Source organism: Rhodococcus sp. ACT016 (assembly GCF_050477185.1).
Lineage (GTDB): Bacteria > Actinomycetota > Actinomycetes > Mycobacteriales > Mycobacteriaceae > Prescottella.
The window spans coordinates 3,194,319-3,251,989 of the sequence record NZ_JBEAET010000001.1; the positions used below are offsets into that span (position 1 = coordinate 3,194,319).

The 57,671-nt window shown below is 69.1% G+C and carries 51 protein-coding genes (2 of these 51 cut by a window edge); 12 read left to right on the plus strand and 39 right to left on the minus strand.

Translation table 11 applies throughout. The features are described 5' to 3' along the window. Positions 1-706 carry the 5' portion of a glycosyltransferase gene (locus ACQ5DX_RS14650; RefSeq protein WP_430333298.1) on the minus strand. Its footprint begins 482 nt before the window's first position, so 706 of the gene's 1,188 nt are visible here — the first part of the coding sequence; it begins with the start codon at positions 704-706; its stop codon lies beyond the left edge, outside the window. A gap of 261 nt (positions 707-967) precedes the next feature. Here ACQ5DX_RS14650 and ACQ5DX_RS14655 point away from each other — a divergent pair, with 261 nt between their 5' ends. The 3 genes from ACQ5DX_RS14655 (at position 968) to ACQ5DX_RS14665 (ending at position 3,372) form a co-directional block, all read left to right on the plus strand. After that, entirely contained in the window at positions 968-1,360 is a 393-nt protein-coding gene (locus ACQ5DX_RS14655) for a hypothetical protein (protein WP_430333299.1), read from the plus strand. Positions 1,361-1,593: 233 nt separating this feature from the next. Continuing rightward, entirely contained in the window at positions 1,594-2,238 is a 645-nt protein-coding gene (locus ACQ5DX_RS14660) for a PAS and ANTAR domain-containing protein (RefSeq protein WP_430333300.1), read from the plus strand. Positions 2,239-2,664: 426 nt separating this feature from the next. Then, complete coding sequence (locus ACQ5DX_RS14665) at positions 2,665-3,372, plus strand: hypothetical protein (RefSeq protein ID WP_430333301.1); 708 nt, start codon at positions 2,665-2,667, stop codon at positions 3,370-3,372. A 57-nt stretch (positions 3,373-3,429) separates the two neighbouring features. Here ACQ5DX_RS14665 and yidC read toward each other — a convergent pair whose 3' ends face one another. Continuing rightward, the gene (gene yidC / locus ACQ5DX_RS14670) at positions 3,430-4,389 is read right to left on the minus strand and encodes a membrane protein insertase YidC (protein WP_430335673.1); all 960 of its coding nucleotides are present in this window, start codon (positions 4,387-4,389) and stop codon (positions 3,430-3,432) included. A gap of 122 nt (positions 4,390-4,511) precedes the next feature. Then, positions 4,512-4,835, minus strand: coding sequence for a DUF6412 domain-containing protein (locus ACQ5DX_RS14675; RefSeq protein ID WP_430333302.1), 324 nt, complete (start codon positions 4,833-4,835; stop codon positions 4,512-4,514). A 138-nt stretch (positions 4,836-4,973) separates the two neighbouring features. On the opposite strand from ACQ5DX_RS14675, the gene ACQ5DX_RS14680 reads away from it, so the two are divergent. Then, positions 4,974-5,966 (plus strand): ester cyclase, encoded by a 993-nt coding sequence (locus tag ACQ5DX_RS14680; protein ID WP_430333303.1) that lies wholly within the window; start codon positions 4,974-4,976, stop codon positions 5,964-5,966. A gap of 13 nt (positions 5,967-5,979) precedes the next feature. On the opposite strand, the gene ACQ5DX_RS14685 is transcribed toward ACQ5DX_RS14680, so the two are convergent. The 6 genes from ACQ5DX_RS14685 to ACQ5DX_RS14710 form a co-directional block, all read right to left on the minus strand. Further along, a complete protein-coding gene (locus ACQ5DX_RS14685) occupies positions 5,980-7,074 on the minus strand; it encodes an amidohydrolase family protein (RefSeq protein WP_430333304.1) in 1,095 nt (364 codons plus the stop codon). A 6-nt stretch (positions 7,075-7,080) separates the two neighbouring features. Next, a complete protein-coding gene (ffh, locus tag ACQ5DX_RS14690) occupies positions 7,081-8,664 on the minus strand; it encodes a signal recognition particle protein (protein ID WP_430333305.1) in 1,584 nt (527 codons plus the stop codon). A gap of 124 nt (positions 8,665-8,788) precedes the next feature. After that, positions 8,789-11,341, minus strand: a complete 2,553-nt coding sequence (locus ACQ5DX_RS14695; protein ID WP_430333306.1) for a [protein-PII] uridylyltransferase — start codon at positions 11,339-11,341, stop codon at positions 8,789-8,791. Further along, positions 11,331-11,669, minus strand: coding sequence for a P-II family nitrogen regulator (locus tag ACQ5DX_RS14700; RefSeq protein WP_430333307.1), 339 nt, complete (start codon positions 11,667-11,669; stop codon positions 11,331-11,333). Before ACQ5DX_RS14700 ends, ACQ5DX_RS14695 begins: the two co-directional genes overlap by 11 nt. A gap of 3 nt (positions 11,670-11,672) precedes the next feature. Continuing rightward, positions 11,673-13,046 (minus strand): ammonium transporter, encoded by a 1,374-nt coding sequence (locus ACQ5DX_RS14705; protein WP_430333308.1) that lies wholly within the window; start codon positions 13,044-13,046, stop codon positions 11,673-11,675. 263 nt (positions 13,047-13,309) lie between these two features. Beyond that, positions 13,310-14,215, minus strand: a complete 906-nt coding sequence (locus ACQ5DX_RS14710; RefSeq protein WP_430333309.1) for a LysR family transcriptional regulator — start codon at positions 14,213-14,215, stop codon at positions 13,310-13,312. Between the two features lie 142 nt (positions 14,216-14,357). Here ACQ5DX_RS14710 and ACQ5DX_RS14715 point away from each other — a divergent pair, with 142 nt between their 5' ends. Beyond that, on the plus strand, positions 14,358-15,500 hold the full coding sequence (locus ACQ5DX_RS14715) for an MFS transporter (protein WP_430333310.1): 1,143 nt from the start codon (positions 14,358-14,360) through the stop codon (positions 15,498-15,500). A gap of 64 nt (positions 15,501-15,564) precedes the next feature. Here the strand turns inward: ACQ5DX_RS14715 and ftsY are convergent, their stop codons facing one another. From ftsY to ACQ5DX_RS14780, 13 genes are all read right to left on the minus strand, one after another. Beyond that, the gene (gene ftsY / locus ACQ5DX_RS14720; RefSeq protein WP_430333311.1) at positions 15,565-17,130 is read right to left on the minus strand and encodes a signal recognition particle-docking protein FtsY; all 1,566 of its coding nucleotides are present in this window, start codon (positions 17,128-17,130) and stop codon (positions 15,565-15,567) included. A 121-nt stretch (positions 17,131-17,251) separates the two neighbouring features. Next, a complete protein-coding gene (locus tag ACQ5DX_RS14725) occupies positions 17,252-17,785 on the minus strand; it encodes a glutathione peroxidase (protein WP_430335674.1) in 534 nt (177 codons plus the stop codon). Positions 17,786-17,856: 71 nt separating this feature from the next. Further along, the gene (smc, locus tag ACQ5DX_RS14730; protein ID WP_430333312.1) at positions 17,857-21,462 is read right to left on the minus strand and encodes a chromosome segregation protein SMC; all 3,606 of its coding nucleotides are present in this window, start codon (positions 21,460-21,462) and stop codon (positions 17,857-17,859) included. A 22-nt stretch (positions 21,463-21,484) separates the two neighbouring features. Next, a complete protein-coding gene (locus ACQ5DX_RS14735) occupies positions 21,485-21,772 on the minus strand; it encodes an acylphosphatase (protein ID WP_430333313.1) in 288 nt (95 codons plus the stop codon). Between the two features lie 212 nt (positions 21,773-21,984). Next, the gene (locus ACQ5DX_RS14740) at positions 21,985-22,413 is read right to left on the minus strand and encodes an OsmC family protein (RefSeq protein ID WP_430333314.1); all 429 of its coding nucleotides are present in this window, start codon (positions 22,411-22,413) and stop codon (positions 21,985-21,987) included. Between the two features lie 119 nt (positions 22,414-22,532). Continuing rightward, complete coding sequence (locus ACQ5DX_RS14745; protein WP_430333315.1) at positions 22,533-24,149, minus strand: FAD-dependent monooxygenase; 1,617 nt, start codon at positions 24,147-24,149, stop codon at positions 22,533-22,535. Positions 24,150-24,245: 96 nt separating this feature from the next. Continuing rightward, the gene (locus ACQ5DX_RS14750) at positions 24,246-24,926 is read right to left on the minus strand and encodes a response regulator (protein WP_430333316.1); all 681 of its coding nucleotides are present in this window, start codon (positions 24,924-24,926) and stop codon (positions 24,246-24,248) included. After that, the gene (locus tag ACQ5DX_RS14755) at positions 24,923-27,484 is read right to left on the minus strand and encodes a DUF4118 domain-containing protein (RefSeq protein WP_430333317.1); all 2,562 of its coding nucleotides are present in this window, start codon (positions 27,482-27,484) and stop codon (positions 24,923-24,925) included. Before ACQ5DX_RS14755 ends, ACQ5DX_RS14750 begins: the two co-directional genes overlap by 4 nt. 7 nt (positions 27,485-27,491) lie before the next feature. Next, positions 27,492-28,142 (minus strand): potassium-transporting ATPase subunit C, encoded by a 651-nt coding sequence (locus tag ACQ5DX_RS14760; RefSeq protein WP_430333318.1) that lies wholly within the window; start codon positions 28,140-28,142, stop codon positions 27,492-27,494. 7 nt (positions 28,143-28,149) lie between these two features. After that, positions 28,150-30,276: a potassium-transporting ATPase subunit KdpB gene (kdpB, locus tag ACQ5DX_RS14765; RefSeq protein ID WP_430333319.1), complete on the minus strand. Its 2,127-nt coding sequence runs from the start codon at positions 30,274-30,276 to the stop codon at positions 28,150-28,152. Beyond that, on the minus strand, positions 30,273-31,973 hold the full coding sequence (gene kdpA, locus ACQ5DX_RS14770; RefSeq protein WP_430333320.1) for a potassium-transporting ATPase subunit KdpA: 1,701 nt from the start codon (positions 31,971-31,973) through the stop codon (positions 30,273-30,275). The genes kdpB and kdpA overlap by 4 nt, the downstream gene beginning before the upstream one ends. 18 nt (positions 31,974-31,991) lie before the next feature. Next, positions 31,992-32,090: a K(+)-transporting ATPase subunit F gene (kdpF, locus tag ACQ5DX_RS14775; RefSeq protein WP_430333321.1), complete on the minus strand. Its 99-nt coding sequence runs from the start codon at positions 32,088-32,090 to the stop codon at positions 31,992-31,994. 249 nt (positions 32,091-32,339) lie between these two features. After that, positions 32,340-32,978 (minus strand): pyridoxamine 5'-phosphate oxidase family protein, encoded by a 639-nt coding sequence (locus tag ACQ5DX_RS14780; RefSeq protein ID WP_430335675.1) that lies wholly within the window; start codon positions 32,976-32,978, stop codon positions 32,340-32,342. A gap of 123 nt (positions 32,979-33,101) precedes the next feature. On the opposite strand from ACQ5DX_RS14780, the gene ACQ5DX_RS14785 reads away from it, so the two are divergent. Next, positions 33,102-34,574, plus strand: a complete 1,473-nt coding sequence (locus tag ACQ5DX_RS14785; protein WP_430335676.1) for a PLP-dependent aminotransferase family protein — start codon at positions 33,102-33,104, stop codon at positions 34,572-34,574. A gap of 20 nt (positions 34,575-34,594) precedes the next feature. Here the strand turns inward: ACQ5DX_RS14785 and ACQ5DX_RS14790 are convergent, their stop codons facing one another. The 11 genes from ACQ5DX_RS14790 to ACQ5DX_RS14840 all read right to left on the minus strand — a co-directional run bounded on the left by ACQ5DX_RS14790 (position 34,595) and on the right by ACQ5DX_RS14840 (position 47,138). Further along, positions 34,595-35,056 carry a hypothetical protein gene (locus ACQ5DX_RS14790; protein WP_430333322.1) on the minus strand — a complete coding sequence of 154 codons (462 nt, stop codon included), beginning with the start codon at positions 35,054-35,056 and terminating at the stop codon, positions 34,595-34,597. Positions 35,057-35,079: 23 nt separating this feature from the next. Further along, positions 35,080-35,946: a bifunctional DNA-formamidopyrimidine glycosylase/DNA-(apurinic or apyrimidinic site) lyase gene (mutM, locus tag ACQ5DX_RS14795; protein ID WP_430333323.1), complete on the minus strand. Its 867-nt coding sequence runs from the start codon at positions 35,944-35,946 to the stop codon at positions 35,080-35,082. A gap of 24 nt (positions 35,947-35,970) precedes the next feature. Beyond that, positions 35,971-36,738 (minus strand): ribonuclease III, encoded by a 768-nt coding sequence (gene rnc, locus ACQ5DX_RS14800; protein WP_430333324.1) that lies wholly within the window; start codon positions 36,736-36,738, stop codon positions 35,971-35,973. A 16-nt stretch (positions 36,739-36,754) separates the two neighbouring features. Continuing rightward, positions 36,755-36,937 carry a 50S ribosomal protein L32 gene (gene rpmF, locus ACQ5DX_RS14805; protein ID WP_081880878.1) on the minus strand — a complete coding sequence of 61 codons (183 nt, stop codon included), beginning with the start codon at positions 36,935-36,937 and terminating at the stop codon, positions 36,755-36,757. A gap of 2 nt (positions 36,938-36,939) precedes the next feature. Continuing rightward, positions 36,940-37,506: a YceD family protein gene (locus ACQ5DX_RS14810; protein ID WP_348604711.1), complete on the minus strand. Its 567-nt coding sequence runs from the start codon at positions 37,504-37,506 to the stop codon at positions 36,940-36,942. 134 nt (positions 37,507-37,640) lie between these two features. Then, positions 37,641-38,396 carry a DivIVA domain-containing protein gene (locus tag ACQ5DX_RS14815; RefSeq protein WP_430333325.1) on the minus strand — a complete coding sequence of 252 codons (756 nt, stop codon included), beginning with the start codon at positions 38,394-38,396 and terminating at the stop codon, positions 37,641-37,643. Positions 38,397-38,489: 93 nt separating this feature from the next. Continuing rightward, positions 38,490-38,984 (minus strand): pantetheine-phosphate adenylyltransferase, encoded by a 495-nt coding sequence (coaD, locus tag ACQ5DX_RS14820; RefSeq protein WP_430333326.1) that lies wholly within the window; start codon positions 38,982-38,984, stop codon positions 38,490-38,492. Further along, positions 38,981-39,547 carry a 16S rRNA (guanine(966)-N(2))-methyltransferase RsmD gene (gene rsmD, locus ACQ5DX_RS14825; protein WP_430333327.1) on the minus strand — a complete coding sequence of 189 codons (567 nt, stop codon included), beginning with the start codon at positions 39,545-39,547 and terminating at the stop codon, positions 38,981-38,983. Before rsmD ends, coaD begins: the two co-directional genes overlap by 4 nt. A gap of 27 nt (positions 39,548-39,574) precedes the next feature. Continuing rightward, positions 39,575-42,982 carry a pyruvate carboxylase gene (locus tag ACQ5DX_RS14830; RefSeq protein WP_430333328.1) on the minus strand — a complete coding sequence of 1,136 codons (3,408 nt, stop codon included), beginning with the start codon at positions 42,980-42,982 and terminating at the stop codon, positions 39,575-39,577. Positions 42,983-43,168: 186 nt separating this feature from the next. Beyond that, positions 43,169-45,424 (minus strand): ATP-dependent DNA helicase RecG, encoded by a 2,256-nt coding sequence (recG, locus tag ACQ5DX_RS14835; protein WP_430333329.1) that lies wholly within the window; start codon positions 45,422-45,424, stop codon positions 43,169-43,171. Between the two features lie 52 nt (positions 45,425-45,476). Then, the gene (locus ACQ5DX_RS14840; protein WP_430333330.1) at positions 45,477-47,138 is read right to left on the minus strand and encodes a DAK2 domain-containing protein; all 1,662 of its coding nucleotides are present in this window, start codon (positions 47,136-47,138) and stop codon (positions 45,477-45,479) included. Positions 47,139-47,451: 313 nt separating this feature from the next. Here ACQ5DX_RS14840 and rpmB point away from each other — a divergent pair, with 313 nt between their 5' ends. Both rpmB and ACQ5DX_RS14850 read left to right on the plus strand, forming a co-directional pair. Further along, on the plus strand, positions 47,452-47,643 hold the full coding sequence (gene rpmB, locus ACQ5DX_RS14845; RefSeq protein ID WP_137799103.1) for a 50S ribosomal protein L28: 192 nt from the start codon (positions 47,452-47,454) through the stop codon (positions 47,641-47,643). 147 nt (positions 47,644-47,790) lie between these two features. Continuing rightward, positions 47,791-48,585: an enoyl-CoA hydratase/isomerase family protein gene (locus ACQ5DX_RS14850; protein ID WP_430333331.1), complete on the plus strand. Its 795-nt coding sequence runs from the start codon at positions 47,791-47,793 to the stop codon at positions 48,583-48,585. A gap of 31 nt (positions 48,586-48,616) precedes the next feature. Here the strand turns inward: ACQ5DX_RS14850 and ACQ5DX_RS14855 are convergent, their stop codons facing one another. Genes ACQ5DX_RS14855 through ACQ5DX_RS14870 form a run of 4 tightly spaced genes read right to left on the minus strand, consistent with a single transcriptional unit; the run spans position 48,617 to position 51,553 of the window. Next, positions 48,617-49,357, minus strand: coding sequence for a hypothetical protein (locus ACQ5DX_RS14855; protein WP_430333332.1), 741 nt, complete (start codon positions 49,355-49,357; stop codon positions 48,617-48,619). A gap of 28 nt (positions 49,358-49,385) precedes the next feature. After that, positions 49,386-50,063, minus strand: coding sequence for a uracil-DNA glycosylase (locus ACQ5DX_RS14860; protein WP_430333333.1), 678 nt, complete (start codon positions 50,061-50,063; stop codon positions 49,386-49,388). After that, positions 50,063-50,584, minus strand: a complete 522-nt coding sequence (locus tag ACQ5DX_RS14865) for a gamma carbonic anhydrase family protein (protein WP_430333334.1) — start codon at positions 50,582-50,584, stop codon at positions 50,063-50,065. Before ACQ5DX_RS14865 ends, ACQ5DX_RS14860 begins: the two co-directional genes overlap by 1 nt. Before the next feature lie 9 nt (positions 50,585-50,593). Continuing rightward, complete coding sequence (locus ACQ5DX_RS14870) at positions 50,594-51,553, minus strand: thiamine-phosphate kinase (RefSeq protein WP_430333335.1); 960 nt, start codon at positions 51,551-51,553, stop codon at positions 50,594-50,596. A 260-nt stretch (positions 51,554-51,813) separates the two neighbouring features. Here ACQ5DX_RS14870 and ACQ5DX_RS14875 point away from each other — a divergent pair, with 260 nt between their 5' ends. Both ACQ5DX_RS14875 and ACQ5DX_RS14880 read left to right on the plus strand, forming a co-directional pair. Beyond that, entirely contained in the window at positions 51,814-52,062 is a 249-nt protein-coding gene (locus ACQ5DX_RS14875) for an Lrp/AsnC ligand binding domain-containing protein (protein WP_430333336.1), read from the plus strand. A 1-nt stretch (position 52,063) separates the two neighbouring features. Beyond that, positions 52,064-52,651 carry a DUF3515 domain-containing protein gene (locus ACQ5DX_RS14880; protein WP_430333337.1) on the plus strand — a complete coding sequence of 196 codons (588 nt, stop codon included), beginning with the start codon at positions 52,064-52,066 and terminating at the stop codon, positions 52,649-52,651. 45 nt (positions 52,652-52,696) lie between these two features. Here the strand turns inward: ACQ5DX_RS14880 and ACQ5DX_RS14885 are convergent, their stop codons facing one another. After that, positions 52,697-53,803, minus strand: a complete 1,107-nt coding sequence (locus tag ACQ5DX_RS14885) for a D-alanine--D-alanine ligase family protein (RefSeq protein WP_430333338.1) — start codon at positions 53,801-53,803, stop codon at positions 52,697-52,699. Between the two features lie 70 nt (positions 53,804-53,873). Next, complete coding sequence (locus tag ACQ5DX_RS14890; RefSeq protein ID WP_430333339.1) at positions 53,874-54,872, minus strand: NAD(P)H-dependent glycerol-3-phosphate dehydrogenase; 999 nt, start codon at positions 54,870-54,872, stop codon at positions 53,874-53,876. Positions 54,873-55,035: 163 nt separating this feature from the next. Between ACQ5DX_RS14890 and cofC the strand changes: the two genes are divergently transcribed. Beyond that, on the plus strand, positions 55,036-55,752 hold the full coding sequence (cofC, locus tag ACQ5DX_RS14895; protein WP_430333340.1) for a 2-phospho-L-lactate guanylyltransferase: 717 nt from the start codon (positions 55,036-55,038) through the stop codon (positions 55,750-55,752). A gap of 51 nt (positions 55,753-55,803) precedes the next feature. Continuing rightward, on the plus strand, positions 55,804-57,671 hold the 5' portion of the coding sequence (locus ACQ5DX_RS14900) for an RNA degradosome polyphosphate kinase (RefSeq protein WP_430333341.1). It continues 361 nt past the right edge of the window; only the first 1,868 of its 2,229 coding nucleotides appear in the window; its start codon is at positions 55,804-55,806; the stop codon falls past the right edge of the window.

Sequence of the window (57,671 nt, forward strand, 5' to 3'; positions counted from 1 at the left end):
CGGACTCGGTGTTGAAAACGGTTCCGAGGGTCAAGTACACGCGTCGCGACTCGTTGCCGGCGGCAAACCAGTCGACGGCGGCGTAACGGCTGGCGGCAGGCTCTGATTCGGGTCGGATGGACAGCGCGGTTCTGGGTAGCGGGAAATCGGGGTGTCGGAAGGAAATCGGAAAGGGTGAAACGACAAGATCCCCGGTCAGTTCGGTGCCAGCGGGATCCTCTCGCAATCCGTGGACTGCTCGGAGATGTGCCAACGGCTCACGGATTCGTTCCATGCGAGTCAAGGCGCCGGACGCAATGACGTTGACGACGACCCTCGGAACACAGGCCTGTTCGGCCGCGAGCATTGCCCCGAAGTCCATCTCGTCGCAAATCACCAGATCCGGTTCCCAGTGATCGATGACCCCGCGAACGTGGCCGAAGCGCCGGGCGGCGAGTGCGCCCGCGAAATGTGTGCCGATCACCGAGAACTCATGGTCGAGATCAGGTTTGACGAGTCTGCCCGTCGACTCACCAGCGGCAGCTGATCCCGAAGTCCCGACCGGAAAACTGGCGTCGAGCCCGCCGATCCCGTCGACGATGTTCGCCCGACCGGAGACAGCCACGCTGTGTCCGAGATTTCGGAGTACACGGGCGATCGGCAACATGGGATTGAGGTGCCCGACTCCGCCGGCGAAGGAGACAAGGACTCTTCTGTCGCGTTGCACGCCCGCCATTCTGACGTGCGCTGGGCTGGCAGCGAACAAAGCAGATCTTGTCGAGGTCAATAGCCGATCCCCATCATGGTCGGATGTCCGGTGGCCCGATCTTCGAACAGGACAGGCGACTGAAGGGAAGTTCGGAGAGTTCGAGCGCGTGCACGGATCCAGTCGTAGGTGGCCTGTCGGCCAACTGCCTGCCCTCGGTAATGTTGCGCCGGCCACAACGGATATACGGACCGACCGTTTCTTTTACAGGGGGTAGATCTGATGAAGCACTCAATCCTCGTCCGGGCCGGCGCACTGGCCATCGGACTCATGGCACTCGGCTCGGGTGTCGCCAGCGCCCAGGATGCCTGGCCGGTCGATCCGGGTAACGGGTATCCCAGTCGCCCGGAAGACGTCACGAACCTCGTGCTGATGCCCGATCAGCCCGAATTCTGGAACCCGGCGATCGGCATGACCCGTGTCATCTCCCCCTACGGGAGGAGCACCAAGATCGTGTGCACCGGCTACCGCGTCGACACCTCGTGCTGGCAGGCCGATCCGGCAGGGAACCCGCACAAGCTCAACTCGCCCTTCAACATGGGCGTCTTCGGGTCCATCGCTACGACACCTGCGACGGGCGTCTTCATCTACCCGGAAATGATCCCCGGCTCATAGGCGACGACTACCCGACATCTTCCGAGGAACGCTCCCATGGATTGCTATGGGAGCGTTCCTCGTTCGGTCCGAGAAGGAGATGCCCTGTCGTGTAGGCCCGTCGCCGCACAGCGCACTCCGGCGGAGCGCGTTCGGGACGTTTCAGATGTCGACGATGAGTGCCCCGGCGCGGGGCGTCTTGCCCGATGATCGGCGAGGTGTGACTTCGGTTCGAACGGTGCGAGACTTGACAGGTGACGACGCCCAGCGACGACTTCAGGGCCGTCCTGGTGTCCGGACGGCTCGAGCGGGTCGGGAGCTTCTGCTTCCACTTCGACGGTGAGCGATGGGAATGGTCGGACGCGGTCGCCCGCATGCACGGCTACGAGCCCGGTGAGGTCGTCCCCACCACCGCGCTGCTACTCGAACACAAGCACCCCGACGACCGGGACAGTGTGGCGGATCTGCTGCGGCGGGTATTGCAGGACGGGGAGCCGTTCAGCAGCAAGCATCGAATCATCGACACCGCTGGCAAGGTCCATCACGTCGTGGTCGTCGGTCAGCGCATCATGACCGACGGGCGTGCCACCGGGACGTCAGGCTTCTACATCGATGTCACCGACTCTGTCCGCCGCGACATCGACCGCACGATCACCGAGAACCTCTCTGCATTCATCGAGTCCCGCGCTGTCATCGAACAGGCGAAGGGTGCGCTGATGGTGGTCTACGGCATCTCTGCCGATCGCGCATTCGACGTCCTCACCTGGAAGTCTCAAGAGTCCAACGTCAAACTCCGCGTGGTGGCCCAGAAGCTCGTCGCGGCGCTCCCGACCGCCCTCGACGTCCCCGCCAACCTGCGTGGAGCGTTCGATCACCTTCTCCTCGACTCGGGCGCGTAGCCGACGCGCTCCTCCTCCCACGACGGTCGAGCGCCCTGTTCATTGGACGGTTCGGCGCGCGTGCCGTCGATGGTCCTGGATGGGCAACCGGGAATAGGCGATCCGCGGACCTGCCGGGCCACCGGCAGCAGACCCGCAGATCGCCGTACCAAACGGCACGAACATCCCTTATCGCCAACGGTCTTTCCATTGTTCCCTATGGTCGGGTAAGTCGCGGAAGGTCCCGGGCAGCGCACCGACCGGGTTCGCGCCGGCGAGGTGATTGCGCATATCGCCTGCCGACTCGACCCGGCAAACACCGGAGTCGAAACCGGGGCCCTCCCCCGCCCCGGAGACGCTCTCGACCAAGGGGATTCGCCAGGCCAAACTGTCGTGGTTCCATGGGTCCAGGGGCGGCATACCGCCATCCTTACCTACGATCGCCGTATGACACGGACACCGGACATCGCGTCCTCGCAGGTGGTGACCTACGACGGACTCCCCGCGTCTGCGGGTGGTGCGCACTCGCTTCGAATCAGGCATCCCGACAAGGCATTCCAGCGCGTGCAGAGCTTTGTCGATGCGTGCACCGAGCCGGTGTCGTCGACGTCGTGGGCGTTCGAGATCGCCGCCGGTGGACCGCCTGCGGCGACCGAGCAACTGGTAGCCCTCGCCACCGAGCGCTTCGGTGGCCCCCGCCACCGCGCACGAACCCACACCGAATGGAACGTCGCACCCGATTCCGTCGACCGTGCGCTCGACGCCCTCGTCATCGCCGGCTCCGATGCGGTCACGAGCCACGGACGTTCCCTGGCCGCGCTGACCTGCAACATGCGCGTGCGCCTCCTCGACCCGGACACCCGCGCCCCCTACCCCGACATCGCCCCCGACGCCTTCGGGCGCTTCGCCGTGGACGGGTACGGCCGGGTTCTGGGCGAGTCGGGCGTCCGCGCGACCGTCGGCACCGCGGCGTCCTCGCTCTCCCTGTGGCTCAACCTGCCCGCCGACCAGCGGCTGTCCCCCGCCGCTCGTCATCTCCAGGACCATCTCCCGTTCCGACTGTCCGCCAAACATTGGCGCATCTGGCGGCCTACCCGGAGCGGCGATTCCTACCGCTCCACCAAGATTCCGTCGCCCGTGCCCGACCGAGCCTGAACCACACCGAAACACCTCGAAGGCGGCGCGTTCAGTCCGGTCGTCACGAGCGACAGGTCAGCGCCGGTTCGCCGTCTTGCGGTTCTGTTTCCGTGGGGGCGTCTTCTGGTTCGCCGTGGGGCGGGCACCGGGCTTGGGAGCGTGGGCTTGCCGCTGCTGCGCGAGTTCGAGTTGCTTGGCGGCCACTTCCCGGTCGATGCGGGCGAAGACGACGTGTTGCTGCACGTACGTCCAGACATTGTTGCTTACCCAGTACAGCAGGATCGCGATCATCAGGAACGGCCCACCGACGAGCACTCCGAGCGGGAACACCCACAGCGTGAGCCTGTTCATGATCGCCGTCTGCGGGCCCGCTGCCGCTTCCGGACTCTGCCGCGCCACGGACGCCCGTGCGTTGAAGTGGGTGGCGACAGCCGCGATCACCATCAACGGAATCGCGACGGCCGCGATCGTGGCGACGGTCGGGATACCTCCGTGGGCCGCGAACGACGCCAGCGTGCTCTCCGGTGTGGTGATCGCCGCCGAGATCGGCGCACCGAACAATCGCGCGCTGAGGAACGACTGCACATCGGTGGCGCTGAAGACGTAGTTCGCGGTGTGTGCGTTGGCTTCCGCGGTCATTCCGAGATGGCCTGCACCCGATCCGGTGCGATTGAACGATCGCAGGACGTGCAACAGTGCGATGAACACCGGCGTCTGCACCAGCACCGGCAGGCAGCCCATCAACGGGTTGAAGCCGTGTTCCTTCTGAAGCTTCTGCATCTCCAGGGCCATGCGCTGGCGGTCGTCGGCGTACTTCTTCTGCAGGGCCTTGATCTGCGGTTGCAGTTCCCGCATCTGGAGGCTGGTGCGGATCTGCCGGATCGCCGGCCCGAGCAACAGCAGGCGCAGCGTGAATACCAGGAAGACCACCGCCAGCGCCCACGCGATGCCGCTGTCCGGACCCAGTATCGAGCCGAACGCCTTGTGCCAGAACCACAAGATCGCGGACACCGGGTAGTAGATGAAATCGAGCATGAGCACCTCTTCGGCGCACGATGCGACGCGATGCGGCATCGTGCGGTTGGTGAATGCGCCGGAAGTCTCAACGACTACGGCGCAGGTGGACAGGGGTGACGGGCGCGCCGCACAGCATGGAGCTACGCGGCGGTCGGCACCTGTCCGGGTGCTCGGGGAAGACGGGGACGGCCGGGGGTGTTCGGGGCGCTCTGCCGGCGGAACGCGCCGCGCAGATGCCGCTCCTCATGGGGTGGTCCGACAGCCGGTGCCGTCAGTAGGTGCAGCTGAGACAGCGAGCCGCGCCCGCCGACAGCCAAGATCACCGCGATCGCGACCGCGGTTCCGGCGATGGCAGCCGGGCCGTCGCCGGCGGATGTCGTCGCAATCACCAATGTCAGCACGGCTACCCACGTCAGCTGAACGACGTTCAGCTTCCCCGCGAGTGTCGACCAGATCCGTGCCATGACAGGAAGCGTACAGAGAAACGCAAGCCGGCCGCCTGGTGTCGATGCTGCAACCATTCCCGCGACTCGCGAGCGGCCGATCGGTTCGCCCGGCTAGCGTTCTGATGTCCCGGTTCCGCGGCAGACAGGGGGACGACGGTGTCCACACGTGTTCTCTCGGACTCGACCTGTACCCACATCGTCGACGTGGCGGCCGACAGGGTCGACATCGGCGAGTGGCTGTTCTCGCTGTCGGACGCCGAATACCGGCGGTGCTGTCCCCCGGACCACGTCGCGAGCGGTGTCGGCACCACCGAGGACGGGCAACCGCTGGCGATCGGCGTCGAGACCATCGGTGACGCCCTGATGATCCACCACTTTGTCGGCGAGGTCACCGAACCGCACCACTGCCGGATGGTCTCGACGTCGGACGCTGTCGCCGCCCAGGGGCGGACCACCCTCGAGGTGATCTGGGAACTGCGCGCCGAACCCACCGCCGACGGCCGCTGCGCCGTCACCGACCGCCTCGCGGTGGTTCCCACCGGGGACTACTTCGCGTTTCTCGACCACCACGGCATCACGTTCGAGGATGCCGCGGCGGCGTGCCACGCCGCGTGCAGCGACCACAATCGGCGCGAGACCCCGCTCCTCGCCGCGAGCATCGCGCGGCGGGCGACCGCACCGAACGGACGACACTCGGCCGATCCCGTTGCCGCCGTGACCATTCGACGCGAAAAGTCCCGCGCCGACGGCGAGGCAGCGAAGGCGGTGGTACGCCGGAACGCCGAGCAGGTGCAGGGCGGCGGCGACTTCACGGTGTTCGACGAACTGTTCGCCGACGACTACGTCGACCACACGCCGCGGCCCGGCATCACGCCCGACAAGGCCGGCACGCGGCTGCTCTACCAGTCGCTGCGCGCCGCGTTCCCGGACTTCCACGCCGAGATCCACTGGCAGTCGGTGGACGGCGACCTGGTGACGACGTACAAGACGTACCGCGGCACGCACCGGGGCGCGTTCATGGGCATCGCACCCACCGGGCGGGCCGTCGAGTTCGAGACTGTCGACGCGATGCGGGTGCGCGGCGGCAGGATCGTCGAGCACTGGGGTGTCGCGAACCTGCTGTCGCTGACGGACCAGCTCGTCGACTGACCGTCGCCGCGGGTCAGGCGAACGATCCCCGCGCCGTCACGACCTCGCCGCCCACCATCACCAGCGCCGGCTCCGACAGCACCTGCGGACCGGTCCGCGGATCCTGTTCGTAGACAATGAGATCGGCCGGCGCACCCACCGCGAGGCCACCGCCGCCGAGCCAGCTCTGCGCATTCCAGCACGCGGCACCGAGCGCCTCGGTGGGCGTCATGCCGACCTTGCCGAGCGAGGCGACCTCGTCGGCGATCCGGCCGTGCCGCACGTGCCCACCGGCGTCCGTGCCCGCGTAGATCGAGACACCGGCGTCGCGCGCCGCGCCGATGGTGTCGTTCACCCGCGCGTACAGGTCCCGCATGTGTGCGGCGTACACCGGGAAGCGGGTCGCGCCGTCGGCGATCTCCGGGAAGTTGTCGATGTTGATCAGCGTCGGCACCAGCGCGGTTCCGCGCTCGGCCATCATCGCGATCGTGGTGTCGGTGAGACCGGTGCCGTGCTCGATGCAGTCGATCCCCGCCTCGATGAGACCGGGCAACGCGTCCTCGCCGAACACGTGCGCGGTGACCCGGGCACCCTCGCGGTGCGCGGCCGCGATCGCCTCGACGAGGATGCCGTCGCTCCACAGCGGCGCCAGGTCCCCGACCTCGCGGTCGATCCAGTCCCCCACCAGCTTCACCCAGCCGTCGCCGGCGCGCGCCTGCCGCACCACCTCGTCGGGCAGTTGCGACTCGTCCTCGAGGTCCACCGGCAGCCCGCGGATGTAGCGCTTGGGCGCGGCGATGTGCCGGCCGGCGCGGATGATCCGCGGCAGCCCCGGGACGTCGTCGAGCGAGCGGGTGTCGACCGGGGAACCGGCGTCGCGCACCAGCAGCACACCCCGGTCCCGCTCGATGCGGGCCTGCGCCAGCGCCCCGTCGAGGTCCTCGGCGCCGCCGCCGTAGCGAATCCCGATGTGGCAGTGGGCGTCGACGAGGCCGGGCAGGATCCAGCCCTCGGTGCACAGCGTCTGTGCCCCGGGCACCGGCTCGTCGGCGATCTTGCCGTCCCGGATCCACAGCTCGAACGGCTGCTCGTCGGGCAGACCGGTGCCCCGCAGGTGGAACGACGTCACCGCGGCCTACTTCTTGGGGAGCTTGAGCTGCGACAGATCGATGCCTTCGAGGCCCGGGGGCAGCTGGTCGAGGCCCTTGGGCATGCTCGACAGGTCGGGGAAGCCGGCGGGCATGCCACCCGGCATCCCGGGGAATCCGCCCGGCAGGCCACCGGGGAAGCCGCCCTTGATCTTCGGCTGCGTCGGGCCCTTGCCGCCCTTCTTGCCCTTCTTGCCCTTCTTGCTGCGCAGCTGCTTGCGCGCGCCGGGCATGCCCATGCGGCCCGCCATCGCCGCCATCATCTTGCGGGCCTCGAAGAAGCGGTCGACGAGCTGGTTGACGTCGGAGACCTTGACGCCCGAACCGTTCGCGATGCGCAGGCGGCGCGACGCGTTGATGATCTTCGGGTTCTCACGCTCGGCCGGCGTCATGCCGCGGATGATCGCCTGGATGCGGTCGAGCTGCCTCTCGTCGACGTTGGCGAGCGCGTCCTTCATCTGGCCGGCGCCCGGCAGCATGCCGAGCAGGTTGCCGATCGGACCCATCTTGCGCACGGCCATCATCTGCTCGAGGAAGTCCTCGAGGGTCAGCTCGCCGGAGCCGATCTTCGCGGCGGTGGCCTCGGCCTGCTGCGCGTCGAACACCTGCTCGGCCTGCTCGATGAGCGTGAGCACGTCGCCCATGCCGAGGATGCGGCTGGACATGCGGTCGGGGTGGAAGACGTCGAAGTCCTCGAGCTTCTCACCGGTCGACGCGAACAGGATCGGCTCGCCGGTGATCTCACGGACGCTCAGCGCGGCACCGCCGCGGGCGTCGCCGTCGAGCTTGGTGAGCACGACACCGGTGAAGCCCACACCCGACTTGAACGCCTCCGCGGTGTGCACCGCGTCCTGGCCGATCATCGCGTCGAGCACGAAGATCGTCTCGTCGGGCTGCACGGCGTCGCGGATGCCCGCGGCCTGCTGCATCAGCTCCTCGTCGATGCCGAGGCGGCCGGCGGTATCGACGATCACGACGTCGTACTGCTTGTTTCGGGCTTCCTCCACGCCGGCGCGGGCGACCTCGACCGGGTCCGCGGCCGAGATGCCGAGCGGATTCTCGCCGCCGCCGATGGACGTGCCGGGGTGCGGGGCGAACACGGCCGCGCCCGCGCGCTCACCGACGATCTGCAGCTGGCTGACGGCGCCCGGACGCTGGAGGTCACACGCGACGAGCAGCGGCGTGTGGCCCTGGCCCTTGAGCCACTTCGCGAGCTTGCCGGCGAGGGTGGTCTTACCGGAACCCTGCAGACCGGCCAGCATGATCACCGTCGGCGGGGTCTTCGCGAACTGCAGGCGGCGCGTCTCACCACCGAGGATGCCGACGAGCTCCTCGTTGACGATCTTGACGACCTGCTGCGCCGGGTTGAGCGCCCCGGAGACCTCGGCGCCCTTCGCACGCTCCTTGATCTTCGCGATGAAGGTGCGAACGACGGGCAGCGCGACATCGGCCTCGAGGAGTGCGAGACGGATCTCGCGGCACGTGGCGTCGATGTCGGCTCCGGAGAGTCGACCCTTGCCACGCAGATCCTTGAGGGCTCCGGTCAACCTGTCGGAAAGGGATTCGAACACCGAGTGCGCTCCTGAGCTCTGTGCTGGCCTGGTAGCGGGCCGTGAACATTCTCCGACCAGGGTAACCGTTCGATCGAGAGATACCGCGCGGCAACCCTGGGCGAAACGACGAACGGGACCGCCGTCAGGCGGTGGATTCGGCCGACGAGGCCCCGTCCTCCTTCTTCGGCTGCGGCGACGGCACCACAGACAGGATCGCGCCTTCGAGTCGCACGCGCTGCGCGCGGGTGTCGATGTCGGCCAGCCGGATGCAGAACGAGTCGACCACCGACGAGCCCAGCGTGCTGACCTTCGCCCAGCGCACGTCCGCGCCGTGCCGCTCGAGCACCCGCGCCAGCCGACTGAGCAGGCCCAGCCGGTCCTCGGCGCGTACCTCGACGATCGCCTGGCCCGGTTCGGTGGCTCCGCTGTCGGCGTCGAACCAGATCACGCGCGGCGGCGCCTGCGCGTACTGGACGGGTACGGCCGCCGCGGTGTGGTCCTCGAGGGGCTGGTTCTCGCGAGCCTCCCGTTCCTTCGTGTCGAGCTGGGCGAGCACGTCGATCTCGCCCGCGATCGCCCGGATGAGTTCCTGGCGCAGCAGCCCGGCCTGCGGCGGGGCCCCGAACCGCGGAGCCACGACGAACGAGTTGACCGCCGCCTCGCCGTGGTGGCCGAGCGACGCCGACAGCACCCGCAGAGAGTTCAGTGCCAGCACACCCGCCTCGTGCGACAGCAGGCCGGGCGTGTCGGGCGCGACGACCGTCACAACGTACGTGTGCGCCGACGTCCCCGGCACCAGGGCCACGTGCACACCGCCCGCAGCGGCCAGCTCCGCCAGATCGGGATCGATCGGGTCGGGCACCGGCAACGGCTCCCCCGCCATCGTGAGCCGGCACCGCCGCACCAGCTCGCCGATCAGCGACGACTTCCAGTCGCCCCACACGCCCGGACCGGTCGCGAGCGAATCCGCCTCGGCGAGCGCATGCAGCAGCTCGAGCAGCACCGGGTCGCCACCGAGCTTGTCCGCCACCATCTGCACGGTCGAGGGATCGTCGAGGTCGCGCCGCGTCGCGGTCTGCTGGAGCAGCAGGTGGTGACGCACCATCCCGGTCAGCAGCGCGATGTCCGACGGCCACAGCCCCAGCCGCGCCCCGATCTGCGCGGCCAGCTCGGCACCGACCTCGCTGTGGTCGCCGCCGCGCCCCTTGCCGATGTCGTGCAGGAGCGCACCGAGCATCAACAGGTCGGGCCGCGGGACGCGAGTCGTCAGTGCCGCGGCCTGCGCCACGGTCTCGACGAGGTGCCGGTCGACGGTCCATGTGTGCACAGCATCGCGCGGTGGCAGGTCCCGCACGGCTCCCCACTCGGGGAGCAGCCGACCCCACAGGCCCGTGCGGTCGAGGGCCTCGATCGTCGGGACCACCCGCTGCCCGGAGCCCAGCAGCACCAGGAAGTCGCTCAGCGCGCCCTTGGGCCACGGTTCCCGCAGCTCGGGGGCGCTGTCGGACAGCCGGCCCAGCGTCGACGCCGAGATCGGCAGCCCGGACGCCGCGGACGCCGCCGCGACGCGCACGATCAGCCCCGGATCCCGCTTCGGGCGCGCGTCGCGTGCGAGCACTAGTTCGCCCGACTGCTCGACCACTCCCTCGTCGACCGGCCGGCGCATCGGCACCCGGCGCAGCTTCGACAGGCCCCGCCGCGGCAGCGAGTTGTTCGCGGTCCGCAGGCCCACGTCGACGGAGTATCCGATGGTCCGCGCGCAGTCGCTGAGCGTGCGGGCCAGGTCGAACCGGTCGCCGATCCGCAGCGCGGCACCGATCTCGTCCGCGTCCTGCGCGCGCAGCTGGTCGCGTGAGCGCCCCGCCGCCCGGTGCAGCTCGGTGCGGACGTCGAGGAGCCGACGGTGCGCCAACGCCAGGCCGCCCCCGGGGGTGTCCGGTCCCAGGCCCGGCATCCCGTCGGTGAGCTGCGCGATGGACAGCGCATTGAGCAGTTGGACGTCGCGCAGCCCGCCGCGACCGTTCTTGATGTCCGGTTCGGCGCGGTGGGCGATCTGTCCGCTGCGCGCCCAGCGCGCCTGCGCCTGCTCGACGAGTTCGTCGAAGCGCGAACGGATTCCGGTGCGCCACTGCCGGCGCACGCCGCCGATCAGCAGGTGGCTCAGCTCGATGTCGCCGACGATGTGCCGGGCCTCGAGCATGCCCAGGGTCGCGGTGAGATCACCGGCCGCCACCTGCAGCGCCTGCGGCACGGTCCGAACGCTGTGGTCGAGCTTGATGTGCGCGTCCCACAACGGGTACCACAACTGGTCGGCCACCTCGGCGACGCGCGCGGGTGCGACGTCGTCGTGCAGCAGTATCAGGTCGAGATCCGAGTACGGCATCATCTCGCGTCGACCGAGCCCACCGACGGCGACGATCGCGAAGCCGGAGTCGGGCCGGATGCCGAGTTCGTTTCCCTTTGTGGTGAGCCAGAATTCGTGCAGATCGACCAGAGCGTTCCGCAGCGACGCGGCGTCGAGGCGATGCTGTCGGGAGCCGCCCGCGAGCAGTTGGTCGCGGGCCCGCGCGAGGTCGCGTGCCTCGCCCGGGTGGTTCGTGTCGGGTCCGTGAGACCCGGACGGCCCCGACCCCGCCGCCGTGGTGGCGACTGGATCAGGGCCGTCGAATCCGGACCCGTGGGGGTCAGATCGCATCGCCACCCCGTTCCCCGGTTCGGACCCGGACCACCGACTCGACCGGCGTGACCCAGACCTTGCCGTCACCGATCTTGCCGGTGCGGGCGGCCTCGACGATGACCTCGACGACCTTGTCGACGGTGGCGTCCTCGACGACCACCTCGACCCGCACCTTCGGGACGAAGTCGACCGAGTACTCGGCACCCCGGTACACCTCGGTGTGGCCCTTCTGGCGTCCGTATCCCTGGACCTCGCTGACCGTCATGCCGAGTACGCCGGCCTGTTCGAGTCCGGTCTTGACGTCCTCGAGAGTGAACGGCTTGACGATTGCGGTGATCAGCTTCATGTCCTATGCCTCCCTGACAGCGACGGTGATGGGCGCCGGCGTGCGTCCCTGGACCGGGCTTCCGGCCAGCGCGACGAAGTCGTAGGCACTCTCGGCGTGTTCGCTCTCGTCCACGCCGCGAGCCTCGGCCTCGGCACGAATCCGCAGTCCGATCGTGACCTTCACGATAAGCGCGATGACCCCCGTTGCGAGGAAGGAGTAGATGAGTACGGCGCCTGCGCCGACCGCCTGACGCCACAATTGATCGAAACCGCCGCCGTAGAACAGCCCGTTCACACCGGCCGGCGCGGTCTCGGTGGCGACCAGGCCGACGAGCAGGGTTCCGACCAGACCACCGACGAGGTGCACGCCGACCACGTCGAGCGAATCGTCGAAGCCGAAGCGGTACTTGAGGCCCACTGCGAGCGCGCACAGCGCACCGGCGGCCACACCGACGACGATCGCGCCGAGGACGTCGACGGACGAACAGGCCGGGGTGATGGCGACCAGGCCGGCGACGATGCCGGACGCGCCGCCGAGGGTGGTGGCGTGACCGTCGCGGAGCTTCTCCACCAGCAGCCACGCGAGCATGGCGGCACAGGTGGCGACGACGGTGGTGACGAAGGCGGCTCCGGCGACCCCGTTCGCGCCGAGCGCCGAGCCGGCGTTGAAACCGAACCAGCCGAACCACAGCAGGGCCGCGCCGAGCATCACGAACGGCAGGTTGTGCGGCCGGAACGGCGTCATGGGCCAACCGCGACGCTTGCCGAGCATGAGGGCGAGGACCAGACCCGCGACACCGGCGTTGATGTGCACCGCGGTGCCACCGGCGAAGTCGATGACCTTCAGCTTGTTGGCGATCCAGCCGCCGGTCTCGGCGGTGACGCCGTCGAAGGAGAACACCCAGTGCGCGACCGGGAAGTACACGACCGTCGCCCACAGGCCCGCGAACAGCAGCCAGGCACCGAACTTCATGCGGTCGGCCACCGCGCCCGAGATCAGGGCGACGGTGATGATCGCGAACATCGCCTGGAAAGCGACGAACACGAGAGCCGGGATGGAGCCGACCAACGGGATGGCCGCGGCCGCGCCCGTGTCCGCATCAGCGAGGTACTGACCGCCGAAAAGCCCCTTCAGTCCGAAGAACTCGGTCGGATCCCCGACGATTCCGCCCTTGTCGTCACCGAAGGCCATGGAGTAGCCGAACAGCACCCAGAGAACGCCGACGACCCCCATCGCGCCGACGCTCATCATGATCATGTTCAGCACGCTCTTCGCGCGGACCATGCCGCCGTAGAAGAACGCGACGCCCGGCGTCATCAGGAGCACCAGCGCGGCGCTCGTAAGCATCCACGCGGTGTCCCCGGTGTCCGGGGCTCCGATAGTGGGAAAGTCCACGGTGAGCCTCCTCGTCAGTGTTGTCGTTCTGATCAGAAAGAGTGCTCACGCGGTGTTTCATCTGTGGGTTCGAAGAGTTTCGGATACGTGAACGGACCGGCTGGTTGTGTTGCGGTTGAGTTTCGCCGTTCCGATTCGACCGGAGAAGGCGGACATCTGACACTTTGCGAACGGCAGACCTGCCGCCGGGAATGGTCCCGACGTGAGTCCCCCGCAGCGGGGTTCCGGACGCCGCGCAGTGCGAGAGAGGTTCCGGGACGTCGTCAATCCGCGAGGAGCGCCGCGAGCGCTCTGAGCGGCGGAGCGGTGCGGTCGGTTCTCCAGATCAGGCCGAGTTGGCTGCTGCGTTCGAGCCCTACGACGGGTAGGTACCGCAGGTCGCTGCGATTGTTGTGCTCGGCGACGGGGCGGCAGACGAGCATGGCGTGACGACCGGAGGCCGCGAGGCCCAGTCCTTGCTGCAGGGTCGTGATCCCGGTGCTCGATGTGATGGGAGATCCGGACGGAGTAACCGGTGGGGTGCGGGCGGCCTTCCAGTAGTCGGGGGCTTCACCGATCCGGTGAAGCAGGTCGACGTGTGCGAGGTCTTCCAAGCCGATGGTCGCGCGGTCGGCGAGCGGGTGTTCGCTGCTGAGGGCGACGAACTGGTCTTGCGGTGGAAAGCGGAAACCCACGGTGAGTTCGCGGTCGTGCACCGGCAGTTCGGCAATGACAGCGTCTATCTCTCCGTCGAGGACGGCCGCGAACGGCGAGCCCAGCGGCAGATCGTGGATGCGCACGGCGACGCCCTGTGCGTCGCGGAGGGCACGGAAGGTACGGACGATCTCTTCGTAGACCATTCCGGTGAATCCGACGCTGAGTTCCTGCAGGGCACCGTGTTTCGCGCGGCCGCGGGCTCGCGCGAAGGATGTGGCCAGCGCTCGGTACGTCGGTCTGACCTCTGCGACGAACTGTTCCCCGAGCGGAGTCAGGGAAACCCTGCGGCTCGTGCGCTCGACAAGTCGAGCCCCGACGTGCGATTCCAAGGATGCGATGAGCTGGCTGGCGCGTGACTGTGTGTATCCCAGACGTTCGGCCGTCCGACCGAAGTGGAGTTCCTCGGCCAAAGTGATGAGGCACTCGATCTGCTGTACGTGGACGGGGTTCAGTGCGGGTGTCCCACGACTCATATCGATAAGCCTAATTCATCGATACGTGAGTAGATCGCCGTTGATCAACAGGCCACGAACGCGCTGAAGTACACCCATGACGATTTCTTCACCCGCTTCCGCCCCTCCCGGTCGCCGCACGTCAGCGGCACAGTGGCTGGCCGTGGCGGTGCTGACACTGTGCACCTTCCTGGTGGTGACCTCCGAGATGCTCCCGGTCGGCGTCCTCACCCCGATGGCAGCGGGTCTGGGTATCTCCCCAGGGGCATCCGGGGTGAGTCTGACGATCACCGGGCTGGTGTCGGCAGTGACAGCACCGGTGGTGCCCCGACTGCTCGGCGACGTCGATCGCCGGGTCGTCCTGGCGGTGGCAATGATCGTCCTGGCGGCCGGGAATGCGCTGACAACACTGGCAGATGGATTCGAGATGCTGTTGGTCTCACGGATCGTCCTGGGGATCGGGATGGGGACGGTATGGGGCATGGCCTCGGCAGTCGCCGTCCGGCTGGTGGAACCACGGAACACCGCATTGGCAGTTTCCTTTGCCCTCAGTGGAGTCGCCGCAGCGTCCGTCCTCGGAGTCCCCCTGGGGACCTTCATAGCGAACGGCATCGGCTGGCGAGCCGCCTTCGGCACGCTGTCCGCCGCCGCTCTCGTGCTGGCGGTGGTCCTACTGTTCGTCCTTCCCCGACTGCGCCGCCCCCAGGCCCAGTCGGTCGACACCACCGCGTCGAGCCGGCCCAGGTCACTGGTACGCCCCACGGTCGTCATCGGTGTGGTCGTGGTGGTCCTGCTCGTCACCGCACACTTTGCCGCGTACACCTACATTCGCCCGATCCTGGAACTCCGCGCCCAGCTCTCGGCGAACGTGATCGCACTGCTGTTGCTGGTCTTCGGTGTGTTCGGACTCTTCGGCAACTTCGCCGCGGGCGCGCTTGCCGCACGCCGACCGCGGGCGACGGTGCTGCTGCTGGCTGCGGGGATCACGATCGCGCTGGTCACCCTTGCACTGCTCGGCACCGGAACCCCCGCAGCGGCATTCGGGATCGCCTTGTGGGGAATCTCCTACGGCGGGCTGTCCGTCGCCGCGCAGTTGTGGATGACCAGCATGGCCCCCGACCGCGTCGAGGACGTGACCGGACTGTACGTAGGCGTGTTCACTGCAGCCATCGCCCTGGGCGCCTTCGCCGGCGGCATCGTCATCGAGCGCGCCGGCATCGTGCCGCTGTTGTACGCGTCCGCAGTACTGGCGGCAACGGCCGTGGCTGTTGCCGCCGGCCGTGACCGACCACTTCGGGAAATGTGATCACTGACGGCCGCTGCCCGGCCCCTGAGCGCAGGGACCGGGCAGCGGCGGGTGGAACGGTGTGTCAGCCGAGCAGCGCGTCGACGAACGCCGCCGGCTCGAACGGAGCCAGGTCGTCCGCGCCCTCACCGAGGCCGACGAGCTTGACCGGGACCCCGAGCTCGTTCTGGACCTGGAAGACGATGCCGCCCTTGGCGGTGCCGTCGAGCTTGGTGAGCGCGACGCCGGTGATGTCGACGACCTCGGCGAACACGCGGGCCTGCATGAGCCCGTTCTGTCCGACGGTGGCGTCGAGGACGAGCAGGACGTCGTCGACGACGGCCTTCTTCTCGACCACGCGCTTGACCTTGCCGAGCTCGTCCATCAGGCCGGTCTTGGTGTGCAGGCGTCCGGCGGTGTCGATGACCACGACGTCGACGCCGTCCTCGATGCCCTTGGCGACCGAGTCGAACGCGATCGCGGCCGGGTCGCCGCCCTCCTTGCCGCGAACGACCTCGGCGCCCACGCGCTCGGCCCACGTCTGCAGCTGGTCGGCGGCGGCGGCACGGAACGTGTCGGCTGCGCCGAGCAGGACGCGTCGGCCGTCGGCGACGAGGACGCGGGCCAGCTTGCCGGTGGTGGTGGTCTTGCCGGTGCCATTGACACCGACGACGAGCAGTACGGCGGGATGATCGCCGTGCGGCAGCGCGTGGATGGAGCGATCCATCTCGGGGTGCAGCTCGTCGATGAGGACCTCACGCAGCAGCGCCCGGGCCTCGGCTTCGGTCCGCACGCCCCGCGACGCCATCTCGGCGCGCAGGCGCTCGACGACCTTGGTGGTGGTGGCAGTGCCGAGGTCCGCGATCAGCAGCGTGTCCTCGACCTCCTCCCACGAATCCTCGTCGAGGTCGCCGCCGCCGAGTAGACCGAGCAGGCTCTTGCCGACCGCGTTCTGCGACCGCGACAGCCGACCACGCAGGCGATCCAGCCGGCCCTCGGTGGGTGCAATCTCCTCGATGACCGGGGCGGGTGCCGCCTCCGGCTCGGCCGGGGCGACGGGTTCGGCCGGGACGACCGGCTCGGCCGGGGCGACCGGCTCGGGCTCAGCTACAGGAGCCGCAGGCTCGGCAACGGGAGCTTCGGGTGCGACAACTGGCGCAGCCTCCTCCACCACCGGCTCGGGTGCCACCGTGGGCTCGGCCGGAGTGACCGCCTCGGGTTCGGCCACGGGTGCTTCGGGCTCGGCAACAGGAGCCTCGGGCTCGACAACGGGAGCCTCGGGCTCGACAACGGGCTCGGGGGCAACCGTGGGCTTCACTTCGGGTACAGCCGGGGTGACCGGCTCGGGCTTCGGAGCGGGCGCGGCCGGCGGCACCGGGGGTGCGACCGGCGGTACGGGCGGGGCCGGCGGCGTCGTGGGGGCCGCGGGCGGCACCTTGGGCGGCGCGGTGGCCGTCGGACCCTGGCTGAAGTTGAATCCGCCACCAGCTTGGTATCCGCCCGAACGGTCCTTCGGCTGCTCTGTCAGCTCGGGCTTCTCTGGCGCGGCGAGGCTGATGCGGCGGCGCCGGGCCAGGGTCAGGCCGACGACGAGCGCAACGACGAGGACGGCCAGTACGGCCGCTATTGCTATCCAGGCTCCGGTAGTCACCCCAACATCCTGTCAGGCTGCTCGGGGCTTTGGCGTCCCCGGGCGAGTCGGCCGGGGCGCATCGCGGATCCGCACGTGGCACTCGAGGATCCGATCCCGAGTGCCACATGCGGACTCGGCGCTACAGCAGTTCGGCGATCTCCTCGGCGATCTGCTCGGGGGTGACGGTCGGTTCGAAGCGGCGGACGACCTCACCGTCGCGGTCGACGAGGAACTTGGTGAAGTTCCACTTCACCTCGTCGGTGCCGATCGCCTCGGGGCGGGTCTTGCTGACGTGCTCGTAGAGGAAGCCGTGGTCGGGGCCGAAGTCGCCCGGGGCCGCGGCGCGCAGGTACTCGTACAGCGGGTGGGCGCCGTCGCCGTTGACCTCGATCTTGGCGTACACCGGGAACGTGACGTTGTAGTTGACGCTGCAGAACTGCTGGATCTCGGCGTTGTCGCCGGGCTCCTGGTCCCCGAACTGGTTGCACGGGAAGCCGACGATCTGCAGGCCGCTGTCCTTCTTGGCCTGGTAGAGCGTCTCGAGGCCCTCGTACTGCGGGGTGAGTCCGCACTTACTCGCCACGTTGACGATCAGCAGCAGATTGCCCTTGTACGCGCTCAGGTCCTCGGTGGCGCCGTCGGCGGTCTGGACGGGGAAGTTGTGGGCGTTCATCGGTTCTCCCATGTGTTCTGGTGTGGGGATGGGTACGTGCGGGTGCACGCGTGTGAGTGGACGTTCGTGGGTCAGCCGGCCACCAGGTCTTCGCCGCGCAGCCGCTGCGAGATGACGGTGGTGATGCCGTCGCCGCGCATGCTCACGCCGTACAGCGCGTCGGCGACCTCCATCGTCGGCTTCTGGTGAGTGATGACGATGAGCTGCGATTTCTCCCGCAACTGCTCGAACAGGCTGATCAGCCGCCGCAGGTTGGTGTCGTCGAGCGCGGCCTCCACCTCGTCCATCACGTAAAACGGCGACGGCCGGGCCCGGAAGATCGCCACCAGCATCGCAACCGCAGTGAGCGACTTCTCGCCGCCGGACAGCAGTGACAGCCGCTTGACCTTCTTGCCGGGAGGGCGGGCCTCGACGTCGATGCCGGTGGCGAGCATGTCCGACGGATCGGTGAGCACCAGCCGGCCCTCGCCGCCGGGGAACAGCGTCGCGAACACCTCGACGAACTCCCGCTCGACGTCGGCGTATGCCTCGGTGAACAGCTGCAGGATCCGCGCGTCGACGTCGGCGACCACGCCGAGCAGGTCCTTGCGCGCATTCTTCACGTCCTCGAGCTGCGTGGACAGGAAGTTGTAGCGCTCCTCGAGCGCCGCGAACTCCTCCAGCGCCAGCGGGTTCACCTTGCCGAGCGTCGCGAGATCCTTCTCGGCCCGCTTGGCGCGCCGCTCCTGCGTCGCCCGGTCGTACGGCTGCGCGGTGGGGGCCACCACCTGCTCGCCGCGGTCGCGTGCCTGCTCGTACTCTGCGATCTCCAGTTCGGACGGCGGCAGCGGGACGTCGGGTCCGTACTCGGCGATCAGGTCGTCCGGCGCGATGGCGTACTGCTCGAGGATCATCTCCTCGAGCTGTTCGATGCGCAGCGCGGCCTGCGCGCGGGCCACCTCGTCGCGGTGGACGGCGTCGGTGAGCGCGGACATCTGCGCGGTGAGCTGACGGACGTGCTCCTTGAGCGCCTCGACCTGCTCGGCATGCGCCGCGCGTAGCCGGGTCAGTTCGTCGCGGTGCGCCGCGGCCGCCGCGACCACGCCCTCGAGCCGCGCGGCCACCCGCCCGCCGGCCTCCGCCACCGCGGCCGCGACCGCCGCCGACTGCTGCCGGGCGCGCAACGCACGCTCGGCACGCGCCCGCGCCTCACGCTCGGCCTGCGCCGCGCGGCGCAACGAATCCGCCTTGCCGCGAACGGATTCCGCACGCTCCTCGGCGGTGCGGACGGCGAGCCGGGCCTCGACCTCGACGGCACGCACCTCGGTGAGCGCCGCAGCCGCCATCTCCCGCTCGGCGTCGGTGCCGCCTGTGCCCGCGAGGTCGGCCGGGTCCGCTCCGGGCTGCGCTTCCTCCACGCGGCGCAACCGCTCCTCCAGTTCCGCGAGCGACGCCAGCGCCTCACCCCGACCGGCCTCGGCCTTCGCCCGCTGCGCGACCAAGCGCTCGGACTCGGCGCGCGCCGCGCGCACCGCCTGCCCCAGCCGTCCGAGTTGCTCGTAGACCGCCGACATCGTGGCGTCGGACTCGTGCAGCGCCGCGAGGGTCTGCTCGGCCACCTCGGCTCGGTCGCGCTGCTCGGCCACGGCCCCCGCCAGCGCCGCCGACAGTTCCTCGGCCCGACGTTCGGCGTCGGCGAGTGCCGTCACCGACGCATCGATCGCGGCCTGCACCTCGAGAGTGCTGGGCCGGCGGTCCGATCCGCCGGTGATCCAGCCCGGACCGACGAGGTCGCCATCGCGGGTCACCGCACTGACGCCGGCGACCGCACCCACCAGGTCCACGCCGTCGGCGAGCGAATCGACCACCGCGACCCCGCCGAGTAGCGCCGCCACACCGGCACGCACGGTGTCCGAACAGTCGACGACGTCGAGGAGCCACCGGGCCCGATCGGGAAGGTCCGATCGTGTTGCCGGCAGCGACGTTTCGGCACCGAACAGCAGCGACGCCCGGCCGCCGTCGCCATCCTTGAGCGCCCGGACGGCGGTCGTGGCCGCCTCCGGGGACTCAGCGGCGATCGCGTCGGCCGCGGGACCGAGCACGGCCGCAACGGCGGCCTCGAAGCCTGGTTCGACACGCAGCAACTCGGCCACCGGACCGGCCAGCCCACGGTCGCCGTGATGTTCGAGCAGCCAGGCGCCGCCGTCCTTGCGCTCGAGCCCGATCGAGAGCGCGTCGATGCGGGCCCGCAGCGACGCGACCTCCTGCCCGGCGGCACGCTCGGCGGCCTGCAGTTCCGTCACCCGCTCGGTGACGAGGTCGAGCGCCGCGACAGCCCGCTCGTGCTGCCCGTCCAGCCCGACCTCACCGGCGTCGAGGTCGTCGACGGTGGCCGCGACAGCGTCGAACTCCGTCTGCGCGGCGTCGCCCCGCTGCCGGGCCTCCTCGATCGCGACGTCCAGGCGTGCCACCTCGGCGTCGATGGACTCGGTGCGGGTGCGCAGCGTGTCGACCTGCCCGGCGAGTCGGGCCAGCCCCTCGCGCCGGTCCGCGACCGCGCGTACCGCGGCCATGTGGGCGCGTTCGGCCTCCGCCGCGAACTCCTCGCGTTCGGCCAGCTGCTCTCCGGCGGCCTCGAGCGTCGCGCGGGCCACCTCGACGGCCGCGACCAGCTCGGCCTCCTCCTGCGCGATCCGCTCGGCGCGGGCCTCCATCTCGTCGGGGTCCTGGCCCCGCCCGGTCACCGGCTCGGCCTCGAGGAGGCGCGCGCGTTCCTGCGCGATGCGGATGGTCGCGCCGACCCGTTCGGCGAGCGCCGACAGCTGGAACCACGTCTGTCCGGCGGCCTCGGCCTGCGGCGCGAGCCGGGCGAGCGCCTGCTCGTGGCCGCCGAGTTCCGCGGTGGCGGCGTCGAGGGCGGTCTGCACCGCCTCCTGCTGCTCGCGGGCGAGCTTCTCGTCGTGCGTCTGGTTCGCGAGTGCCGCGCGGCGGTTCACGAGGTCGTCGGCGGCCAGTCGCAGCCGCGCGTCGCGCAGGTCGGCCTGCACGGTCTGCGCCCGCCGGGCCACCTCGGCCTGCCGCCCGAGCGGCTTGAGTTGACGCCGCAGTTCGGCGGTGAGGTCGGTGAGCCGTGCGAGATTGGCCTGCATCGCGTCGAGCTTGCGAACGGCCTTCTCCTTGCGCCTGCGGTGCTTGAGGACACCGGCGGCCTCCTCGATGAACGCGCGCCGCTCCTCGGGTCGCGATTCGAGGATCGCCGCCAGCTGGCCCTGCCCAACGATGACGTGCATCTCCCGACCGATGCCCGAGTCGCTGAGCAGTTCCTGCACGTCCATCAGGCGGCACGATTGGCCGTTGATCTCGTATTCACCGGCGCCGTCGCGGAACATGCGGCGAGTGATCGAGACCTCGGAGTACTCGATCGGCAGGGCACCGTCGGAGTTGTCGATGGTCAGTGTGACCTCGGCGCGGCCGAGCGGGGCCCGGCCCGCGGTGCCGGCGAAGATGACGTCCTGCATCTTCCCGCCGCGCAGCGCCTTGGCACCCTGCTCCCCCATCACCCATGTGAGCGCGTCGACGACGTTCGACTTGCCCGACCCGTTGGGGCCGACCACGCAGGTGATGCCGGGTTCGAAGCGGAGAGTCGTCGCGGACGCGAAGGATTTGAATCCCTTCAACGTCAGACTCTTCAGGTGCATGACGGTGGACTTTACCGGCGGATCAACGCTCGACGAACCCGGAAAGGCCCCCGCGCGCCGCGCCGAAGTGTTCGACGACGAGGGTCACACTCCCGGGTGTCTCCCCCGACCGCAGCAACCCCAGCAGCCGTTCCAGCGCGCCACGCCGCCCCTCGGCGATCACGAGGACGCGGCCGTCGGCGTGGTTGGTGGCGTGCCCGACGAGTCGAAGCTCGAGCGCCCGGGAGCGCGTCCACCACCGGAAGCCGACCCCCTGGACGTAGCCGTGTACCCAGGCGGTGAGGCGTTCGGTCGCATCCGAGTCGTCCATGGTGCTCATTATCGGCCCCGACGGGATTGCGGGTGGTCAGCAGATCGCCGTTGCCGAGGTGGGCGGGCCCGTCGGGCATCGTGGGACCGGACGCGACGGTACACCGCTCGCGGGTTGTCCCGTTTGCGGCGTCAATCGTCCGCCGCCGATCCCGAAAAGTCCTGAAGCCGTGATGTTTCCAGTGGCGAAGTACGCGAATTCGTTGTCGGCGACTAGCCCCGCGTGATGTTCAGGGTGATGTCGGTACCGGCCTTGAGGGTGCGGCCCACGGTGCACACCTTGTCGATCGAGCGTTCGACGAGCGCGACCAGCCGCTCCTGCGCCTCGGCGTCGAGTTCGCTGAGGTCGAGTTCGAGGGTCTCCTCGAGGTGCGGGTACACCTCGTTCTCCCGATCCGCGGCACCCGACACGCGGATGGTGGCGTCGTAGTCGTCGCCGAGCCGACGCGAGAGCGGGAAGTCCGAGCTCAAGCCGGAGCACGCGGCCAGGGCGATCTTGAGCAGCTCACCGGGGGTGAAGACGCCCTCCACCGATTCCGATCCGATACGCACCTCGGCACCGCGGGAGCTACGCCCGGTGTAGAGGCGGGTGCCGGTGCGCTCGACCCACAGTTCGGTCGGTGCGGGAGTCTGTTCAGCCATGCTCGAAGATCCTGCCATGTCCGTTCGGGGCGCCCTCCTGCACCTGCACTCCGCTTCGAGAACGTCCAGCACCCCCGGCGACAGCTCGGGAAGCTGCACGATCTGAGCGGTACCGGGCATCAATCTCGGGCGAGGATGGCCGAGAGCGCACGCCCCAACTCGTGGCCGGGTTCTGCGGGCATCTCCTCTGCGCGCCATCCGACGAAATCGTCCGGCCGGATCAGCAGCGCCGCGGACGGGGCCATCCCGGTGGCGGCCGCCCACGCACCGTCCGGGTCGGCGACGTCGCCGTCGGTGCCGATGCGGTGCACGGCGATCGGGACCCCCAGCGCGAACGACGCCGACGCGGCGGCAACGGACCACCCGGCTCCGTCGGCCCCGGTGATCAGGGTGAACCTGGGACCCAGCAAGTCGAGCGTCGAGACCCGTTCACCGCCTCGCCGCACCCAGATGTGCGGCATCCGGGTGCCCGGTTGTGCCCGCAGCTTCTCCACCAACGACACCGTGTCCGGGTCGGCCACCGGGGGCTCGCTGGTCACCACCGCGGCCGACCGGTAGCGGTAGCCGGCAAGCATGGAGAACAGAGGTTGTTCCTCGCCCGGCGACAGGTGCGGTCTGTCGTCGTCCAACCGCATGAACGCCAACGACGGCCCGGTCAGCGACTGGCGGGCGCAGAACCGCCCGACCGGGTGCCGCTCGGCGTGGTATGTGTCCAGCAACCCCGGCCCGGCCGTGCCGTCGAGGACCGCAGCCAGTTTCCAAGCCAGATTGTGGGCACTCTGGATGGCCACGTTGGCGCCCCCGGCCTTGAACGGCGGCATGGTGTGCGCCGTGTCGCCGACCAGAACGACTCGTCCACACCGGAACTGGGCGGCTACCTGCTCGCAGGGCTGCCACGGGACGACATCGACGATCTGCACCTCCGTCGGCTCACCGATGGCCGCGAGGAGCAGGTCGCGACAGCGCTGCGGGGTGAACTGCTCGGCGGTCTCCCCCTCGCGGGGAAAGTAGGTCGTGACGAACATGCCGAGATCCCCCTCGGCCACCAGGAAAATCCCGTCCACGTCGGCATTCTTGACCTGAACGCCATCTCCCTCGGCCAGCCCGGGAAGCAAGTGTCGCCAGGCGGCACGGAAGTAGACGAAGACGACGAAGATCGGAATCGGACCGTACCCGGAGGTGGCCACCCCCAGGGTGTGGCGAATGCGGCTGTGGGCACCGTCCGCAGCGACCAGGTAGTCGGCTCGTACCGTCTGCTCCGTACCCGAATCCTGTTCGCGCAGAACAGCGGTGACACCCGTGTCGTCCTGCTCGAACGACTGGAGCCAGGTTCCGTAGCGCACGTCACTGCCGCTCCCGCGGGTGTATGTGAGCAGGAGCGGCTCGAGCTTGCTCTGCGGGCAGTACTGCGCCGACGGTTCGGGGCTGAGCTCGTCGAACTGGGAGAAGATCGCGTCGACGTCGAGCGCCGGTTCCTGCACGGGGCTGTTCAGCGTCGGCTTGACCACCATGTTGGAAACGCCTGCGGCGACGGCGTGCACCTCGTCGGCCAGCCCGAGGCCGCGCAGGATCTCCAGGCTGCGGAAGCTCAGATTGCGGGCCTTGGGGTAGATGAAGATCTCGCGCCGCTTCTCGACCACCAGCGAACGAACCCCGTGCTCCGCGAGCAACGCTGATGTCGCCAGCCCGGCCGCGCCGGCGCCGACGATCAGAACAGGGACATGCTCGGCATCCATCGCCACTACCGTCCTCGGTCAGCCCGCACCAACTCTACTGGCGATGCTCAGGAGATGCGGCCCCCGCGCGGCACCGGGCGACCGAGATCCTGGTGATCACTCCTGAAAGCGGTAGCCCATACCGGTCTCGGTCAGCAGATGGCGCGGCTTCGACGGATCCCTCTCCAGCTTCCGACGCAATTGCGCGAGATAGACCCGCAGGTAGTGCGTTTCGGTCGCGTAGGAGGGGCCCCAGACCTCGCGCAACAGTTCCTTCTGCCCGACGAGCTTGCCCTTGTTGCGCACCAACATCTCGAGCATCCCCCACTCGGTGGGGGTCAGGTGTACCTCGGCCTCGTCCCGGGTGACCTTCTTCGCCGCCAGATCCACCGTGAACGAGTCCGTGACCACCACCGGTTCACTGGTATCGGCCGCCACGGCGCCGCGCCGCACGGCCGCCCGCAGTCGCGCGAGGAACTCGTCCATCCCGAACGGCTTGGTGACGTAGTCGTCGGCGCCCGCGTCGAGCGCCTCGACCTTGTCCGACGAATCCGTCCGAGCCGACAGCACGATCACCGGAGCCGTGCACCACCCGCGCAGCCCCGCCAGCACCTCGATGCCGTCCATGTCGGGCAGGCCGAGGTCGAGCACCACCACCTCGGGATGCTTCTCGGCTGCCGCCCGCAGCGCCGCCGCCCCGGTCGACGCCGTCGTGACCTCGTAGCCGCGGACGCTCAGGTTGATCCGCAGGGCACGCAGGATCTGCGGCTCGTCGTCGACCACCAACACCCGGGTCATCGGGCTCCCTCCGTCTTGCCGTCCGGGCAGGCCGCCAGTTCGACGACCATGGTCAAACCACCACCCGGCGTGTCCGTCGCGCTGACCGTTCCACCCATTGCCTCCACGAATCCCCTGACCACAGACAGTCCCAGACCGACGCCGATCGTGTTGTCCCGATCGCCGAGCCGCTGGAAAGCATCGAACACCTGATCGTGTGTGCCGCGGGCGAGGCCCGGGCCCGTGTCGGCGACGGTGATCGTCATCATGTCGCCCGCTCGGGCCGCACCGATCCGGACCGGCTCGTCCGGCGCGTAGCGCAGCGCGTTGTCCACCAGGTTCGCCAGCACGCGCTCGAGCAACCCGGCGTCGGCCATCACCGTGGCGTCGCCCACCTCGACTTTCACCTGGTCGCGCACCCGTCGCGCAGATCCGGGCCCGCCGAACCCGGCGCCGACGAGCGCCCGGTGCACCACTTCCTCCAGGTAGACCCGGCGCAGCGTCGGTTTGACCACGCCTGCCGCGAGCCGGGACGAATCGAGCAGGTTTCCGACCAGGGCGGTCAACTGGTCGGTGGACTCCTCGACGGTCGCGAGAAGTTCTGCGGTGTCCTCCGGCGAGAACTCGATGTCGTCGCTGCGCAAGCTCGACACCGCCGCCTTGACGGCGGCCAACGGCGTCCGAAGGTCGTGGCTGACGGCCGACAGCAGCGACCGTCGCAGTCGATCCGCCTCCGCCAGCGCCGACGCCTTGCTGGCCTCCTCCGCCAGCTGCCGCTGCCGGATCAATCCCACCGCCTGGTTGGCGACCGCGTTGAGCACCTTGCGGTCCCGGGCACCGAGTTCGCCGCCCGCGAGCAGCAGCGTGTACTCGCCGTCGCCCACCTCGCACACAGTTCCGGCCTCGTCGACCGTGCTCGGCGGCGAGGCGCCCGCGGAACTGATCACGCCCTCGTCTCGACGGACGAGGCTGACGCCCGTCTGCGAGTACGTCTCCCGCACCTTCTCCAGCAGCGCCGGCAGGTCCGCACCGCGCAGCACCGACCCCGCGAACAGTGCCAGCAGTTCGGCCTCCTGCGATGCCCGGCGGGCCTCCCTGGTGCGTTTGGCCGCGGCGTCGACCAGGACGGCCACCGCCACGGCGACCACCAGCAGCACCACCGTGGTGATGAAGTTGTCGGGCTGCGCAATCGTGAAGCTGTACAGCGGCGCGGTGAAGAAGAAGTTGAGCAGCAGCCCGGAGATGAGGGCCGACAGGATCGCCGGCCCCACACCGCCGAGCAGCGCTACCGCGAGCACCACCACGAAGAACAGCGCGTTCTGGCCGCCGACGCCCGCTACCCGGTCGATCGCCCCCATCAGGACGGCCGCGATGCTCGGCACCACCACCGCCGCGAGCCACGACGCCAGGCGGCGCTCCCCGCGCCCCAGGATCGAGATGCGGTGCCGGGTCGCGGCCTCGTCGTGGGTGACCATGTGCACGTCGATCTTCCCCGACTTCTGGACGATCGCCGCGCCGATGCCCTCGTCGAGGATCCGCGCCCACCGCGAACGCCGAGACGTGCCGATCACCAGCTGGGTCGCGTTCACCTCGCGGGCGAACTCGAGCAGTGTCGTCGGGACGTCGTCGCCGACGACACTGTGCAGGCTCGCACCGATACTCCCCGCGAGCTTGCGCACCTTGCCCATGTCGGCCGCCGCGACGCCCTCGAGACCGTCGCCGCGCACGACGTGCACCACCATCAGTTCGGCGCTGGCCTTGCTGGCGATTCGCCCGGCCCGACGGATGAGGGTCTCGGACTCGGGCCCACCGGTGACGGCCACGACCACCCGTTCGCGGGCCTCCCACATATCGGTGATCTTGTTCTCGGCGCGGTACTTCGCGAGCGCGGCGTCCACCTGGTCGGCCACCCACAGCAGGGCGAGTTCCCTCAGCGCCGTGAGGTTTCCGCGACGGAAGTAGTTTCCGAGCGCTGCGTCGACCTTGTCGGCGGAGTAGACGTTCCCATGGGAGAGCCTGCGCCGCAACGCTTCCGGCGTGATGTCGACGAGTTCGACCTGGGTGGCTATGCGTACCACCTCGTCGGGCACCGTTTCCTGTTGCACCACACCGGTGATCTGCTGCACCACGTCGTTGAGGCTCTCGAGGTGCTGGACGTTGAGCGTCGACAGGACGTCGATCCCGGCATCGAGTAGTTCGTAGACGTCCTGCCAGCGCTTCTCGTTGCGGCTGCCCGGCGTGTTCGTATGGGCGAGTTCGTCGACCAGCACCACGGCCGGCCGCCGGGCGATGACCGCCTCGACGTCGAGTTCCGGCATCGAGGTCCCGCGGTACTCGATGCACTTCGGTGGGATGACCTCGAGCCCCACGAGCTGGTCGGCGGTACGGGCGCGGCCGTGGGTTTCCACCACGGCCGCGACCACGTCACCACCACGCTCGCGGCGGCGGTGGGCCTCCCCGAGCATCGCGTAGGTCTTGCCCACACCGGGTGCGGCGCCGAGGTAGATCCTCAGCTCACCACGGCGCCGGTCTCGCGGCGTGCCGCGGCGGGGCGGTTGCGTCGAGTCCGGAATGCTCACACCGCCATCATTCACCCGACGGCGCCGCACCGCACCCAGGTGCGGTCAGCCCCAGTGCGAGATTGAGTTCGAGCACGTTCACCCGCTCGGCGCCGAGGAAGCCCAGCTGACGGCCCTCGGTGTGCTCGGCCACCAGTTCGCGCACGCGGTCCTCGCTCAGCCCGTTGACCGCCGCGACCCGCCGCACCTGCAGCGCCGCGTACTCGGGCGAGATGTGCGGGTCCACACCGGAGCCGGAACCGGTGACGGCGTCGACGGGAACGTCCTGCGGAGCGACGCCTTCCCGCTCGGCGATCGCCGCCCGACGTGCGTCGATGAACCCGGCGAGAACCTCGCTGCTCGGGCCCTGGTTGGTCGGCAGCGCCGCCGCGGGGTCACCGGTGGTGAAGGGATCGCCGTCCGCGACCGAGCCGACGAGGCGGTTGTGGAAGAACGGATCCGGCTTACCCGCCTGAGCCTGCGGATCCACCCCGATCCACCGGCTACCGACCACACAGCCGGACGCGTCGGTCACCGGCGAACCCTCCGCCGAGCCGGAGCTGATGCGCCCCAGCCCCCACACGGCGGCCGGGTACAGCACGCCGAGGATCGCGGTGAGCGCGAGGAGCACGAGCAGCCCGGCCCACACCTGCTTGAGAAATCCGATTCCGAATCTCATTGCACAATCACCCGATTCCAGGAATGAGGCGGACGACCAGGTCGATCAGCCAGATGCCGATGAAGGGGGTGATCACACCACCCACACCGTAGATCAACAGGTTTCGACCGAGCAGCTTCGACGCCGCTGCGGGCCGATAGCGAACTCCCCTGAGCGCCAACGGGATCAGCCCGATGATGACGAGAGCGTTGAAGATGACCGCGGACAGGATCGCCGACTTCGGGGTCGCCAGGTGCATGACGTTCAACGCCGAGAGCTGCGGATAGATCGCGCTGAACAGCGCCGGCAGGATCGCGAAGTACTTCGCGAGGTCGTTCGCGAGCGAGAACGTCGTCAACGCACCGCGAGTGATCAGCAGCTGCTTTCCGATCTCGACGACCTCGATGAGCTTGGTGGGGTCCGAATCGAGATCCACCATGTTGCCGGCTTCCTTGGCCGCCGACGTTCCAGTGTTCATCGCGACCCCGACGTCGGCCTGCGCCAACGCGGGAGCGTCGTTGGTGCCGTCACCGGTCATCGCGACCAGGCGCCCGCCCTCCTGTTCGGCGCGGATCCGCTCGAGCTTGTCCTCGGGCGTGGCCTCGGCCATGAAGTCGTCGACGCCGGCCTCCTCCGCGATCGCGCGCGCAGTGAGCGGGTTGTCGCCGGTCACCATGATCGTCCGGATGCCCATCGCCCGCAGTTCCGCGAAACGCTCGGCGATGCCGGGCTTGACCACGTCGGTGAGCGCAATCACGCCGAGCACCGTGGCGGCACCGCGCTCGGCGACGGCCACCACGAGCGGCGTGCCACCCGAGAGCGCGACCTTCTCGGCCGCATCCGATACGGCCGGATCGACCGTTGCTCCGTATCCGGACACCCACGCCGTCACGGCATCGCCGGCGCCCTTGCGGATCTGCTGCGGACCGGTCCCGGTGGCGATGTCGAGTCCGCTCATGCGGGTCTGCGCTGTGAACTCCACGAAGTCGGCACCACGTTCGGTGTCGGACGGCTCGGTGGAGAACCCGAACCGTTCGGCGCACAGTTCTACGATGCTGCGCCCCTCCGGTGTGCCGTCGGCCAAGCTCGACAGTCGTGCGGCGGCGGCCAGTTCGGCCTCGGTGCGGCCCGGCGCCGGGTACAACGCGGTGGCGCGTCGGTTGCCGAAAGTGATGGTGCCGGTCTTGTCCATCAGCAGCGTGTCGATGTCGCCGGCGGCCTCGACGGCCCGGCCCGACATCGCCAGCACGTTGCGCTGCACCAGTCGGTCCATGCCGGCGATGCCGATCGCCGAGAGCAACGCACCGATCGTCGTGGGGATCAGGCACACCAACAGCGCGATGAGCTTGATCGGGTCCTGCGCCTGACCGGCGTACTCGCCCATCGGGCCGATCGCCACCACCGCGAGCAGGAAGATGATCGTGAGCGATGCCAGCAGGATGTTGAGCGCAATCTCGTTGGGCGTCTTCTTCCGTGACGCCCCCTCGACGAGCGCGATCATCCGGTCGACGAACGACTGGCCGGGCGCACAAGTGATCTGCACGACGATCCGGTCGGACAGCACCGTGGTGCCGCCCGTGACGGCACAACGGTCGCCGCCCGATTCGCGTACGACCGGAGCGGATTCGCCGGTGATCGCGGATTCGTCGACGGTGGCGATGCCCTCGATGACGTCGCCGTCGCCCGGGATGACCTCCCCCGCCTCGACCACCACGGTGTCGCCGATCGCGAGCCGGGTGGCCGAGACCTCCTCGATCGCCCCCGACGCGGTCAGACGCCTGGCGATGGTGTCCTGCTTGACCTTCCGCAGGCTCGCGGCCTGCGCCTTGCCGCGCCCCTCGGCGACCGACTCGGCGAGGTTGGCGAACAGGACGGTGAACCACAGCCACGCGGCGATGAGCCACCCGAACACGGTGGGCTGCGCGATCGCCATCACGGTCGTCACTGTCGCACCGACCAGGACGACGAACATGACGGGGTTGCGCGCCTGGTGGCGCGGGTCGAGCTTGCGCACCGCCCCCGGGAGCGACGTGATCAGTTGACGGGGGCTGAAGATCCCCGCCTTGACCGGCGAGTGACCGTGCACAGACTCGTCGACCGGAGCGTCGGGAAGCGTGTCGGTGGAATTCACGGTGGGTTCAGTCCGCAGACTCATTGCAGGGCCTCCGAGATGGGCCCGAGAGCGAGGGCCGGGAAGAAGGTGAGGGCCGCGACCAGCACGACCGTGCCGGTGAGCAAGCCACCGAACATGACGCCGGAGGTGGACAGGGTGCCGGCACCGGCGGGCGTGCGACGCTGCGCGGACAGCGATCCGGCGAGCGCGAGCACGAACAGGATCGGGAGGAAACGCCCGATCAGCATGCACACGCCGAGCGCCGACTGGAACCAGTCGCTGGTCACCGTCAGTCCGCCGAACGCGCTGCCGTTGTTGTTCGACGCCGAGGCGAACGCATAGAGCACCTCGGAGAATCCGTGGATGGATTGCGGGCTACCGGGGTCGCCGCTGTTGCCGAGGTATCCGGTGGTGGATCCGAGGATCACGGTGATGCCGGTGCCGACGAGGACGAGGGCGGGCATCACGAGCACGGACAGTGCGGCCAGCGTGATTTCGCGCTGACCCAGCTTCTTGCCGAGGTATTCAGGGGTGCGCCCGACGAGCAGACCGCCGACGAACACTGCGATCAGGGCGAGCACGAGAATTCCGTACAGACCGGTTCCCACGCCGCCGGGCGCGATCTCGCCGATCAGCATGTTCAGCAGCACCGCGCCACCGCCGAGCGGGGACATGCTGTCGTGCGCCGAGTTGACGGCACCGGTACTGGTGCCTGTGGTGGTCACGGCGAACAGTGCCGATCCGGGGATGCCGAACCGAACCTCCTTGCCCTCCATCATGGAACCGGCCGCTTGTGCCGCTGCACCCCGTGCACCGGACTCGGCCGTGAGCGTCACCGCGAGCAGGCTGAAGTACAGCACCGACATCACCGCGAGGAGCGTCAGACCCTGCCGGCGGTCGCCGACCATCGTGCCGAACGTGCGGGTCAAGGAAACCGGGATGAGCAGGATCGCGAGGATCTCCACGACATTGGTGAGCGGGGTCGGGTTCTCGAACGGGTGCGCGGAGTTGGCCGCGAGGATGCCGCCACCGTTGGTGCCCAGTTCCTTGATGGCCTCCTGGGAGGCGACCGGTGCCAGGGCGTTGGTGACGCTGTTGCCGTCGAGTCCCGTCGAGGCGAAGCCCGTGTGGAACGACTGGATGACGCCCTGGCTGAGCAGGATCAGCGCGATGACGAACGCGATGGGCAGCAGGATGCGCAGGCAACCACGGGTGAGGTCCACCCAGAAGTTGCCGATCTCGCCACCGCGCGAGACGCGCACGAACCCGCGGATCAGGGCTGCCGCGACGGCCATGCCGACCCCGGCGGACACGAAGTTCTGCACGGCCAGGCCGACGGCCTGCGTCACGTTGCCCATCGTCGTCTCGGGGACGTACGACTGCCAGTTGGTGTTCGCGACGAACGATGCCGCGGTGTTGAACGCGACGGCAGGGCTGACGCCCGCGAGGCCGCCGCTGAGCGGCAGCACACCCTGGATCCTCTGTAGGAAGTAGAGGAACAGCACGCTGGCCGCGGAGAAGCCGAGAAGGCTGCCGGCGTACCCGTACCACTTCTGTTCGGCGCGGGGATCGATCCGGCAGATCCGATAGAGCAGGGATTCGATGCGCAGGTCACCGGATCGAAGATCGGTGTCGGTGGTGTAGACCTTGGCCATGTAGTCACCGACGGGGACGTACAGAATCGCTAGCACCGCTACGACCAGTGCTATCTGTAGTCCCGCTGCGAGAGCGGGATTCATGTGAAGACCTCTCGAGGACTAGAACCGCTCAGGGTTCAGGAGCGCGATGAGCAGGTACACCACCAGTGCGGCGGCGATCACGACGACGGCGATACTGACCGTCCCGGCGAATGTCACCGGATGCTCCGCGCCTGCAGACCACGCAACACCAGTGCACAGACGGTGAAAACTCCGATGATCAACCCGACGTAGGCCATATCTGCCATGACGTTCCTCTTCCGACTTCCTCGTGTGGACGCGCTGCGGATGGCAGCGCGGCGTGGGCGACATTTCCGGACGCCTAATGGAGGGTGCACCCGCTTCAGCGGTGTGAACGTCGCCCTAACGCTCTACTGACGCGGTCATCCGAACGCATTGACGCGATTTTTACGCGCCCTCCCCGTGCGCCGAGAGGGCGCGCACCGACGCCGGGGTCGGCACGTCGTCGGCCACCCAGGGAGCCCGGATCGGTTGCCCCGCAACCGTTCGCATCGGGACCAGTCCGGCCCATACGTCGGGATTGCGATCGCCCTCGCTCGGCAGCCCGGACCGGACCTTGACCGTCCACTGCCCGGGTTCGATCGGCAGCGCGATGCAGAGCGTCGCCGCCAGTTCCTTGCGCCTGAGCGCCCGCACCTCGGTGCTCCGACCGGGGATCAGCACGTCGGACAGCACCGTCAGCGCGCTCTCGGCCTCGTCCCCCACGACCGGCTCGAGATGCCCACGAACCACCGCCGATCGGTAGTTCGCCGACGAGTTGTAGAGGTTGTCGGCCACCACGATCGCGTCGAGCAGTGTCACGCACAGCGACGCGGGCGCGCCGGCGGCCACGTGCCGCAGCGCCCCGGCGCCGGTCGACCCGTGCAGCAGGATCCGGTCGCCGACGCGTGCATAGAGCATCGGTACCGCCCATGGCAGGCCGTCGACGACGGTCGCGAGCGTGCCCACCGACGCCGAGTCGAGCACGGCGTCGAGTTCGTCGCGCTCGGTCCGCGACCGCTCGGCATGTCGTCGGATTCGGTCCAGTTCGGCGGTTGGTTCGGTGGGGATCGGTTCGTTCGTTGTAGTCACGGTCCCAGACTGGGTGGATTCCGGTCTCAAATCCAGATCCAGAATTGTCACTTGTGGCAGACCAGTATCGTTCTCGGCATGGCCCGCACCGCGCGCGACATCCACCTGCACCTCGAGCCCGTGCCGTCCTCCGAACCGCTCCGGCACCGGGTGGCCGCGGCGATCGTCTCGGCTGTCCGCACGGGCACTCTGCACCCCGGTGATCCGCTGCCCCCGTCTCGGACGCTGGCCGCGGATCTGGGCGTGTCGCGGGCCGTGGTCGTGGACGCGTACGACGAACTGGCCGCCGCCGGCTACGTGGTGACCCGGCCGGGTTCCGGGACCCGCATCGCCGCCGACGCCGACCGCGCTGCACGCGCGGGCGCCGATCCGCACGTGCCACCGCCTCCGGTCCCCGAACCGCCCGTGCCGGGCAGCGAGCGCACGCCCGGCATCGACCTCGCACCCGGCCATCCGGACACCGACCTGATCTCGACGCGCGACTGGCGCAGTGCCTGGCGGTTCGCGGCCGGTACGCCCGCACCGCACGCCCCGCCCGGCGCGGACGGACACGTCGAACTACGCCGGGCCCTCGCGGTGCACCTGCGGCGGACCCGCGGCATCGCCGCCGAACCGGACGACATCGTCATCGTGCCGGGGGTGTCCGCGGCGATGCGCACCCTCGTCGCGGCCGCGGGTTTGTCCGGACGCGAGATCGCCTTCGAGGACCCGGGATACGCCATGGTCCGCCGGATTCTCGAAACGGGCGGGGCACGGATTCGCCCGGTGCCCGTCGACCACGACGGGATCGATCCTGCACTGGTGCGGACATCGGACGCGGCGGTGTATTGCACGCCGGCCCACCAGTATCCGATGGGCGCCCGCATGCCGGTGGCCCGCCGAGCGGCACTCGTCGCGGCGGCACGGGCGGCGGGGCAACTGGTCATCGAGGACGACTACGACGGCGAATTCCGTTACGGCGTGGCCCCGTTACCTGCCCTGCGGAGTATCGACGGCGGTCGCGACTGCGTCGCTTACGTCGGGACCACGTCGAAGATCCTGTCCCCAGGCCTGCGCCTGGCCTGGATCGTCCCGCCCGCGCACTTGCTCGAACCGATCCACCGAACGCTGCGCCTCAGCGGCGACTCGGCATGCGCGGTCACCGCACTCGCGCTCGCCCGGTTCATCGAATCCGGCGCGCTCACGCGACATCTGGCCCGTGCGGCGCGCACCTATGCGGCGCGCAGACATGCTCTGGTCGACGCGCTGCGCACGCGGTTGCCGGGGATGGATCCGACCGGGGTCGAGGCGGGACTGCACGTGGCCGTACGTCTCCCGGACGGGGTGGACGACGACGCCGTCGCCGACGAGATCGCGCGGCACGGAGTGACGGTCCGCAGCCTGGCCGACTACCGGGTGTGCGACTCCGGACCGCGCGGATTGCTGTGCGGCTACGCACGATTGCCGGAATCGCGAGCAGACGTCGCCGCGACGGTGATCGCCAATGTCATCCGCGAACAAGGTGGGACCGCGGCCGGCACCTCGGGCCGCGGTACGACGAGCGGTTCATGAACCTCGCCCGCCGAATCGGCTCACCGGCCCGACTCCGAGTCGAGTCCACGTGCCGGGGCTCGCACGATGATCGGTGGGGACGGTGTGCCCGCTTCCGTCATCGGCTCCCGTAGGCCGAGCCGCTCTTCTTCGGCTGCAGAATCGACCACCGCAGATATGGCCTGTTGCAGGCGAAGGAAATCCTCCCACCCACCGTCGCATTCGATCGAGGGGAGCCCGAAGCTCTCCGCTCGCCGCGCCCAGGTCAGATGAAGCTCGGTGAAGCGTTCGGGATCCTCCACGTGCTGGCACAGAACGTCGTCGAAGGCGACATCGTGCGCCACCATCTCGACAGCCACGCCGAACAACGGATGCTCGGCCGACACCTCTACCGCGATTTCCTCGGCGATCCCGGAGTGCGACATGTCGCACTCCGCGCTGGGCCGGGCAGTCGCGCACCAACCTTCGGGCAATGCGGCAAGTTGCGACTCGGTCAGGGGCATGCGTTTCCCTCAGTCGCCGTGCGTCATCCGCGAACGAGGCGCGGACGCGGCTGGCACCTGGGGCAGCTGTACGACGAGCGGTTCATGAACTTCTCCCGCTGGATCGGGGCGCCGCAGCGCTGGCACGGCAGGTTCTCCTGGCCGTATGCGGCCAGGGACCGGTCGAAGTAGCCGGACTGCCCGTTGACGTTGACGTACAAGGCATCGAACGAGGTTCCGCCCTGCGCGAGGGCCTCCTGCATGACGGCCTCGATCGCGGTCAACAACCGGCGCAGACGCGGTCCGCTGAGCTTGTCCGTGGGACGGTTGCCGTGAATCTCGGCGCGCCACAACGCCTCGTCGGCATAGATGTTGCCCACGCCCGAAACGACGGTCTGGTCGAGGAGAGCCCGCTTGATCTCGGTTTGCTTGCGCCGCAACGTTTTCACGACCGCGTCCGGATCGAATTGCGGATCGAGCGGATCGCGGGCGATGTGCGCCACCGAATCGGGCACGACGGTGCCGTCCACGGTGACGAGATCGGCGAGCGCCCACCCACCGAACGTCCGTTGGTCGACGAAACGCAGGTCGGTGCCCGAGTCGAGCCGTGCCCGGATCCGCAGGTGCTTCTCGTCGGCGACCGACGGATCCTGCACGAGCATCTGCCCGCTCATCCCGAGATGGACGACAAGCGCGACATCGTCGGGTTCGAGGACGAGCCAGAGGTACTTGCCGCGACGCTCGGCCGACGCGATCGTGCGGCCCTCGAGCCGGCGCGCCAGGTCGACCGAGCCGGGCAGGTGCCGACGAACCGCACGGGGATGCAGGACGTCGACCGTGTCGATCACACGGCCGACGACGTGCGCCTCGAGGCCGCGCCGGACGACCTCGACCTCGGGAAGTTCGGGCACGCTGCGTCTCGCTCCGCCCGGGCCCTACTGCTCGACGACGGGTTCGTCGACCGCGGTCGCCTCGGCGGCCTCCGAGAGCGCACTCCAGGCGGTGCTTGCCGCCTTCTGCTCGGCTTCCTTCTTGGACCGGCCGACGCCGACACCCAGGGCGTTGCCGCCGACGAGAACCGTCGCGGTGAACTCCTTGTCGTGGTCCGGGCCGGTCGCGGTGATCTCGTACACGGGGACGCCGACGCCGCGCTCGGCGGTCAGCTCCTGGAGGCTGGTCTTCCAGTCCAGGCCCGCACCGAGCTTCGGTGCACGCGAGAGCAAGTCGGCGAAGAGGTCGAGCACCACCGTGCGGGCGGTGTCGATGCCGTGCTCGAGGTGGATCGCTCCCAGGAGCGACTCCATGCCGTCGGCGAGGATGCTGGGCTTGTCGCGCCCGCCGGTCATCTCCTCACCCTTGCCGAGCAACAGGTGAGCACCGAGGCCACCGGGGCCGAGTCCTCGCGCAACCTCGGCCAGCGCGTGCATGTTCACGATGCTGGCGCGAATCTTCGCGAGTTCACCCTCGGACTTCTCCGGATGCGCGAGGTACAGGCGCTCGGTGATCGTCACACCGAGAACAGAGTCGCCGAGGAACTCGAGACGCTCGTTGGTCGGCAACCCACCGTGCTCGTACGCGTACGAGCGGTGGGTGAGCGCCAACGTCAACAGCGCCTCGTCCAAAGGAACGCCAAGAGCGGCGAGGAGCGATCCGTGATCCCCCTCGCCGCCGGCGAGTGCTGTATTGCTTTTTTTGCTGGTCACAGCGCCACTGAGCAGACTAGACCGCGGCGGTAACCTGACGGCCCTTGTAGGTGCCGCAGGACGGGCACGCGACGTGGGGCAGCGTCTTCTCGCCGCAGCCACGGTTCGGGCAGGTGATGAGGGTGGGCGCAGTGGTCTTCCACTGGCTCCGTCGCGACCTCGTGTTGGACCGCGACATTCTGCGCTTGGGAACAGCCACGTCTACTTCTCCTCGTTGATCTTGCTGGCATCAGCAGTTGCATTGCTGGCGTCGGATCCTGCACCGAATTTGGCTGCGAGCCCAGCCCAGCGAGGATCCATTGTCTCATGACCATGCCCGGATTCCGCAATCGCCAGGCGAATGCCGCATTCGGGGCACAATCCCTCACAGTCGTCGCTGCAGAGAGGCTGGAGCGGAAGCTCCAGTCCGACCGCATCGACGATCACCGGTTCGAGGTCGATCTCGTCGTCCACGACCCGGTAGATCTCGTCCTCCTCGGTGGTCTCCTCGGTGGCGCTGTCCGGGTAAGCGAACAGCTCCGTGAGGTGAAGGCTCACCGAGTCGTCGAACGGTTCGAGGCACCGCGAGCACTCACCCACCGTGTCCGCGCGAACGGAACCGGTGACGAGCACCCCCTCGGACACCGATTCGAGCCGCAGATCGAGTTCCACGTCCGTGCCCTCTTCGATCGCGACGAGGTCGAGACCGATCCGCGAGGGAGCCGGAACCACCCGCGACACAGTGCGCATCGAGCCGGGACGCCGCCCCAGCGAGAGCGTGTCCAGCACGAAACCCTCGTCACGCGTAGGGCGCGAGGACTTGTGACGATGCGATGACACGGGTGTTCTCTTTCAGAAGACATGGAACGGGCAACCACTCCACGGTACGCGATGGAGGGGCCCGGAAGGAAATCGGAAGGGCGCTACCGCCGACGGTCGCCGTAGCCGGCGTCGTAGTCCGGCACCCCGGTGCCCGTCCGCAGCTGCTGACGTCCCCGGCCCACCGAGCGGATGGTGCCGTTGAGGAACTCCTCGAACTCGGCGAGCTTCGTGTCGACGTACAAGTCGCATTCCGAACGCAGACGATCCGATTCGGCGTGCGCCGCGTCGACCACGCGGGCCGACTCGGCGTGCGCGGCCTGGACCACCTCGGCCTGCGAGACGAGCCGCTCCTGCTCCGCGACACCGTCCGCGACGGACCGCTCGTACGACGCCTTGCCCGACTCGATCATCCGGTCCGACTCCGCGCGGGAGCGGGACGTCAGCGAGTCGTACTCGCGCTGCCCCTCCGCGACCGTCACGTCGGCCTCCTCGCGGGCGTCGTGAACCAACTGCTCGGCATGCGAGCGCGCCTCGGCGACCATGCGGTCGGCCTGGGCCTTGGCGTCGGCCAGGATGCGGTCGGCGTTCTCGCGCGCATCGGTGATCGTCTCGTGCGCCTCCGCGTTGGCCCGCCCGACCGTCTGCTCCGCGTTCTGACGCGCGTCGCCCACCAGCTTGTCGCGGTGGTCCAGCACGTCCTGCGCGTCGTCCAGTTCACCCGGAATCGCGTCCCGCACATCGTCGAGAAGCTCGAGGACGTCGCCGCGCGGAACGACGCACCCGGCGGTCATCGGAACCCCACGTGCCTCCTCGACGATCGCAACAAGCTCGTCGAGTGCCTCGAATACCCGGTACACGCACAACCCCAATCGTCAGGTGCCAAATCGGTGCTGGCGTCCAGTCTGCCTCAGTCACCGCGGCCGAGCCGCCGCGGCGGCCGGTGTGTCGGCTCAGCCGTTTTCGGCTGCCCGTTCGGCGAGCCGAGCGGTCAGCCGCGCGTGGACCTTCTCCGGCACCATGTCGGCGACGTCGCCGCCGAACGTCGCGACCTCCTTGACCAGCGAGCTGGAGAGGTAGCTGTAGGTGGGGTTGGTGGGGATGAAGAGGGTGTCGACACCCGAGAGCTTCTGGTTCATCTGCGCCATCTGCAGCTCGTAGTCGAAGTCGTTGGCGCCGCGCAGGCCCTTCACGATCGCCGTGATCCCTTGCGACTTCGCGTAATCCACGAGCAGTCCCTGCCACGCCGCGACCCGCACGTTGGTCAGGTGGCTGGTGGCGTCCTCGAGCATCTCGATGCGCTCGTCGACAGTGAACAGACCGCGCTTGTTCTTGTTGATCATCACGGTCACGACGACCTCGTCGAACAGCGCCGCGGCGCGTCCGATCACGTCGAGATGACCGTTGGTCACGGGGTCGAAGGATCCGGGGCAGACGGCGCCAGTCATGAGTCCAGACCGTAGCAGGTGGCGACCTCGATTCTGGTCTCGCCGTAGCGCTTGACCCGCTCGGGCCGCATGCCCTCGGGCCACGACGTCTCGGGCGAGCGCGACGACCGCTCCACCACCACGACCGACCCCTCCCCGACCCACCCGTTCGCGAGCAGCGCGGTGAGTGCCGCGGTGACCGATTCCTCGGTGACCGCGTACGGCGGATCGGCCAGCACGACATCGAATTCGCGCTCGGCGGCGCCGCCCACGACCGCCGCCACCGGCGCCGTGCGCACGCTGGCCCCGGGCAGGCCGACCGCGGTCACGTTCTGCTTGATGACGGCGGCGGCCTTGGTATCGGATTCGACGAGCAGCACGTGCCCGGCGCCCCGGGACAACGCCTCGAGCCCGAGGGCGCCGGAACCTGCGTACAGGTCGAGCACGGCGGCACCCTCGAGCTCGACGCGACTGTCGAGCGAGCTGAACAGGGCTTCGCGGACTCGTTCGGACGTCGGCCGGGTCCCGCTCGCGGGCACCTTCAAACGCCTGCCTCCGGCACGGCCGGCGACGATTCTTGTCACGCTGTAAGTCCTGTCACTCGCTGGTTCTCACTCGTTGCCGGCGGTCTCCCTCGTCGACACGACGGCCAGGAGATCGCCACCCTCGACCTGCGAGGTACCGCCGATGGCAACCCGCGTGACGATACCGCTGCGCGGTGCTGTGATCGCCGCCTCCATCTTCATGGCCTCGATCGTGGCGACGGTGTCACCGGCCGAAACATGCTGCCCCTCCGTGGCGACGAGGCTCACGACACCGGCGAACGGCGCCGCGACGTGGGCCGGGTTGTTCTTGTCGGCCTTCTCGGCTGCCGGGACCTCGCTCGCGATGGAGCGGTCGCGCACCGACACCGGCCGCAGTTGGCCGTTGAGGATGCACATGACGGTGCGGTAGCCGCGCTCGTCGGGCTCGGAGATGGCCTCGAGGCCGATGAGCAGTTCGACGCCCTTGCCGAGCTTGACCCGATGCTCCTCGCTGCGGCGCAGGCCGTAGAAGAACTGGTTGGCCGACAGCTGGGAGGTGTCGCCGTACTTCTCGCGATGCTCCTCGAATTCCTTTGTGGGACCGGGGAACAGCAGCCGGTTGAGCGTGGCCTGACGCTCCTTGGCGGTGCCCGACAGCCCCTTCTCGTCCTCCGCGGTCAGCGGCGTCTCCGGCTTGGCGGGACCGCGACCCTCCAGGGCCTTGCTGCGGAACGGCTCGGGCCAGCCACCGGCCGGGGTGCCGAGCTCACCGCGCAGGAATCCCACGACCGAATCCGGGATGTCGAACTTGGCGGGGTCGGCCGCGAACTCGTCGGCCGCGACGTCCGAGCCGACCATGTGCAGCGCCAGATCACCGACGACCTTCGAGGACGGGGTGACCTTGACCAGACGGCCGAGCATGCGGTCGGCGGCGGCGTACTTGGCCTCGACCTCCTCGAAGCGGTCACCGAGGCCGAGGGCGATGGCCTGCTGGCGCAGGTTCGACAACTGGCCGCCGGGGATCTCGTGCGTGTAGACGCGTCCGGTCGGGGCCGGGATGCCGGATTCGAACGGGGCGTACACCTTTCGCAGTGCCTCCCAGTACGGTTCGAGGTCGCACACGGCCTGCAGGTCGATGCCGGTGTCGTATTCGCTGTGCGCAGCGGCGGCGACGATGGCCGAGAGCGCGGGCTGACTGGTGGTGCCCGCGAGTGGTGCGGCGGCGCCGTCGACGGCGTCGGCGCCGGCGTGCCAGGCGGCGAGGTAGGTGGCGAGCTGGCCACCGGGGGTGTCGTGGGTGTGCACGTGCACCGGCAGGTCGAAGTTGCTGCGCAGCGCCGACACCAGCTTCGCGGCGGCGGGGGCGCGGAGCAGTCCGGCCATGTCCTTGATCGCGAGGATGTGCGCGCCGGCGTCGACGATCTCCTCCGCCAGGCGCAGGTAGTAGTCGAGGGTGTAGAGCTTCTCGTTCGGGTTCGCGAGGTCGCCGGTGTAGGACAGCGCGACCTCGGCGATGGTGGTGCCGGTCTCGCGGACGGCCTCGATCGCGGGGCGCATCTGGTCGACGTTGTTGAGGGCGTCGAAGATCCGGAAGATATCAACACCAGTTGCCGTGGCTTCATCTATGAACGCGCGGGTCACCTTCTCCGGGTACGGGGTGTAGCCGACGGTGTTGCGGCCGCGCAGCAGCATCTGCAGGTTGATGTTCGGTACGGCCTCACGCAGCGCCGCCAGCCGGTACCACGGGTCCTCGTGCAGGAACCGCAGCGCCACATCGTAGGTCGCGCCACCCCACGCCTCGATCGAGAGCAGCTCGGGGGTCATCCGGGCGACGTGGCCGGCGACGTCGAGCAGGCCCGACGTCCGCACGCGGGTCGCCAGCAGCGACTGGTGGGCGTCGCGGAACGTGGTGTCGGTGACCGCCAGTGCCTTCTGCTCGCGCAGCGCCTTCGCGAATCCCTCGGGTCCCAGGGCGAGCAACTTCTGACGGGAACCGTCCGGCGGCGCGACATCGAGGTCGATCTTCGGCAGCTTGTCGTGCGGGTAGATCGCCGTCGGCCGGTCGCCGTGCGGCTTGTTGACCGTCACGTCCGCGAGGTAGTTGAGGATCTTGGTGCCGCGGTCGGCCGAGCTGCGCAGCGTCAGCAGCTCGGGGCGCTGTTCGATGAACGACGTCGTCACGCGTCCCGCACGGAATTCGGGGTCGTCCAGGACCGCCTGCAGGAACGGGATGTTCGTCGAGACGCCACGGATACGGAACTCGGTGACCGCGCGGCGGGCACGCGCGACGGCGGCCTCGAGGTCGCGGCCACGGCAGGTGAGTTTGACGAGCATCGAGTCGAAATGGGCGCCGACCTCGGCGCCGAGGTTCGCGCCGCCGTCCAGGCGGACGCCCGCGCCGCCCGGGGTGCGGTAGGCGGTGATCCGGCCGGTGTCCGGACGGAACCCGTTGGCCGGGTCCTCGGTGGTGATGCGGCACTGCAGCGCCGCACCACGGATCGTGATCGCGTCCTGCGACAGCCCGAGATCGGCCAGCGTCTCGCCGGAGGCGATCCGCAGCTGCGCCTGCACCAGGTCGACATCGGTGATCTCCTCGGTCACCGTGTGCTCCACCTGGATACGCGGGTTCATCTCGATGAACACGTGGTTACCGCGGGTGTCGAGGAGGAACTCGACCGTGCCCGCACACCGGTAGCCGATCTGCTTCGCGAACGCCACCGCGTCCGCGCAGATCCGATCCCGCAGCGCCGGATCGAGATTCGGGGCCGGCGCCAACTCGATCACCTTCTGGTGCCGACGCTGCACCGAGCAGTCCCGCTCGAACAGATGAATCACATTGCCCTCGCCGTCCGCGAGGATCTGCACCTCGATGTGCCGCGGATCGACCACCGCCTGCTCGAGGAACACCGTCGGATCACCGAACGCCGACTCCGCCTCCCGCGACGCCGCCTCGATCGACTCCCGCAACTGGCCGCGCTCGGCGACCCGCCGCATCCCGCGGCCACCACCACCGGCCACGGCCTTGACGAAGATCGGGAACTCCATGTCCTCGGCGGCGGCGAGCAACGCGTCGACGTCCGCGGACGGCTCCGACGACGCCAGCACCGGCAGCCCCGCCGCCTTCGCCGCCGCGATCGCCCGCGCCTTGTTACCCGTCAACTCCAACACCTCGGCCGACGGGCCGACGAACGTGATGCCCCGCGCCTCGCACGCCGCCGCCAGATCCGGATTCTCCGACAGGAACCCGTACCCGGGGTAGATCGCGTCCGCACCGGCACGCTCGGCCGCCGAGACGATCTCCTCGACCGACAGATACGCGCGCACCGGATGACCGACCTCACCGATCTGGTAGGACTCGTCGGCCTTCAACCGGTGCACCGAGTTGCGGTCTTCGTACGGGAACACCGCAACCGTTCCGGCACCCAGTTCGTAGGCGGCACGGAAGGCGCGGATCGCGATTTCGCCGCGGTTGGCGACGAGAACTTTGGTGAACATGGGAGCAAAGTACCCTGCCGCGAACCGCGCCGCGCCAGTACCGTCCCACGATACGGAACGCTTCGCAAGCTTCACAAACAGGCACTCTGACATGCGAAATTGGCAAGTTTGCAAACCGGGGAAGAAGTGCCCTGCACAGGCCGCACGGAGGGGTCCCGCGCCGGTTTCCCGCGCCCGGATCGACGGCTAGGACTTCTCCAGAAATTCGATCTTCTCGGAGTCGAGCGCCGCAGCTACCATCGCCGCGAGGCCCGGATGCTCCGTCAGATCCGGATCGGCATCGGTAACGCTGCGGGCGAACTCCTGGGCCGCCTCGATGACGTCCTCGTGCTCGAGCAGCGACAGCAGCCGAAGGGTGGTCGCGCTGCCCGACTGCGCCGAGCCGAGCACGTCGCCCTCACGCCGCTGCCGCAGGTCCAGCTGCGCCAGCTCGAAGCCGTCGTTGGTGCCGGCGACCGCGGTGAGCCGTTCGAACGCGGTCGAGCCCGGCATCATGTCGGTGATGAGGATGCACAGCCCCTGATGGCTGCCACGCCCCACACGCCCGCGCAGCTGGTGGAGCTGGCTGACCCCGAACCGATCCGCGTCGACGAGCACCATGACGGTGGCGTTCGGGACGTTCACACCCACCTCGACCACCGTGGTGCACACCAGCACGTCGATCTCGCCCGCCGTGAAGTCGCGCATCACCGCGTCCTTCTCGTCGGACGGCAGTCGGCCGTGCAGCAGCCCGATCCGCAGATCCCGCATCGGGCCCGACCGCAGCTCGTCGAACAGATCGACCGCAGACTTGGTCTCCGGCGGCTCCTTCCCTGCCTTGATCAGTTCGGCGTCACTGTCGCCGTCCCCGATGCGCGAACACACGACATACGCCTGCCGGCCCGCGGCAACCTCCTCACGGATCCGCTCCCACGCCCGCGCCACCCACTGCGGAGTCTGCCGGGCAGCGACCACCTTGCTCACAATCGGCGCCCGCCCCTGCGGCAACTGGCGCAGCGTCGACGTCTCGAGGTCGCCGAGCACCGTCATCGCGATCGTGCGCGGGATCGGCGTCGCGGTCATGACCAGCAGATGCGGGCTCAGTCCTTCCTTGGCCCGATTGCGCAGTTCGTCGCGCTGCTCGACGCCGAACCGGTGCTGCTCGTCGACGACGACGAAGCCGAGGTCGAAGAACTCCACGTTGTCCTGGATGAGCGCGTGGGTACCGATCACGATCCCGGCATCGCCGGTCACGATGTCGAGCAGCGCGGCCCGTCGAGCCTTCGTCGACATCGATCCCGTCAGCAGCGTCACCTTGGTCGCCAGATCCGCTGCCCCGAGCTCGCCGGCCGTACCGAGCGGGCCCAGCATTTCCCGCAACGACCGGGCATGCTGCGACGCAAGCACTTCCGTGGGCGCGAGCAGCGCGCACTGGTATCCGGCGTCGACGGCCTGCAGCATCGCGCGCAGCGCCACGATCGTCTTGCCCGAACCCACCTCGCCCTGCAGCAGCCGGTTCATCGGGTGCGGCCGAGAGAGATCACTCGAGATCTCCTCGGCCACCTCCTTCTGCCCGTCGGTGAGCTCGAACGGGAGCATTTCGTCGAATGCGGCGGCGATGCCGTCCGGCTTCGGCGGGCACTGCGGCGCCACCCGCACCGCGATGTCCCGTCGGCGCTGCGCGAGCACCAATTGCAGGGCCGCGGCCTCGTCGAAGCGCAGGCGCTCCTGCGCCCGCCCGATGTCGTCGCGGGTCTCGGGCAGGTGCACCAGGCGCAGCGCCTCGTCCAGCCCGATCAGGTCACGCTCGGCGCGCACCTCCGGCGGCAGCGGGTCGTCGACGACGTCGAGCTGGTCGAGGACCTGCCGGACGCACCGCAGCAGCGTCCAACTCTCGACCTCGCGGGTCGCCGGGTACAGCGGGATCAGCTCGCGATCGAAGATCGACATGTCCACGCCGGCCCCCGACTCCTGCGTGGCCCGGGCCATACCCGCCAGCGCACCGGCACCCTGCACATGCGCCATCGACACGATCTGGTCCTCACCCTCGGCGGGCTCCGGCAGGACCAGATAGCTCGGGTGCGTCAGGCTCCACTTGCCGCGGAAGTACTTGACGGTGCCCGAGAACATGGCGCGCACACCCTTGCGGATCGCGTGCTTGACCTTGTGCGGATTGAAGAAGGTGACATCGACACTCTGTGACTCGGCGGCGAGCACCACCTTGAGCATCTGCCCGCGGCGACTCTTCATGTTCACCACATCGGCCTTGACCACCCGCGCGATGATCGTGACGTGCGAGCCCTCCTCGGGCTCCTTCTCGGTGAGCTCGCGCCCCTGCGCCGCGTACCGGTGCGGATAGTGCCGCAGCAGGTCCTCGACCGTGTGGATGTCGAACGCCTCGACGAGCGCGTCGGCCGTCTTGGTGCCGAGCAGGTGATCGAGTCGATCGTTCAGCGTCGCCATGTGAGCAGTCCCGTCGCGCGTGCCATCGATACTGTCGCCATCCATCCGCCCTCTACTCGACCCCGAACTGCAACAGGTCGCGGCTCTGCCCACCGCGGTAGACCATCACCTCGACACCCGGATGCCGCGCGGTGATGTACGAGGACACCCGCTCCCCCAGATCGTCTCCGGCCTTCGCGCCCAGCAGGATCGTCACCAGCTCGCCGCCGGACCCCAACACGAGGTCGACGAGACGACACCCCGCGGCCGCGACGTCGCGTTCGATCACGACGACCTCGTGGCCGACGAGGCCGAGCCCGTCACCGGGCTCGCAGGTACCGACATAGGTGAGCGCGCGCTCGTCCGCGACGCGCAGCGATCCCCACCGGGTCGCGGCCGCGGCCTCCGACATCGCGAACGCGTCGTCCACCGCGATCCGGTCGCCGTCGTGCACGGCGATCGCGGACAGCGCCTGCACCGTCGACGAACTCGGCAGGAACACCACCTCGCGGTCGTCGGCGCGCGCCTGCGCACCCACCGCGACCAGATCCTGCGCGGGCAGGGCGCCGTTCGGGAGCACCATCACCTCACGCCGCCCGGTGCCGCGGATCGCCGCGAGCAACTGGGCCCGGGTGATCTCGCCGTCCGAGCGCAGCACGTGCGCTCCCTCCTGCGCGAAGATTTCGGCTGCGCCCTCGCCCTCGACGACCGACACCACCGCCCGTGGGCCACCTCCGGACACGGCCGCGGTCCGCGCCGCGTCGAGCACGAAGCAGGTGATCCGAACCTCGGACAATCGCCCGGCGGCAAGTCCGGCCTCGACCGCAGCGCCGGCGTCCGCGCAGTGCACGTGCACCGACCACGTCGCCGAGGCGTCGTCACCGCCGTCGCTGACGATGACGACCGAGTCACCGAGATCGCACAGTTGCAACCGGAGCGACGCGATGCGGTCGTCGTCGCTGTCCGCGACGAGATACATCACCTCGTAGTCCTGGCCGGGAACCTCGTGAACGGGGTGCGGCGTCGCGCACACACGGCTGGAGTCGGACCCGGACTCCTCGGGCAGCGCCTGGACCGGCGCGCGTTCGGGGGCACGACCAGTGACGACCTCGACCAGGGCGTCGAGGATCACGACCAGCCCGCGGCCGCCCGCGTCGACCACACCGGCCGCCCCGAGCACGTCGAGTTGGGTGGGCGTCCGAAGCAGCGCATCGGACGCCGCGTCGGCCGCCACCCGGACCAGATCCACCAGAGAGACGTCGAACGCGCTCGCGTCGGTCGCGTCGGTCGCGTCGGCGGCTGCCGCGAGGACCGTGACGATCGTTCCCTCCATCGGCACGCTCACCGCCTCGAGCGCCAGGTCCGTCGCGTGCCTCAGCGCCGACCTCAGGGTCGTGGCGTGGAGGACGTCGGCATCGGACGACTCCGCGATCCCGCGCGCGAACCCGCGCAGGACCTGGGACAGGATCGCCCCCGAATTGCCGCGGGCGCCCGTCACCGCGCCGCGCGCCAGGGCCTGGGCGACGGCCGCCGACCCGGCACCGTCGCCGGCAAGCCCCACCGCCCGGACAGCGGACCGCATGGTCGCGAGCAGATTCGTGCCGGTGTCGGCATCCGGGACGGGAAAGACATTGAGGTCGTTGATCTCGTCGCAGTGCTTCTCGAGGCCCGCGACGCACGCGAGGGCCCACCGGTACAGGGCAGGGCCGTCCACCGTCTCCGGGACCTCCAGCACTCGCCTGTCCTCTCCTGCGCCGACCTCGCACGACCACCGGATCGGGCACCCTCCGAGAGGCCGCCGGTCCCAGTCAGGCAAGCCTAGCGGGGCAGCCGGACAGCCCACCGTTCCCGCACCACCACCGGACGGTAGGCTCACCCGAGGCCTTCGGAGTGATCCGACGTGCCCGTTTCCGCCGCGAGACCGGTGATTTGGCCAATCGAGGCGGAGCGGTTACGCTAGCTAGGTTGCCTCGCACGAGCAGCTCTGCTGTGCGTGTTCGAAGGCGCCGTACAAGACAATGTTTGACTATCACAAGGAGTTCGCGACTATGGCTGCCGTCTGCGACGTTTGCGCCAAGGGCCCCGGCTTCGGTAAGTCGGTCTCGCACTCGCACCGGCGTACCAATCGTCGCTGGAACCCGAACATCCAGACCGTTCGCGCTGAGGTTGCACCGGGCAACACCAAGAAGCTGAACGTCTGCACTTCCTGCCTGAAGGCCGGCAAGGTCGTCCGCGGCTGATTCAGCCGGACAAGTTCGCACTGAACCCCCGACACCGATGGTGTCGGGGGTTCAGTGTTTTCCGGACCGGTTTTCCGGACCGCTCGTCGTTGCAGTAGGTGGGACCGAAGTTCCGGTTCGATCGGGGCCGCCGGTTACTGTGCTCAGGTGACTGCAACTGACGCACCCAGCAATGTCCGGATCGAGGACGGCGTTCTGCGCGTGGCCGTGTCCACCGCCGCGAACGGAACCTCTCTCGACATCGACGGAATCACCCAGGCCACCACCGCCCTGCGCGAACTCGGAAGCGAAGCGGGCGCAGTCCTGCTGGTCGGCGACGGCGGCAACTTCTGCGCCGGCGGCAACGTGCGGGCGTTCGCGTCCGCCGAGCGCCGCGGCGAGTACGTCGGCGAGGTCGCGACCGCGTTCCACGAGTTCGTCCGCGCCCTCGACGCGACCACGGTTCCGGTCGTCGCCGCCGTCCACGGCTGGGCGGCCGGTGCCGGAATGAGCATCGTGTGCCTGGCCGACATTGCGATCGGTGGCACCTCCACGAAGCTGCGGCCCGCCTACCCGTCGATCGGTTTCACGCCGGACGGCGGCATGTCGTGGACGCTGCCGCGCATCGTCGGCGCCTCCCGGGCCCGCGAGATCCTCCTCACCGACGCCGTCGTGGGTGGCGACGAGGCCGTGCGACTGGGTCTGCTGAGCCGCCTCGTCGAGGACGACCAGGTACAGGACGAGGCACTGCGCGTGGCGCGCACCCTCGCCGCCGGCCCCACGGCGTCGTACGCGGGCATCAAGAAGCTGTTCACAAGCAGCCGGACCAACACGCTGTCGGAGCAGCTCGACGCCGAGACCGCATCGATCTCCGCCGCCGCAGACGGCCCCACCGGCCGTGAGGGCGTCGACGCATTCGTCGAGAAGCGTCGCCCCGACTTCTCGTCGGTCCGCAACGTATAGGTCCGAACGCGCCCCGAACCCCGGTCCGCCGCTACGACTCCACCGTCACGGCGACCGGGGTCCGGTCCGCACGACAATGCACCTTCGGCCAATAGCCGTCCATGAAGGCCTGCTCGAACAGTCCCGCGTCGTCAGACAGATCGATACCGAAATCCCCCGAGTGGTAGACGGTGACGGCCTCCAGTCCGAACCCCGCGACGAACCGGGCACGGTCCTCCTCGGTATCGGTGTCGTCGCGCCCCCACTCCCACAGGTAGCCGACGGCCGCCTCGTGGACCGCCGGCAGATCCGCCAGAATGTCGCGCACCGCCGGTAGCAACTCTTCGATCCGCGCACGGCTCACAGCGTCGAACAGCACGCTGACGGACCGACCGCCGAACGTGCCGGCCTCCGGAACCTCGGCCGTGTAGCCCATGACCGACGGCACTCGCACGACGATCTCACCCAGCACCGGATCGCTCAGCGGCACACCCGAACCCGACACATCGATATCGGCGGCCGGAAGGTTCGGAGCATCCAGGAAGGCCCGCTCGTCCTGTTCCTCGTAGCGCGGATTGTCCTGGGCCGGTACGAGGTACGGAACGACGGACAACTGCGCCGGTGATGCGACGAGCACCCTGCCGTCATCGGAGTGCAGGTGCACACGGTTCGCCTCACGGGTGACCATCGTGACCCGGAACCGCCGGGGAATCGGGCGCGACCGCCCGCCGATCTCGAGGACCTGCCCGTCGTCGGTGTCGAGGACGCGGACGGATTCGGCAGGTGTGCTCATGCTCGGCACTCTAACAACGAACCGAGCGTCAGGGCAGACGCCAATCCACCGGATCCGCACCGAGTTCCGAGAGCAGTTCGTTGGCGCGACTGAACGGCCGCGATCCGAAGAAGCCCCGCGACGCCGACAACGGCGACGGGTGCGCCGACTCGATCGTCGGGACGTCGCCGAGCATCGGCTTGAGCGTCGCCGCGTCGCGTCCCCACAGGATCGTCACCATCGGGGTCCCCCGCTCGGCGAGCGCGCGAATCGCCTGCTCCGTCACCGCTTCCCAGCCCTTGCGCCGGTGCGATCCGGCGTCGCCTGGTGCGACGGTGAGCACCCTGTTGAGCAGCAGCACGCCGTTCTCGGTCCAGGGCGTCAGGTCACCGTTCGACGGTGTCGAGTACCCGAGGTCCTGGCTGTACTCGGAGAAGATGTTCTTCAGGCTCCGCGGCACCGGTTGGACGTCGGGTGCGACCGAGAAGCTCAGTCCCACAGCGTGACCCGGTGTCGGGTAGGGATCCTGTCCGACGATGAGCACCCGCACGTCCTCGAACGGATGCGTGAACGCACGCAGGACGTTGTCGCCGGCCGGCAGGTACTGACGTCCCGCCGCGATCTCGGCCCGCAGGAAGTCGCCCATCTCGGTGATCCGGCCCTCGACCGGCGCGAGCGCCTTCGCCCACCCGGGATCGATCAGGTCGGCGAGAGCTTTGGCCGCCATCAGTCGAGCCTGCGCAGCGAGTCGCGGTAATACGCGGCGTTCGCCTGGTACAGCTTGACGTTCAGGTCGAGGTGTCCCTCCGGAACCTCGTAGCCCTCACGGACCTTCGCCGGCACACCGAGCGCCATGCTGCGCGGCGGGACCTCGAACTTGAACGGGACCACGGCGCCCGCGCCGATGACCGAACCCGCGCCGACGACGGACCCGTTGAGCACGACCGACCCGGACGCGATGAGGCAGTTGTCGCCGATCGTCGCCCCCTCGATGTGGGCGTTGTGGCCGACGACGCACCCGGCGCCGATGATCGTCGCGTCGATCGACGTGCAGTGGACGATCGTGCCGTCCTGGATGTTGGTGCCCGCGCCGACGCTGATGGTGCCGTAGTCACCGCGTAGGACGGCCTGCGGCCAGATCGAGACGCCGGGTCCCAGGGTGACGGCGCCGATGACGACGGCATCGGGGTGGACGTATGCGTCCGGCGCGATGTCCGGCACGCGATCACCGAGTGCATAGATAGCCATGCCTGCAACCTATCCCGCGTCGAAGCTCTGCCAACCGCCGGACGCCGTCCAACCGCGTCCGTCGATCAGCACCGCCGGGTCTTCAGAGGTCCCGGTCGCGTCGGAAACGACGTCCCCGATCGCCGTCCATCCCGCCGGGAGATCTGTGTCCGGCGCGAAGGTCGCGGCAAGCGCGTGGTCTTCACCGCCGGTCATGATCCATTCCCACGGGTCTGCGCCCACCCGATCCGCGGCGGCCACGAGTGCGAGGTCGAGCCCGATCCTGCTGCGGTCGATCCGAATCCGGACGCCGGATGCCTCCGCGACGTGACCCAGGTCGGCGACGAGTCCGTCCGAGATGTCCGTCATGGCCCGTGCGCCCGCCCGGGCGGCCTCGACACCGGCCCGGTACGGCGGGGTCGGCACGCGGTGCGCATCGACCAATTCGGCGATCGACGCCTCGAGGTTCCGGTCGCTGCCGACGTGTCCGGCCGACAGCAGCGCGAGCCCGGCCGCCGAGTGCCCGAGCGTGCCGGCGACCGCGACGACGTCCCCGGCGTGCGCGCCGGAGCGAAGCACCGGGGCACGGCCCTCGAGATCCCCCAACACCGTCACCGACACCACCACGTGGTCGGACTGCACCAGGTCTCCCCCGACCACACCCGCCCCGAGCGCCTCCGCGGCAAGTCCGATGCCCTCGGAGATACCGGTCGCCACCGCCACCGGAGTGTCGGGCGGGCATCCCAACGACACCAGGAAGGCCGTCGGCCGCGCACCCATCGCCGCGATGTCCGCCCCGTTCTGCGCCACGGCCTTTCGCCCGACCTGCTCGGGAGTGGACCAGTCCAACCGGAAGTGCCGGCCCTCGACGAGCATGTCGGCCGACACCGCGACGCGACCGTCGGGCGCCTGCACCACCGCGGCGTCGTCGCCGGGCCCGAGCAGCGTCGTCGACGGCTGGCGCCGCCCCTCGACGGCTCGCCCGATCACCGCGAACTCGCCGAGTTGCGCGACGGTGCGTTCGTCGTCGTCCTGATTCGGTCGCGACGTGGCGATGGTGGTCCTCCCAGTGTCGGTGTCGGTTGTCGTCGTACTGGCTCACACGTTCGGGTGTCGCAACTGCGGTACCTTTTAGTTTGCGGCCGCGCATCCCGGTGGAGGGGCGCCGACGGGCGTTCCGCGGGAAGTCCCCAGGGACTTCCGAGACTCTACCGAGGTGACGGCGCACGACGACGGGAAGGGATGGACCCGTGGTGCAGGCTTTCGTACTGATCCAGACAGAGGTCGGTAAGGCCGCCGCGGTGGCGGCGACACTCTCCCGGATTCGGGGCGTGGACTCCGCCGAGGACGTGTTGGGCCCGTACGACGTGATCGCCCGGGTGGGCGCGCCCGTCGAGTCGGGACTGTCCGACGTCGTCGACGACATGAAGAAGGTTCAGGGCATCACCCGGATCCTGACCTGCCAGATCGCGGCCCCGACCGCACCGACCGAGAACTGAGATGTCCGAACCCGAACACCCCACAGCCGAACAGACCGAAGAACATCCGACGGAGAAGCGCCACCCCGCGCTGATCGCCACGGCCGTCGCGCTCCCGGTGGCGCTCGTCGTCGGTGTGATCGCCGCCGCCGCCATCGCGAACCGGACGCCGTCGAAGGAATCCGTCGGCCTCGGCCCGGTCGAGGCCCCGGCCGCCCAGTCCGCCGAGTGCACCGACCTGATGGCGAACCTGCCCGAGAACCTCGGCGACTACACGCGTGCCGAACTGCGGGACCCGGCACCCGAGGCAACTGCCGCGTGGCAGCCCGCCGAGGGAGATCCGGTCGTGCTGCGGTGCGGCCTGCCGCGGCCACCCGAGTTCAATCAGGCCTCACCGCTCTCCGTCGTCGACGACGTGCAGTGGTTCGAAATCTCCGGCGCCGCGCAGGGCATCGACGCGAGCACGTGGTACGCCGTCGACCGCGGCGTGTACGTCGCGGTCACCGTCCCGAACGGGTCGGGTCCGACACCGCTGCAGGACGCCTCCGCGGCGATCGGCCAGACGCTGCCGCCCCAGCCCCTCGATCCGGCACCCGTGCCCAACCCGTGAGCGACGGGCTCCGGTCCCACCGGAGCCCGTGCCCGCGGGGCACAGTCAGCGCAGCCCGGTTCCCCGGGAGACTGCGGTCTCGACGAGCGTCGAGACCAGATCGGCGTACTCGACACCCACGGCCTGCCACATGCGCGGGTACATCGAGATCGAGGTGAACCCGGGCATCGTGTTGATCTCGTTGATCACCGGACCCTCTGCGGTGACGAAGAAGTCGACCCGAGCCAGACCCTGGCAGTCGAGCGCGCGGAACGCCTGGACCGCGAGTTCGCGGATCTGCTCGCTGATGTCGTCGTCGAGCTTGGCGGGGACGTCGAACTCGCAGACGTCGTCGAGGTACTTGGTGTCGAAGTCGTAGAAGGCGGACTCGTCCCCGTCCGAGTCGGGCATGCGGATCTCCGCGACCACGCTCGCCCGCACGTCGCCGTCCGGGAACTCGAGGACACCGCACTCGACCTCGCGCCCGACGATGCCGGACTCGACGATCACCTTGGGGTCGTGCGTGCGGGCATGGGCCACGGCGTCGTCGAACTGCGCCCACTCCGCGACACGCGTGATGCCGATCGACGAGCCGCCGCGGGCGGGCTTGACGAACACCGGCAGACCGAGCCGTTCCTTCTGCGCCTCGGTCAGGGTCGTGGTGCCCGGCCGCAGCACGACCTGGAAGCCGACCGGAAGACCCTCGGCGGCGAGCAACTTCTTCGTGAACTCCTTGTCCATGCCCGCCGCGCTCGCCAGCACGCCGGGGCCGACGTACGGGATGCCGGCCAGTTCCAGAAGCCCCTGGATCGTGCCGTCCTCGCCGTAGGCACCGTGCAGCACCGGGAACACGACGTCGACCGACGCGAGGACCTCGCCCGCGCGCGCCTGGTCGAGTGCGACGAGAGCACCCGAGCGGGTGGGGTCGGCGGTGAGTGCCAGAGACGTGCCGTCCGCGTCGACGGTCGGCATCGACCGGTCCCGGATCGCGAGCGTGGCCGGGTCGGTCGACCCCAGCACCCAGGATCCGTCCGCCGTGATGCCGATCGGTACCACCTCGTAGCGCTCGGGGTCGAGGTTCCTCAGGACGCTGCCGGCGGAAACGCAGGACACCGAATGCTCGTTGCTACGGCCACCGAAGATGACGGCGACCCTGGTACGCGGATTGTTCACGCCCCAAACCGTACCGTGACGGCACCGACTCACCGAACCGACCGAGCAGCCCGTTCGCGGTGCCGCGGGATCACTCCGGCTTGACGCGTCGGCCGAGCAACATACCGACCGCGTCGCGAACCGCCAGCCCCTCGTGGCACACCTGGTGAACGGCTTCCGTGATCGGCATCTCGACACCGTGCGACGCCGCGAGAGCCCGCACCGACGTGCAGGACTTGACCCCCTCGGCGACCTGCCCGTGCGTGGCCGCCTGGGCGCTCTCGAGCGACCCGCCACGCCCGAGTCGTTCACCGAACGACCGGTTGCGCGACAACGGTGACGTGCACGTCGCGACCAGGTCGCCGACGCCGGCGAGTCCCGCCAATGTGGCCGCATTGGCGCCCAGCGCAACGCCGAGCCGGATGATCTCGGCCAGGCCCCGGGTGATCAGGCTGGCACCGGTGTTCTCGCCCAGACCGATTCCCGACGCCATGCCGCACGCCAGCGCGATGACGTTCTTGCATGCGCCGCCGATCTCGCACCCGATCACGTCGGTATTCGTGTAGGGACGGAAATATCCTGTCGCACAAGACTTCTGAATCGCCATGGCGCGCGCCTCGTCGGTGCACGCCACGACGGTGGCGGCGGGCTGTTCCAGCGCGATCTCGCGGGCCAGATTGGGCCCCGACAGCACCGCGACCCGCGAGGGGTCGACCGACGCGACCTGCGAGACGACCTCGCTCATCCGCAGCAGCGTGACGCTCTCGATCCCCTTGGCCAGGCTCAGCAGCGTGGCGTCCGGACCGATTGCCCCGGCCCAGCGCTCGAGATTGCCGCGCAACGACTGCGACGGCACCGCGAGCACCACGAGGTCGGCACCGGCGAGGGCCTCCTCGTGATCGGCGGTGGCCGACACCGTGGGCGGCAGCGCGATCCCGGGCAGGTAGTCGGGGTTCTCGTGCCGCGAGACGACGGCGTCCGCCACCTCACTGCGCCGGGCCCACAACGTGACGTCGGTGCCCGCATCCGCGAGCACCTTCGCGAACGCAGTCCCCCACGAACCAGCCCCCAACACCGCCGCCTTGCTCACGCTGCCCCCTCCGATCCGCGTTCACCGCTCGTGTCGTCCACTGCTTACACCGTTCCGCCGCCGACCTGCCCGCCGCGCCGAATACTCGAGAACACGATATCTCCCCAGGCGGTCCGGTCGCCGGTCGCGAGCCCGCGACGACACGGCTGGCAAGATTGCGCGCATGGAGGCGCAGCGACGATCGGAGCGGGCGGCGCACACCCATGTCCTGATCGCGGTCAAGGAGTTGCGTCTCGCGAAGTCGCGGCTCGCCCAATCCCTGTCGGCCGGCGACCGCACCGACCTCGTTTCCGCGATGCTGCGGGACACGCTGACCACCCTCGTCGGCGCCGGGATCGGTACCGATCCACAGTCGGGGATCACCGTCGTGACGCCCGATCCGGCCGTCGCCGCGATCGCGGACGAGTACGGCGTGCGGCACTGGCCGGACCCGGGCCGGTCGAACCCCGACGCGTCGGGCCTCAACGCCGCACTCGTCGCGGCCGAGGCCGGACTGGAGTCGGATCCGGCCCGAACCGACCTCGTCGCACTGCAGGCCGACCTGCCGGCACTGCGCGCCGACGAACTGCTCGACGCGCTCGCAGCCGCCCGACAGGTCGGACGCGCAATCGTCGTGGACCACACGGGCACCGGCACGGCGGCACTGTTCGCGTGCGGCCCCGGCACCACTCTGGATCCACGATTCGGTATCGACTCTGCTGCCCGCCACATCGCCTCCGGCGCCCATGCCCTCGAGGGGAACTGGCCGGGCCTGCGCCAGGACGTCGACACGATCGCGGATCTCACCGCCGCCGCGCGACTCGGGCTCGGACCTGAAACCCTCGCGGTGCTCGAGCGCGTCGCGTGTACATCCGGTGTCCGGGGTCCTTTGTTGCCGTGAACTGCTCGTGATCGATTGTCGTGCCTGCATTTCTCGAGGGATGATCGGAGAGTGAGCAACGGAAGAGCACTCGAGCGACGCACGAATTCCGACCGATCCACGGAGGACCGCTCCGGGACCGACCGGAAGGTTCCGGCGAGCAGCCCTGACGGTGGCCACTCGCCCAGCATCCCCACGGCACCGCCGGCGGCGACGCCGACCGGGACGGAGGACGGCGGACTGCCCGCCGCCCGCTATCTCAACCGCGAACTGAGTTGGCTCGACTTCAACTCGCGTGTGCTCGCCCTCGCCGAGGACACGTCGCTGCCGTTGCTCGAGCGCGCGAAGTTCCTCGCGATCTTCGCGTCGAATCTCGACGAGTTCTACATGGTGCGGGTCGCCGGCCTCAAGCGTCGCGACGAAACCGGACTGTCCGTTCGCTCCGCCGACGGTCTCTCGCCGCGTGAACAGTTGGCACTGATCGGATCTCGCACGCAGGAGATCTCCGACAAGCACGCCCGCGTCTTCCTCGATTCCGTGCGCCCCGCGTTGGCCGCGGAAGGAATCTCGATCATCGGATGGCCGGACCTCGACACCGAGGAGCGTCGTCGGCTGTCGAACTACTTCCACGAGCAGGTCTTCCCGGTCCTGACACCGCTCGCGGTCGACCCCGCCCACCCGTTCCCCTACATCAGCGGACTGAGCCTGAACCTCGCCGTGACGGTGAAGGATGCGGCCACCGGGGGTGAGCACTTCGCACGCGTGAAGGTCCCCGACAACGTCGACCGCTTCGTACGCGTCACGCGCACCGGCGATTCCCCGGGGTCCATTCCGGCGTTCCTGCCTACCGAAGACCTCATCGCAGCGCACCTCGATGTGTTGTTCCCCGGCATGGAGGTCGTGGAACACCACGCCTTCCGGGTCACTCGCAATGCCGACTTCGAGGTCGAGGAGGACCGGGACGAGGATCTCCTCCAGGCGCTCGAACGCGAACTCGCCCGGCGCCGGTTCGGTTCCCCGGTCCGCCTCGAGGTGGCCGACGACATGACCGAGCACATGCTCGAACTACTGCTGCGGGAACTCGACGTCGACCCGGGCGACGTCATCCAAGTTCCTGGGCTACTTGATCTTTCGTCGCTCTGGCAGGTTTACGGCGTCGACCGGCCCAACCTCAAGGACGCGCCCTTCGTGCCGGTTACCCACCCGGCCTTCGGTGAGCGCGAGACCCCCAAGAGCGTGTTCTCGACGTTGCGCGACGGCGACGTCCTCGTCCAGCACCCGTACGACTCGTTCTCCACGAGCGTGCAGAGGTTCATCGAGCAGGCCGCCGCCGATCCGCAGGTGCTGGCGATCAAGCAGACGCTGTACCGGACCTCCGGCGACTCCCCGATCGTCAACGCCCTCGTCGCCGCCGCCGAGGCAGGCAAGCAGGTGGTTGCGCTCGTCGAGATCAAGGCACGGTTCGACGAGCAGGCGAACATCAAGTGGGCCCGCAAGCTCGAACAGGCCGGCGTCCACGTCGTCTACGGCCTCGTCGGCCTGAAGACCCACTGCAAGACGTGCCTCGTGGTGCGCCGCGAGGGTTCCACGATCCGCCGCTACTGCCACATCGGAACCGGCAACTACAACCCGAAGACCGCCCGACTGTACGAGGATGTCGGCCTGCTGACCGCCGCTCCCGAGATCGGTGCCGACCTGACCGATCTGTTCAACTCGCTCACCGGCTACTCGCGGAAGTCCCAGTACCGCAACCTGCTCGTCGCGCCGTACGGAGTGCGTTCCGGAATCATCGACCGCATCGAGGGCGAGATCGAAGCGGTGAAGGCGGGGCGCGAGGCGGGGATTCGCCTCAAAGCCAACGCTCTCGTCGACGAGCAGGTGATCGATGCCCTGTACCGCGCGTCACTGGCCGGGGTACAGGTACAGGTCGTCGTCCGCGG

What these genes read in the sequence shown, in the direction of transcription:
- ACQ5DX_RS14655 (WP_430333299.1), top strand. Translation starts at nt 968, where the DNA reads ATGAAGCACTCAATCCTCGTCCGGGCCGGCGCACTGGCCATCGGACTC.
- ACQ5DX_RS14665 (WP_430333301.1), top strand. Translation starts at nt 2,665, where the DNA reads ATGACACGGACACCGGACATCGCGTCCTCGCAGGTGGTGACCTACGAC.
- yidC (WP_430335673.1), bottom strand. Translation starts at nt 4,389, where the DNA reads ATGCTCGATTTCATCTACTACCCGGTGTCCGCGATCTTGTGGTTCTGG.
- ACQ5DX_RS14675 (WP_430333302.1), bottom strand. Translation starts at nt 4,835, where the DNA reads ATGGCACGGATCTGGTCGACACTCGCGGGGAAGCTGAACGTCGTTCAG.
- ACQ5DX_RS14695 (WP_430333306.1), bottom strand. Translation starts at nt 11,341, where the DNA reads ATGCGATCTGACCCCCACGGGTCCGGATTCGACGGCCCTGATCCAGTC.
- ACQ5DX_RS14700 (WP_430333307.1), bottom strand. Translation starts at nt 11,669, where the DNA reads ATGAAGCTGATCACCGCAATCGTCAAGCCGTTCACTCTCGAGGACGTC.
- ACQ5DX_RS14710 (WP_430333309.1), bottom strand. Translation starts at nt 14,215, where the DNA reads ATGAGTCGTGGGACACCCGCACTGAACCCCGTCCACGTACAGCAGATC.
- ACQ5DX_RS14725 (WP_430335674.1), bottom strand. Translation starts at nt 17,785, where the DNA reads ATGAACGCCCACAACTTCCCCGTCCAGACCGCCGACGGCGCCACCGAG.
- smc (WP_430333312.1), bottom strand. Translation starts at nt 21,462, where the DNA reads ATGCACCTGAAGAGTCTGACGTTGAAGGGATTCAAATCCTTCGCGTCC.
- ACQ5DX_RS14735 (WP_430333313.1), bottom strand. Translation starts at nt 21,772, where the DNA reads ATGGACGACTCGGATGCGACCGAACGCCTCACCGCCTGGGTACACGGC.
- ACQ5DX_RS14740 (WP_430333314.1), bottom strand. Translation starts at nt 22,413, where the DNA reads ATGGCTGAACAGACTCCCGCACCGACCGAACTGTGGGTCGAGCGCACC.
- ACQ5DX_RS14745 (WP_430333315.1), bottom strand. Translation starts at nt 24,149, where the DNA reads ATGGATGCCGAGCATGTCCCTGTTCTGATCGTCGGCGCCGGCGCGGCC.
- ACQ5DX_RS14750 (WP_430333316.1), bottom strand. Translation starts at nt 24,926, where the DNA reads ATGACCCGGGTGTTGGTGGTCGACGACGAGCCGCAGATCCTGCGTGCC.
- ACQ5DX_RS14760 (WP_430333318.1), bottom strand. Translation starts at nt 28,142, where the DNA reads ATGAGATTCGGAATCGGATTTCTCAAGCAGGTGTGGGCCGGGCTGCTC.
- kdpB (WP_430333319.1), bottom strand. Translation starts at nt 30,276, where the DNA reads ATGAGTCTGCGGACTGAACCCACCGTGAATTCCACCGACACGCTTCCC.
- kdpA (WP_430333320.1), bottom strand. Translation starts at nt 31,973, where the DNA reads ATGAATCCCGCTCTCGCAGCGGGACTACAGATAGCACTGGTCGTAGCG.
- ACQ5DX_RS14785 (WP_430335676.1), top strand. Translation starts at nt 33,102, where the DNA reads ATGGCCCGCACCGCGCGCGACATCCACCTGCACCTCGAGCCCGTGCCG.
- ACQ5DX_RS14790 (WP_430333322.1), bottom strand. Translation starts at nt 35,056, where the DNA reads ATGCCCCTGACCGAGTCGCAACTTGCCGCATTGCCCGAAGGTTGGTGC.
- coaD (WP_430333326.1), bottom strand. Translation starts at nt 38,984, where the DNA reads ATGACTGGCGCCGTCTGCCCCGGATCCTTCGACCCCGTGACCAACGGT.
- ACQ5DX_RS14830 (WP_430333328.1), bottom strand. Translation starts at nt 42,982, where the DNA reads ATGTTCACCAAAGTTCTCGTCGCCAACCGCGGCGAAATCGCGATCCGC.
- recG (WP_430333329.1), bottom strand. Translation starts at nt 45,424, where the DNA reads ATGGCGACGCTGAACGATCGACTCGATCACCTGCTCGGCACCAAGACG.
- rpmB (WP_137799103.1), top strand. Translation starts at nt 47,452, where the DNA reads ATGGCTGCCGTCTGCGACGTTTGCGCCAAGGGCCCCGGCTTCGGTAAG.
- ACQ5DX_RS14855 (WP_430333332.1), bottom strand. Translation starts at nt 49,357, where the DNA reads ATGAGCACACCTGCCGAATCCGTCCGCGTCCTCGACACCGACGACGGG.
- ACQ5DX_RS14860 (WP_430333333.1), bottom strand. Translation starts at nt 50,063, where the DNA reads ATGGCGGCCAAAGCTCTCGCCGACCTGATCGATCCCGGGTGGGCGAAG.
- ACQ5DX_RS14865 (WP_430333334.1), bottom strand. Translation starts at nt 50,584, where the DNA reads ATGGCTATCTATGCACTCGGTGATCGCGTGCCGGACATCGCGCCGGAC.
- ACQ5DX_RS14880 (WP_430333337.1), top strand. Translation starts at nt 52,064, where the DNA reads ATGTCCGAACCCGAACACCCCACAGCCGAACAGACCGAAGAACATCCG.
- cofC (WP_430333340.1), top strand. Translation starts at nt 55,036, where the DNA reads ATGGAGGCGCAGCGACGATCGGAGCGGGCGGCGCACACCCATGTCCTG.